Below are 57,671 nucleotides of genomic sequence, written 5' to 3' on the forward strand. Positions count from 1 at the left end.
CGATGGAATTGTCTTCGACACCGTCGCACCCGTTCCCTCAACCGCAGGAGTCCACGACGTGTCGATCGGTCACGGCAACGCGGTGGTGAGCATCATTAAGCAGCCCCTCTGTGTCAACCTTGTGTGAGACGGGTTGTGTAGGTGATTTACTGTCTTGAGAGGGCGATGTGAGGAGAATGTCTGAATGTCTATTTCTGTGGAGGGTCGGTTGGGTAGTCCTGCCGGCTACGTGAGCGATCCGGATCCTGAGGTCCCGGAGCGGGCGAAGCGCCGGTCGTATTCGGCGAGGTACAAGTTGGAGATCCTTGCCGAATACGACGGATTGGATCGTGAGGGCAAGGGTGCGCTGCTGCGTCGGGAGGGTTTGTATTCGTCGCTGCTCTCTGAGTGGCGCAAGCAGCGCGACAAGGGTGCCCTTGATGCGTTGGCGACGAAACCGGGCCGCCGACCACTCGACCCGGTTGAGCGGGACAACGTTCGGTTGCGTCAACGTGTCGGGTGGCTCGAGGACGAGTTGGGGACGGCTCGTCGGGTGATCGAGGTTCAGGGGAAACTCTCAGCGCTGTTGGAGGAACTCGCCACCGGCAGCGCCGATCCGGCAACGAGGGGCGAAAAGAAGTGATCGACCACGCTATTGAGGAGCTGGCTCCGATGATCGGTGTCACCGCGGCGTGTGCCGCGGTGGGTCGTCCCCGTGCCACGCATTACCGGTGGCATCGTAAGAGCCCGTTACCAGCAAGACCGAAAAGGATGCCGATACCGCAGCCTCGGGCCCTCGACGACGTTGAACGCAAAGAGGTGCTGCGGGTTCTCCACGAACCCCACCATGTTGATGAGGCGCCAGCCACGGTGTACGCCAAACTGTTGGACGAAGGCGTGTATCTGGGGTCGACGTCAACAATGTACCGGATCCTGCATGGCGAGGGTGAGGTGTCTGAGCGTCGCCGCCAAGCAACCCATCCCGCCCGCGTCAGACCCGAACTTGTAGCCGCTGGTCCCAACAATGTGTGGTCGTGGGATATCACGAAACTGTTGGGACCGGCGAAGTGGACGTACTACTACCTGTATGTGATCATCGACATCTACTCGAGGTACACACCGGGATGGATGCTTGCACACGTTGAACGGGCCCACCTTGGTGAGCGGCTCCTCGCCGACACGATCCGGACCCAAGGTGTTGAACGGGACCAGCTAACAATCCACGCCGACCGGGGGGCCGCAATGGCATCGAAACCGGTCGCTCTGCTCCTTTCGGATCTTGGTGTCACCAAAACCCATTCCCGCCCGCACGTATCGAACGACAACCCGTATTCAGAATCGCAGTTCAAGACGTTGAAGTATCGGCCCGAGTTCCCGAACCGTTTCGGATCAATTGAGGATGCCCGCAGCTTCACGCAACGCTTCTTCACCTGGTACAACAATGAGCACCGTCATTCCGGTATCGGGTACCACACCCCCGCAGACGTGCACTACGGCCGGGCAGAAGCAATCCGAAAGCGACGGGCAGCCGTCCTCGACGCCGCATATCAGGCTCACCCGGAACGGTTCGTCCGTAAACCACCAACACCGCCACCACTCCCACACACCGCGTGGATCAACAAACCCGAGGAGGACACCCCGACCCAATGAAACCATGAACCAACCGTCTCAAAAAGGTTGACAGGCTCCGCCGCTGTACAGGTTTGCCCACCGCCCACATCATATCATTTGTCTTTGATTGTGTCTCAGCGGCCATTTCGGATCTGGTCGTTGTGTCCGCGGCGTTACGGGTTGGCGAATGCACTTGCCCGGTGGAGGAACGCAGCCATTTGGGCGCGTGTAACTGGGTCGTCGGGGCAGAAGTTGTCGTTGGTTGGAGGGTTACAGCCCTTGGTGATGCCTGCTTCTGCTAGCCACAAAATGTTGGTGATAAAGCCGCTACCGGCAATGTCACCTAACACGGTGAGATCCACCTCGGCGGAGTCGGAGCCAACGTCATCTGTGACTGTGACCTTGACGATGTGGGTACCGCCAAGTGTTGGGGTGAAGTCCATTGACGTACCCGACCCGGTGGCGACCACAGCGCCGAGACGTTCCACTGACCAGGCGTATAACACAGAGCCGGTACCACCAGAAACAGTTGCGCTAAACGACGCAGCAACGCCAGGGGCACCAAACGACGCACCATCAACCATGACACCGATCGCGATATCAGCGATTGTGATCGAGACTGTCGCGACTGCGGACAAGTTTCCAGCGGGATCCTTCGCGTTGTACGTAAACGAATCAGACATCGTTGCTAAACCGTCGTGCGTGTACGTAAACGACCCAACCGTATTAAGCGTCAGTGAGCCGTTCGACACATCGCTAACTAGCACGGCCGTCAACGCAAGCGCTTCGGGGTCTGAATCGTTGCCCAACACCCCGGGGACGGCAACGGTCAGCAAGGCGCCATTGGAAACAGTGTACGGACCATCGTCGACAGCGATCGGATCGTCATCAACGGGATTGATCGTCAGCGATACGGTCGCTGCGACGGAGTCCTGTACCGCGCCCTGTGCGGTGCGGTAGGTGAACGAGTCAGTGAGCGTTTCCGAGCCGTCGTGGATGTAGGTGAACGACCCATCAGTGTTGAGAGTCAGGGACCCATTCGTCACATTCTGCACCAACACTGCCGACATCGGTCCGAGCGCTGTTGCGGAAAACATCGCACCCGGCGTGGCGCCTACGCCGCGCACATCGTTTCGGAGGACGCCCGAGGCTGCAACGTTGATCGAAGCTCCCTCATTGACGGAGTATCCAGAATCGTCCCGCCCCTCTGGTGTTCCGATCCGCTCGACCCAAAACACTTCGTCCATGCGCACGAACCTGCGAATGAACCCGCTAATTGCTGTCTGGGTCGTATGGGACTCCACCGCCTGAGATTTGACGTTGCTCGGCAGAAATGTGAGTTGCATCGATGCTGGCACCACATAAGTCTCCCGCTGATCCCATGTGTACTCCCCGTTCGAGTCGCATTCAGGCCAGGTTGTCGTGCAGGTGGCTGGGTCGAGGTTGACCACAAACGGACCGTTTGGAATCGTCGGACCGGACCAGTTCGGCGATGTCGTGCCCAAGTCGGGCCACGCCCCGAAATTCTTGGATATCGTATGCACGATGGCGCTGTGGATGTACGGCTGATAGGTCGGGTCGCTAGTTTGAACGTCGGCGACCGCCTGCACGAGGAACTTGTAGGTGAACCGATGGTCAGAGTGACGGTCGAAACGAGAGTGCGTGTAGATGTCATCGGGTCGGAAGGTGTCGATCAGGGCGAAGACATCCGCTTGCATGTTTTCCTGGGTGATGGCGGCATGAGTGCCTGTGCTATCAGTTCTGTAGTCATACCAGTCCGTCGACCCAAGACCACGGGAGGCGTAGGTTTCGCTCACGGGTGGCGGAGGGTTTGGGTTCTTGTTGAGGTATCCATTTGGATATCCAAGAAAGATCAGGTCGTCTTCCACCTGCCCGAGGATCAACTGGCCAGCGACCGCCTCTCCCTGGCGAGTCGTGCCGATAGACACGGTACAAGCTGCGTCATCACAACGGTCACCATTCGTCATATAGGCAATGGTGAGGTTGCCGCTCGCCTGGTTGGCGATTCCAGCGGCGATAATGATGTCGTCATCGGGATGGGCGGCAAAGATCAGAATACTGCCAGATGGCACCTCGGCTGGCAGCGCTGGCGCGGCTTGTATGACCAACAGAGCCACAAAGGCTACCGCCGCAAACAACAGCTGTGCCAGTTTCGATTTCAATGCCATGTCCGTCGACTCCCCCTACAAGAGCGCCCTATGAATTTCTCGCCTGGGAAAAGAAGATGTCGCATGTACCGAAGCCAAGCCCTACCTTCCTCCCCTTCACAGTACACGGGCGTCGGAACGGCAACAACAAAAACGCTGATGTATGCGGTAACCAAAAGCTGCCGCCCAAGATAGCTGGATACGTGACGTCAACGCCTGAATATCAGAACCGGGGAGATGTTTGTTGGCCCATCACTATTGATCCGTGAACGAAACGGTTTGTGCGGACGGTGGGACTCGAACCCACATGTGCGTTGCACACCAGATCCTAAGTCTGGCGCCTATACCAAATTCGGCTACGTCCGCCTGTTGTGCTGTCCGGACCACATCGAGAGGGATTCGCTCCCGTCTCAGGCGCGGTCCGAGCCATGTCGTCCAGTGGCAGAGACGGGAGGCTCCGCCTGGTGGGTCGCCAGGGACTTGAACCCTGAACCTATCGGTTAAGAGCCGATTGCTCTTCCAGTTGAGCTAGCGACCCGCGGACGTGTGAGGATAGCAAGGGATTGCAGGTCTCGAGAATTTCCAGCGAGTTCGCACCCGCGTGGGAATCTGCAAGAATACGGGACCGATTTACGGGCTGTAGCGCAGCTTGGTAGCGCACCTGGTTTGGGACCAGGGGGTCGTCGGTTCGAATCCGACCAGCCCGACCAACACGTCCGCAGAGCAGGGCGTCAGCGGTGCGGATGTAGCTCAATGGCAGAGCCCCAGCCTTCCAAGCTGGTTACGCGGGTTCGATACCCGTCATCCGCTCAAGGAATCGAACCACGGTGCCAACTGTGCAAACATGGACTATCGAGCGGCTTGCCGTACGATGCCCCTGTAGCTCAGAGGACAGAGCAGGAGCCTTCTAAGCTCTTGGTCGGAGGTTCGAATCCTTCCAGGGGCGCGTCGGGTAACCGCCTCGCCTACATGGTGGCCGTAGCTCAGCTTGGTTAGAGCGCCTGGTTGTGGTCCAGGAGGTCGCGGGTTCAAATCCCGTCGGTCACCCCAAACTAGGTCCCTGCTCCGTGGAAAATCGGTGGCGGGCAGGTCGCTTGCGACCGCATCGATATCCGAGGAGTTCATAGTGCAGACGCAAGTCACCGAGGCGGGGCCGTTCGAGCGGCTTCTCAAGATCCAGCTCGGCGAAGAGGAACTCGAGGAAGCAAAGATTGTTGCTGCTCGCAAACTCTCCAAGGAACTCAAGGTCAAGGGATTCCGCCCTGGCAAGATCCCGCGCCAAATCGTCGAACGGATGGTTGGCGCCGACGCCCTACGGTCCGAAGCCATCGACGGCGTGCTTCCGGACGCAGTCGGGGATGCGCTTAGAAAGGAAGAGCTCAACCCCGTGACGCGTCCGGCGATCACTTCCATCGAAGATATCGAGGGTGGTGGTGTCGAAGTCGACGTCATGATTACGTTGTGGCCTTCAATCGAAGCCGTTCCTGATTTTGCAGGTCGAAAAGTTGAAGCAGACCTCGCCCCTGTCAGCCAGGAAGCAATCGACGAGCAAATCGATCGTTTGCGCGGACAGTACGCCACGCTTGAGGATGTCGACCGGCCCGCGCAGAGCGGCGATTTTGTCATGATCGACTTGTCGGCGTCAATTGACGGCGAACCGGTTGAAGACGCTGGGGCGACCGACCTTCTCTACGAGGTCGGTTCGACGTCGTTCATTGATGGTCTCGACGAGCTGCTTGAAGGTGCCAGCGTAGACGAGACAAAGACCGGTACCGGGATGCTTCCAGAAGGGTTCGGAGAGCACGGCGGCGACGAGGTGGTGCTTTTGGCGTCGATCAAAGCGGTCCGGGCGAAAAATCTCCCGGATGTCACTGACGACTGGGTGCAGGACGTTTCAGAATTCGAGACCGTTGACGAACTCACCTCGATGCTCCGCCACAATATGAGAGAGATGGCGAAGGCGACCGCTCGTAGCGACTTTCAAGATCGCGTCATGGCCGACCTCGTAGCGGATCTGAGTCTCAAGTTGCCACAGTCGCTCATCGACACAGAAGCCGAAGCCTCTATCCACAGTCTAGGGCACCGCCTGCATGAGCAAGGCATTGATCTGGCAAACTTTTTGCAGATCACCGGCCAGATCGAGGAAGAGTTTGTTGCAGAATCGAAGACCCAAGCGATTCGATCCTTGCTGACTCGTGTTCTGCTCGAAGGCGTCGCCAAGGTCGAGTCGTTGGAGGTCGATGACGAAGAATTGCGCGACGCTATCGCCGGTCTCGCCTCTCAGGGCGAGGTGTCGTCCGAGGAGCTGTACGACGAATTCGCCGCAGATGGCCGTCTAGATACGCTCAGCGGTGATATTCTTCGACGTAAGGCTCTCAGCGCCATCATGTCTGCGGTGGTTGCGGTTGACGAAGACGGCAACACCATTGACTTAGAACCGGCACTTGCCGACAGTGACGGTGACAACGAGAGCGACTCCGAGCGGGGCACGTCGGAATCCAGCGTCGACAATGGCGTTGAAGAGTCCCCCGACGAGTAACCTTCCGTCAAGGCGGATTTGCACGAAAGGCCGAAACTACATGAGCTACCTAGTACCAACCGTCATTGAGCAGACGCCCCGTGGAGAACGGGTATCTGACATCTACAGTCGCCTGCTCAAGGACCGCATCATTTTCTTAGGGACGCCGATCGATGACACGATCGCAAACCTCATCATGGCCCAGTTGCTCCACCTCGAAGGTGATGATCCTGACAAGGACATCATGCTCTATATCAACTCGCCCGGCGGTTCGACTTACGCACTGATGGCGATTTACGACACGATGCAGTTCGTGAAGCCAGATGTTTCAACCTACTGCATGGGTCTTGCGGCATCTGCAGCGGCGGTGTTGCTCGCCGGGGGGGCGAAAGGAAAGCGATTTGCGCTGCCTCACGCCCGAATTATGTTGCATCAGCCACATGTTCAGGGTCTTGGTGGTCAGGCCACCGATATTGAAATCCAGGCGCGCGAAATCGTCAAGACGCGTGAGGAAATCAACAGCATCATTGTCGACCACACCAACCAACCGCTCGAGCGTGTCGAACTCGACACCGACCGCGATTATTGGCTCGGTGCCCAAGAGGCAAAAGAGTACGGCGTGATAGACGAAGTCCTCGCCCCGCGGTCCCTTGTCACGGCGTCGAAGTAGGAGTCGCCGTTGGCAAAGTACGAAGGCAGCGAGCTTCTCAAGTGCAGTTTCTGCGGAAAGTCTCAGAAGCAGGTTAAGAAGCTGATCGCCGGTCCCGGGGTTTACATCTGCGACGAGTGCATCGATCTGTGCAACGAGATTATCGAAGAGGAGCTTTCTGACAAGGAAGAGGTCGGTCTCGACGAGCTCCCAAAGCCGGTGGAGATTTTTGACTTTCTCGACGACTACGTTGTAGGTCAGGTTCAAGCGAAGAAGATTCTCGCCGTTGCCGTGTACAACCACTACAAACGGGTGCGCGTAGGGCGTCGGGCGATCGATTCTGATGTCGAATTACAGAAGTCGAACATCCTCATGGTCGGTCCGACCGGTGTTGGTAAGACACTGCTCGCCCAGACCCTCGCACGCATGCTCAACGTGCCGTTTGCCATTGCGGACGCTACGGCGTTGACCGAGGCTGGTTACGTCGGGGAGGATGTCGAAAATATTCTCCTCAAACTGATTCAGGCAGCCGACTTCGATATCAAACGTGCCGAGACGGGCATCATCTATATCGACGAGATCGACAAGGTCGCGCGCAAGGCCGAGAACCCTTCGATCACGCGCGATGTGTCGGGCGAAGGTGTTCAGCAGGCGTTGTTGAAGATCCTCGAAGGCACCGAGGCGAGCGTGCCGCCGCAGGGTGGGCGCAAACACCCGCATCAGGAGTTCCTCCAAATCGATACGACCAACATGTTGTTCATCTGTGGCGGGGCGTTCGCCGGCCTTGATGCCATTGTGCGGTCCCGCATCGGTAAGAACGCAATTGGATTTGGCAGCCACCTGAGTGGTGAAGCTGTCGAGGACGAAGATCTCTTGTCGCAAGTGTTGCCCGAGGACCTGATCGCATTTGGGCTCATTCCAGAGTTCATTGGTCGGCTACCGGTTTTGGCCACAGTGAACGAGCTTGACCATGAGTCTTTGATCCAAGTGCTTACAGAGCCAAAGAACGCACTCATTCGCCAGTACCAAAAGTTCTTTGAGATGGATGGCGTAGAGCTTGTTGTCGAAGATGATGCTTTGGTTGCGATTGCGGAACAAGCAATGAAGCGTTCCACCGGCGCTCGCGGGCTGCGTGCCATCATGGAAGAGGTACTTCTCGACACGATGTACGATCTGCCATCGCGCACCGATATTGCTCGTGTCGTGATCGACGGTGACGTCGTGCGCGACAAGGTCAACCCGACCCTGGTCCCAATCACGGAGATCGCAACCGAAGACATCCAAGAAGAACGCTCCGCCTAGTCAGACGTCGCGTGTTGGGATAGTGAGGAGTCTTCAACAGTGGGTGGAAACGGCGGGGGCAGTGTGCTTTCGGGAGAGCTGTTTGACGACCACGAGTTCGTTGGTCAAGTCTGGGAGTCAGAAATTGTAGAGGGTACGGAGTTCCGTAACTGCAGCTTCACCGATGTCAGTGTTGCCGGTTCCTCCTTAGCGTCATGCCTGTTTCACGAATGCACGTTTAGCCGCTGCGACCTCGCCGGTGCGACGGTCTGTCGGGTCGGTTACCCGACCGGCGCTTTGACGACTTTCCCGGACTTCCAAACGTGGGTGATGCGGTCTGGATCGCCCCACCCGCTCACGTCGTCGGTCGGGTCCCAGTCGAGGGCGATGAGGTCGGCGTCATAACCGTCCCTGAGTTGTCCGCTCAAAGGAGCCTGGGCGCCCAGTGTTTCCGGCCCGACCGCAGTTGCCGCGTGGATTGCCTCGAGCGGCGTCATCCCGGCGTCAACCAGATACTTGATTTCGAGGCCGTGGGTTCCGTACAAAGGTCCGCTGAAAAATATGTCGGTCCCCATGGCAATCTTGACTCCTGCGGCTACGGCGATCTTAAGCGCGAGGGCGTGCTGGTCGCCGATCATGACGGCCTTGCGGTACGCGTACGGCGGCATTGTGGACTCCATTTCAAGGATGGCAGCGATCACGAACCGGGTCGGGACGAGAATCGCATCCGCCTCGATCATTGCCTCCGCGGCCTCCTCGTCAAGGTAGGAGCCGTGCTCGATGGTCTTAACGCCGGCTTCGAGGGCGGCCATGATCCCTGGTTTTCCGTGACAGTGTGCCCCGACGATTCGCTCGGCTCTCGCAGCTTCTTCAACGATTGCTTCGAGTTCACCTGATGAGAACTGTTGGTGGATGGGGTGGTCGATTTCACTCATGACACCACCCGACGCACAAACTTTGATGACCCTCGCACCTTTGCGGAGCTGCATGCGCACGGCCTTAAGACATTCGGGTATGCCGTCGGCGATCGCGCCGAACGTGAGGTTGCGAACGACTAGCGATTCGACGAAATCGAGCGGGTATCCGTGGATGTCGGCGTGTCCACCCGTTATCGACAGGATCGCCCCGGCACTGTACAGCGATGGCCCGATCAGCGTGCCCTCGTCGATGGCCTGGCTTAGGTAGATGCCGTTGCCTCCCATTTCTCTCACGCTCGTGACGCCACCCATGATCGTTGCAGTGAGGTCTTGCGCGGCGCGTGCGCCGGCGAGCGACGGGTGGGCCTTGAGCGCTAGCTCGATGTTCGGGACGTTGATCCCGAAGTAGTGGCCGTGGCATTCCCAAAGCCCGGGCATCAAGGTTTCGACGTTCGTCGCCGGCTCAGGGCTGTCTGCGGGAAGCTCTGCCGTTGGTCCGATCCATGTGATCGTGGCAGCGTCGAATAGCACGGATCCATTGGCGATCGGCTCGCCGTCACCCGGAATTACTTGAGTGGCGTCAATGCGGGTGGTCATGGTATCCGTCCTTGTTTCGTCGGCCCCACGTTAGCGAGGCCGTCTCTCGGGCGGCCCAGGCGCCGACGGCGACCTCATGCCGAACGCGGGGTTGGGTAACTAGTCATTCGACGTTCGAGGTCTTTGTATCTGTACGACCACTCTCTGTGGTCGTACATTGCTACAGAGCACCCAGGGAAGCGATTCCGTTGTGTGTGTCGGCTTCTAAGTGGGGCGGAGTCGACGTTTCGGTTCGGGCTTTTTGGTTTGCCGGAGTGTTGGTTACACACACTCCGCGTGGGTAAGCCGCTTTCTGGTAGGGACCAACTGCTGTGTAGGAACAGACGTGCGCAAGCGATGGGACATGGATCCGGGGTAAAGCCCCGGATCCGGTGCGTTACAATCCTTTGCTCAATCTCAGTCCGTTTGTGTGGAGACGCGGTGTGATGCAGCCAACCTATAACCCCAAGGCGATCGAGTCTCGCTGGTATGAGGTCTGGGAAGATGCAGGAGCCTTTCGCCCCGAGATACGCCCAGACGGCGAGCCGTTCACGATTTCCATCCCGCCGCCCAACGTCACCGGTGTCCTGCACATGGGCCACGCCCTCAACGGGTCGATTCAGGACCTCATCATTCGCCGCAAGCGCATGCAGGGTTATGCCGCGCTGTGGGTGCCCGGTATGGACCACGCAGGCATTGCGACACAAAACGTTGTCGAACGCGAACTGGAGGTTGAGGGGCTTTCCCGCACCTCGATTGGGAGGGCGAAGTTTGAAGAACGGGCGTGGGCCTGGAAAGAAAGCAGGGGCGGACAGATCATTCGCCAGCTCAGGACCATGGGTTTCTCTTGCGACTGGACCCGCGAAAGGTTCACGCTCGACGAAGGTCTTTCGGCCGCCGTCCGCGAAGTGTTCGTCACGCTGTACGAGCAAGGGTTGATCTATCGCGGTCTTCGGATCATCAACTGGTGCCCGTACTGCGCAACAGCCCTGTCCGACATCGAGGTCGAACACGAGGATGAGGTGGGCGTTCTTGCAGAACTCGTTTACCCGCTCGAAGACGGGTCCGGCACGATCACCGTTGCAACCACTCGGCCCGAGACAATGTTGGGTGACACAGCAGTTGCTGTGCATCCCGACGACGAGCGGTACGCCAGGATGGTCGGCAAGATGGTTCGCCTCCCTCTCGTTGGGCGTCTGATCCCAATCGTGGCCGACTCTGCGGTCGATCGAGAATTCGGAACAGGTGCCGTGAAGGTCACCCCGGCGCACGATCCGCTCGACTACGAGATTGGCCAACGGCATGATCTTGAGTCGATTGTCGTGATCGGAACCGACGCCAAAATTACTGACGCCGGCGGGCGGTTTGCGGGCATGGATCGTCTTGTGGCCCGGCCCGCTGTTCTCGAGGCGTTGTCGGAGATCGACGCCGTGGGAACGGTTGAAGAGCACTTGCACAGTGTTGGTCATTGTTCGCGCAGCGGTGATGTCATCGAACCGCTGCTTTCCACTCAGTGGTTTGTCAAGACGCAGCCTCTCGCCAGACCGGCGATCGACCTCGTCGAGAGCGGTGCCGCCGAATTTTCACCACGACGGTGGGAGAACAACTACTTCCGTTGGATGGAAGGCATTCGCGACTGGTGCATCAGCCGACAGCTCTGGTGGGGCCACCGCATTCCCGCGTGGTACTGCAACGACTGTGGCGACACGATCGTTTCGAGGACCGACGTCGTTGAATGCGAATGCGGCGGGTCGGTGACACCCGACGAAGACGTCCTCGATACCTGGTTCTCGTCAGCGTTGTGGCCGTTCTCGACTCTCGGCTGGCCCGAAGAGACATCCGACTTGCAGCGGTTTTACCCGACAAGTGTTCTCGTCACCGGCCCCGACATCATTTTCTTTTGGGTCGCACGGATGCTGATGATGGGGATCAAGTTCACTGGCGAAAAACCCTTCACCGACATCGTGATTCATGGGCTGGTGCGTACCGAAGACGGGGCGAAGATGTCGAAAAGTTCTGGAAACGTCATCGACCCGCTTGACTTCATCGAACGCTACGGTGCTGACGCGGTGCGTTTGTCGCTGCTGCAAGCCGCTGCGCCGGGTCACGACATACCGCTCGATGAGGCATGGGTCGAGGCAGCCCGAAAGTTTGGAAATAAACTGTGGAACGGCGTCCGGTTCGTCACGATGCAACTCGATGGTGCGTCGGTGCCTGCCAACGGTGGGTATCCCGTAAACCCCACCGGACCCGATGCCTGGATCCTTACGAGGCTTCACGATGTAATCGCCGAGTACGACACCCTCCTCGATCGATACCGTTTTTCGGACGCGATCGGATTGTTGTACACCTTTGTGTGGTCCGAAGTGTTCGATTGGTATCTCGAGTTGTCGAAGGCGATGTTGCGGGACCCCGAGCGGGCCGAGACAACCAAGCAAACGCTTGGTGTCGTGATTCGAGACGTGTTGAAGGTCTTCCACCCGGTCATTCCATATGTGACGGAGGAGTTGTGGTCAGAGATCACCGGAGACGGTCTGCTGATTGTGGCCGATTGGCCAGCGCCGCCAAAGGTTGCCGATCCGGTCTCGATCACGGTCTTCCAAGATCTCGTTTCAGAGATCCGCCGGTTTAGATCCGAGCACAGCATCTCGCCCCGCAAGCCGTTCGTCGCCAACATGGTCGACGACGGCGCGGTCGCTGCTGACTGGTGGTCAGAGCAATTCAACTCACTTGTGAACACTGATGTGTCGCTCGGAGCCCCGGACACCCTGGTCGGACACGCCCACATCTCTGCAGGTGGTGTGGACCTGTACGTTGTGATGGAGGGCCTCGTCGACATCGAGGTCGAGCGTCCGAGAATCGAGAAAGCGATTCAAGACGCGCAGTCGCAGCTTCAACGTTGCACAGAGAAGCTCGACAACGCCAATTTCCGCGACTTGGCGCCCGCCGATATTGTGGCGAAGGAGCAGGCAAAACTCGTTGAGTTTGGTCAGCTCCTTGCCAAACTCGATCACCAGCTCGAGCAACTGGGATGACCGATTCGCCGACCATCATCGCGTCTTACGACGACGCGCTGGCATTTGTCGACGCTCGCATTGGGGCCGGCATCAAGCCAGGCATTGAGCGGATCACTCGGCTGCTCGACGTTCTTGGAGACCCTCAGCAGACAATTCCAATGATCCATGTTGCTGGAACAAACGGCAAGACAACCACTGTCTTGATGATTCGCGAGATGCTTGGTGGCCTCGGTCTCCGGGTTGGGACGTTCGTGTCGCCACACCTCCACGCCGTTGAGGGGCGCTACTCCGTCAGCGGTGTACCGATCACCAGAGACGAATTTGTGCAGGCCGTTGCCGACGTTGCTCCCTTCTGCGAGGCATACGAGGCGGCCTCGGGAGAAACAGTCTCCTACTTCGAACTAACCGCCGCGATCGGGTTTCAGCTATTCGCATCCGAAGGGCTTGATGTCGCGGTTGTCGAAGTCGGTCTCGGGGGGCGCTGGGACGCCACCAATGTCGTCGACGCCGCAGTGTCGGTAGTGACCGGAATCTCCCTCGACCATGAGGCGATCTTGGGGAGCACAATTGCAGAAATTGCCGCCGAAAAGGTCGCAATCCTCAAAGATGCCGGTACGCTAGTGACGGGGCGGCTACCGGCTGCGGCCGACGGCGCAATGACATCGCAGGTGGCAACGACAAACGCGCGGTGGTATCGCTCCGGTGACGATTTCAATGTCGAGGGGACCGAACGCATCCCAACCGGCTGGATTGTCGACATCCAAGGGATTCACGGCTCCTACCAGGACCTCACGCTTCATCTCCACGGCCGACATCAGACAGCGCACCTCGCAACGGCCGTAGCTGCGACCGAGGCTTTCCTCGACAGGGAGCTGCCGGCCGACCCACTTGTGTCCGCCGTTGATGCGATCCGGTCTCCGGGACGAAACGAAGTCGTCAGCCACGATCCGCTAGTTCTTATAGATGGTGCCCACAACCGTGAGGGGCTTGAAGGTCTTGCGAAAACCCTGGCCGAAGAGTTTCCCGCAGTTACGTCGTGGACCCTGGTCATCGGGGTTCGCGGTGACCGAGATCCACACGAGATGATCACCTCCCTAGGGCCGCGAATCGGCAGCGTGGTCGCCTGTGCACCCAACGATTCCCAGGCGCTTTCGAACGAAGCCGTTGCATCCGCGGCCAGGGCGGTCGTTGGCGACGCCAATGTCTCTGTTGCTGACTCCGTGAAAGATGCAATGTCTATGGCATTGGAGGGCGTGGCGACAGGCAACGGCGTTGTTGTGGCTGGCTCGCTCTACGTCGCGGGGGAAGCCCGCAAGGCGATGGGCCTCGGGTAGAGCCAACAAGAAGGACCGTACATGGCACATGATCTGGCAGCGAGGGTCGTCTTGCACAATCGGTCAATTCCTGCTCGCCAAGTCGACCCGGTATACTCCAGCGTGCGGATTTCTCCGCTTCCCCATCCATAGGAAGTCTTTGCTGTGTCTGTTGAGAGCACCTTTGTCATGATTAAGCCCGACGGCGTTGCGCGTGGGTTGATCGGCGAGGTTATCGGGCGCTTCGAGGCGAAGAACCTCACACTTACCCGAATGCGCATGTTGACGATCGACAATCAGCTTGCCGAAACGCACTACGCCGAGCATGTCGATCTGCCATTTTTTCCCGAACTTCTGTCTTTCATCACCAGCGGACCCGTTGTTGCAATGGAGTGGACCGGTGACGATGCTGTGGCAGTTGCGAGAAATCTGATGGGGTTGACCAATCCTGTCGAAGCGGCTCCTGGCACGATCCGCGGTGATCTTGCACTCTTGATAGGTGAGAACATCGTCCACGGGTCTGACAGCTCCGGCAGTGCATCCCGCGAGCTTGACATTTTCTTCGGATAAGCCACCGTGAACCGCCGCGTCCCCCTTATCCACCGCTATCGGGTTACACTGTTAGCAGTCCGCCTGGAAGGCTCTTTCCGCAATGAGTAGATGGTTCCCAGGTGCCGGCCGGGACATGGCAATCGACCTTGGCACCGCAAATACGCTTGTGTTCGTGCGCGGCCAGGGCATTGTCCTCAATGAGCCCTCGGTGGTGGCGATCAACACACGCGACAACAAACCTCTCGAAGTCGGGATGGAGGCTAAGCGGATGATCGGACGTACGCCGTCCTATATCCAAGCCATTCGGCCACTCCGGCAAGGTGTCATTGCTGATTTCGATATCACCGAGAAAATGTTGCGGTATTTCATCGATAAAGTGCAAGACCGCCGTTTCGGTGCCCGCCCGAGAATCGTGATCTGTGTGCCGTCAGGCATCACCGCTGTCGAGCGCCGCGCGGTAGAAGAGGCTGCGTACCACGCAGGCGCCAGGCGTGCCTACACGATCGAGGAGCCGATGGCAGCCGCGATCGGCGTCGGGCTTCCCGTACATGAGCCCACCGGGTCGATGGTTGTCGACATGGGCGGCGGCACCACCGAAGTGGCGGTCATCTCACTTGGTGGGATTGTCGTGTCGAAATCCTCCCGCATCGGCGGCGACGACCTCGATGAGGCGATCATCAACTGGGTGAAGAAGGAGTACAACCTCATGCTCGGCGAACGCACAGCCGAGCAGCTCAAGATGGCGATCGGATCAGCGTGGCCGTACGCCGACGAGCCTTCGGCCGAGGTACGCGGTCGCGATCTCATCTCGGGTCTGCCCAAGACGGTGCTACTTTCGACGCCTGAGGTCCGTGAAGCGATCGAAGAGCCCATCCAGGCTGTCGTTGACACGATCAAACTTACGCTCGACAAAACACCTCCCGAACTCTCCGCCGACGTCATGGAGCGCGGCATCGTGCTTACCGGAGGCGGGGCGTTGTTACGAGGTCTGGATCTGCGTTTGGCCAGCGAAACCGGTATGCCCATCATCACCGTTGACAAACCTCTCCAATCCGTCGTGCTTGGCTCGGGAGCCTGTCTTGAGGAGTTCGACATTCTTCACGTCGTCCTCCAGTCCTCTGGCCGGGCGTAGGACACCGACCAGAACTCGCCGCATGGGTTCTCCAGCATGCTGCGCTAGTTCCGCATCATGCTGCGCTAGTTCCGCATCATGAGGAGGTTCGATCGCTCAACGTCGCTGTTCATGATCTTGGTGTTTCTGTCTTTCGTCCTTGCAACCGTCGATGTTAGGTCTGCTGAGTCTGGCGCCGGCGACAGCCTGAGGTCGTTTGCGCAAGCGGCCTTCACACCTTTGCAACGAGCTACCGACGCTGTCACCAGACCCATTGTGGGATTCGTCGACGGCATAGCCAATCTCGCTTCGCTCAACGATGAGAACGAACGTTTGCGCGCCGACTTGCGCGAGGCCGAGCGGCGCATCCAAGACACCGCCGCTCTGGAAGCGAGAATCCAAGAGCTTGAGGCGACGTTGAACCTCGAAGTGCCGGGGGACTTTGCCACGGTAGCTGCCGAGATGTTTGCGCAGGGTCCCACCGGATTCGACCATGTTCGACTTCTTAACAAGGGCAGCGCCGACGGGGTGGTTGTCGGGCAGGCGGTTGTTGACGAGAACGGGCTTATCGGGCGCATCGACCTTGTCAACGAGAAGACTTCTCGCGTAAGGCTGATCACCGACCCCTCGGTTGCCGTTGGTGTGAAAGTCGTGACGACAAGCGAATCGGGGTGGACCACGGGACAGGGAACCGGGTCGCTGACCCTGACGATGTACCGTGCGACTCGCCCTGTCAACGAAGGTGACGGGCTGGTTACCCACGGTGGGCGGTTCCCGCCGAATCTTCCGGTCGGAACCGTTCGTGATACCGCAACCCTTGCGGCCGGCTTTCAGCTCGTCACTGAGATCAACCCGGCTGTCGACTTTGGAAGACTCGGGCTTGTCAGAATTATCGTCGGGTTTTCCCCCCTCGATGCGCCGGAAGAACCTTTTGGCCCGCAGGCCCCGCCGATCACGGTGCCGACCGATGATCCAACCGATTTAGTGCAATGAATCAGCGACGTGTCGGACTTGCTCTCGTGTTTGTTACAGCAGCGGTGGTGCTGCAAACAACCGTCTTCGTTTCCGGGCGAATCTATCCCTTTGGTTACGCGCCGATTCCTGTGATCGTTGTTGTGCTTGCTTCGAGCCGCTACCTCGAACCCGAGACTTCGGTCGCTCTCGGGTTCACCGGGGGACTGCTGATGGACCTGCTTGGAGGCGAATGGCTTGGTCTTTGGGCTGGAGCGCTCACCACGGTTGCCTTTCTGGGGCTGCGCCTTGTCGACTCCGCCGACGATGGCAATCTCTCATTGGCCCTCGGTGTCGGTGCGCTTTCCGTACTCGGCATCGGGTTATTCGTGCTTACCGGTACTCTGTTTGGTCTACAGCTTCTCTCGCGCAGCAACGTGGCGCTTCTCATCGTTGTTCCGTCGCTGTACAACGTGATGATTGCGCTGCCGATTCTCGCTATGACAAAAAGATTGATGAAAGGTCGCCAGACCCCCTGGAGCTCCATATGAAACCTCTTGTACGCCTTGCGGGTCTCGGAATGTTCTTCACTGCGTTGTTTGCGATCCTCCTGATAAGGCTCTGGACAATCCAAGTAACCCTGGCAGATGAATATGTTGCCGAGGCCCAGAGCCTGCAGGTACGTTTGGTGAGCACACCGGCTCCGCGGGGCGAAATTCGTGACATCAACGGCAAACTCCTTGCCGGGTCGCGCTCGGCGCTTGCCCTGGTAATAGACGGAGCCTTGATCGACCCGGAGACCGAAGCGGATCTCGTTCAGAGACTTGCGGCGCTTTCGGATTTCTCGGCGTCCGAGGTGCAAGCGCGGATCGACCAGGCCAAGCGACTCGCCGATCGGGTGACGCTCGTCGATGATATTTCGGACGCTACGGCGCTTTTCGTAGCCGAACACTCGGACGAGTTTGGAGGTATTTTTGTCGAACCCCAGCCGGTGAGGGAGTATCCGCTTGGAGAGCTTGTGTCTTCGGTAGTCGGATATATTGGCAAACCAAACGCTGACGACCTCGAAGACTCCGCTTTGCGCTCCACGGACGTACTCGGCAAGGCGGGAACCGAACGCTTCTACGACGACGACCTGCGCGGCACGCCCGGATTCATCAAATATCGGGTCGATGCCCAACGTAACGTGCTCGAGATCCTCGGAGAGCAAACTCCGCAGCCGGGGGATACGATGATTCTCAACATTGAGACTGAGCTGCAGCAAGTCGTGTTTGACTCGCTTGAGCAAGGCCTCGACTTGAGTAGACAGCTCTCTTCCGCAGGCGCGAATTGTGTGCCGTCCGACACCAATACGCGGTGCCCGGTTCGGGCGACTGCTGTGGTTCTGGACGTGCGAACGGGTGCAGTTAAGGCGATGGTGTCGGTACCGACGTTCGATTCCACAATATTCATTGAAGGTGTCTCACAACAGGAATGGGACCGCCTCACAAGTCTGCGTGCCTTTTCGAACTACGCCATCCAGGGCGTGTATGCACCCGCGTCGACGTTCAAGACGGTGGCGTACGTAACCGCGTTAGAGGGCGGCTTCTATCCGACAAACAACACCGCTACTTCCCATTACAACTGCACGGGCCTACTGACGTTTCAGTTTAACGACGGTTCGCCGCAGGTGTTTAACGATTGGAAGCCGGCCGGCCACGGACCGCTTGACCTCTCGGGCGCCCTCCAGCAGTCGTGTGATGTCTACTTTTGGGAGGTGGCTCTTACCCTGTGGCGCGACGGCGGTGAAGAAGTCGACGCAAGAAACGAACTCCAGCGGTGGGCACGAGAGTTTGGCTACGACGAACGAAGCGGCATTGACCTGCCCTTTGAGGCAAAAGGGTTGATTCCCGATGAGGCGTGGTTTAAGAAAGCTCAGGAGGAAACCCCCGGGCGTGTGCGTGAAGGTCCTTGGACCGGTGGCGACTTGATGAACACGGTGATTGGTCAGGGGTCGACGCTGGCGACTCCCTTGCAGATTGCGAACGCCTATGCCGCCATGGTCAACGGTGGGACGCTCTGGCAACCGCAGGTACTCAATCACATGGTGGATTCGTCGGGGGTCACGGTGCTCGAAAACCCGCGGACGATTATCCGAAGAATAGACATGGCGGAGTCCACCACTAAGGCACTCCTTGACGACATGCGTCTGGTCGTAAACGGCAACCGCGGCACTGCGCGTGGCGCGTTCGCCAACTTCGGTCCCAACAAAAACGAGGTCGGGGGCAAAACCGGTACTGCGGAGGTCATCAAGGGTGAGGACGATGTCGATACGGCACTGTTCGTTGGTGTTACACCTGTGTCGAACCCGGAATACGTCGTCGTTGTGGTGATCGAACGAGGGGGCTCCGGTGGCCGGATCGCGGCACCAACCGGGCGCAGAATTCTCCAGTACCTGGTGAATGGCATTGATGCTGTCACCCCGGTCCGCGAGGGGGACGATCTCGACTGATGGCTTTCGCTTCTCACCGCGAGCGCGAATTCTTCCAACGCGAACGCACTCTGCAGCCGGACTTAATTCTGGTCGTTGTCTTTCTTTTGCTATCGGGATTGAGCGTCGTCATGGTGTACACCGCGTCGGCGCCGCGAGCCAGACTCTTGGGCAATTCCGAGACGCTCGAGGCGACAAAACAGGCGATTTTCGTCGGTGTCGGGATCATCGCATTCATCGTCGCGTCAGTGATCGACACACACACAATCCGAGCCAGCGCCCCGCTCGTGTACGCCGGCTCTCTCATTGCACTCGTGGTAGTTCTATTCACCAGAGCCCATGAGGGTGCGCAACGTTGGATATCGTTCGGTCCGGTACAGTTTCAGCCATCGGAGCTGGCGAAAATAGCGGTCATTCTTGCGCTTGCAGCGTTGCTTTCTGGTGGGTTGGATGGGTTGCTCACCCCGCTTCGGATCGCGCAAGCCCTCATTCTCGTTGCGGTGCCATCGATTCTCATTTTCAAGCAGCCGGATCTGGGAACCATGCTGGTATTTGTGTTCATCACGGTCGTCATGCTGTTCGTTGCCGGCACGACTGGTCGGCAGCTTGGATTCTTGGTTTTCGCCGCGGTTGGCGGTGCGGTGGTTATGTTCCAAGTCAACGTCCTCAAGGGGTATCAGCTGCGCCGTCTCACGGCGTTTCTCGACCAGGCGGGTTCTTCGTTCAACGAGTCGTACAGCCAGCAGCAGTCGGAGATCGCAATAGGAGCGGGCGGGATGTTCGGGACCGGGTTGCTTAACGGCGCACAAACAAATCTGAACTTCGTCCCCGTCCAGTCTTCTGACTTCATATTTACCGCCATTGGCGAACAGTTGGGTTTCGTTGGGGGAGCAATCGTTCTCGGTTTGTACGCTGTCATGATTTATCGGCTGTTGCTGATTGCCGGTGTCGCGCGGAATCAGTTCTCGCAACTCGTCGCGGCGGGTTTTGCCGCGATGCTGATGTTCCACGTCTTCGTAAATGTCGGTATGACAATCCGAGTTATGCCCGTCACTGGGCTTCCGCTGCCGTGGATGTCAGCGGGCGGGTCGGCGTTTGTCGCAATGAGTTTTGCTCTCGGTATCGTGCATGGGATGTGGATGCGACGCGCCCCCATACCCGGTGAGCGGCCCTTTTCGTGAGTCATGGCTGGCGAGGATTTAACCGCGGGTGCCGCGCGTAGGGTCATTGGTCGACCTCGCTCGTGTTGCGCTAGGGTGAGCACCTATGCATAGACGGGCAGATCAGGGTTGGGTCGAGGTCATTTGCGGGCCGATGTTTTCGGGCAAGAGTGAAGCTCTTATCGGCAGGGTCACCCGCTACATGCTTGCAAGAGTCCCAACGCAGACCTTCAAGCCCGCCATCGATGTTCGGTACGCGGTCACCGAAATTGTGTCGCATTCTCGTCTCACCGTCGCTGCAGAGCCAGTGCAGGACTCCGCGACGCTACTCAAAGCTGTAAAGGACAACACCGTTGTGGTTGGGATCGATGAGGCCCAATTCTTTGACAGCGGATTGGTGGATGTCGTCTCGATGCTTGCTGCTGCCGGCAAACGGGTCATCGTTGCAGGTCTCGACATGGATTACCTCGCTCGCCCGTTTGAGCCGATTCCGACGTTGATGCTGACCGCTGAGTACATCACTAGGACCCTTGCGGTGTGTCATCGTTGCGGTGGACCCGGGCTGTACACACAACGCGTCGTTAGTTCAGATGAACTTGTAGTGCTCGGCGCCACCGATGTGTACGAGGCGCGCTGCCGACGATGTTTCGATCCGACCGAGGCCCGGCAGGATCGACTGGACTTTGAGGTTAGTTGAGGGTTGTCAGCGTTGAGGTCAGTCTTAGTGCGCGAAACGCGTGCTACTGTTGCCACAACCGGGCCGCCCACAAGGACGGCTTCTGTCATGGCCAAGGAAACACATGCCGAGCGTCTCAATTATTTTCTTGACGGTCTCAGCGTGCCGGTTCTATCGAACCCCGTACACCGTTTCCGTGAGTCGACCGCACATCCGCACCGCCACGGCGGAGCTTTGTCGTGTGCCAATACGATCGACTGTGACCAGAAGCTCCTCGTGCGGCGCCCCAGAGAGTTACATGTCGTCCCCGTGTTGGGACGCAAAGGAGATTTGTCATGGCATTGTTCCGCAAAATCGCACCGCGAGTGGTGCGGCGGAGTACCGCAGAAGAAGTCGATCGGAAAGTCATTGGATCCGGCAAAAACGCACCAGTAATACGGCGATTTAAGGAGAGCCAGCCTCGGCAGACGAAGCCGACGCAGCGGGGAAGAAATGGTGGTAAGACGGCAAGAAAATCTGCCGACGGTGACCGGTCTCGGAGCGGCGCCGGGCGAACCCGTGAAAGCCGTGGAAGGACTCAGCAGGGAGATTCAAGAAGCGATCGGCCAGGCCACCGCCGTCGCCAACGACGGAGTCGTCCGCATCTCGAAATAGTCCAACCACCGCCCGACACCCCGCGCAAGCAAATGCTCGTGCGCCATAGTGATCATCAGACGCAAATTGTCGTCCTTGAGGGTCCCGTCCTGGTCGAGCACTACGTTACGCGTTCCGACAGGGCGTCGCTTGTTGGCAACGTGTACAACGGCAAGGTTCGCAATGTACTGCCTGGTATGGAAGCAGCCTTCGTCGACTTTGGCGAGGGTAAAAATGGTGTGCTTTACGCAGGCGATATCACCCATCCAGAAGGCCGCCAGGCGCGTATCGAAGCGATCCTCAAGCCGGGAGACTCTATCCAGGTGCAGGTCGTTAAAGACGCAATGGGGCATAAGGGTGCTCGGCTCACAAATCAGGTCTCCCTTGCCGGCCGCTACCTGGTGCTTGGTGCGGGACCCGAACTTCGGGGGATTTCTCGCCGGCTCGAAGAGGATGAGAGGCGGCGGCTGCGCGAGATTGTCGCCGAACTCCGGCCCAAGGGGATGGGGGTCATCGTTCGTACCGCGGCCGAGGGTGCATCTCGAGAAGACATCAAGGCGGACATGGATCGTCTTCTGGTGAAATGGGAAGAGATTGACAAGCTGAAGGACGCCCAGGCGCCTTCATTGATATACCGGGAACCGCCGTTGGTGCTTCGCGTTATCCGCGAAAACTTCACGCGTGACTTTCGGCGTCTCATGGTGGACGACGAGAAAGTCCATGCCGAAATCCTCGAATACCTCAAAGGCACCGAGCCGGACCTCGTAGACAAGGTCAGGTACTACGCGGATGAGATGTCGATCTTCGAACGATTCCATGTCGAGGATCAGTTGCGAAAGGCGTTGGACCGCAAGGTCTGGTTGCCGTCAGGTGGCCATATCGTCATCGACCGAACCGAGGCGCTCACCGTTGTCGATGTCAACACCGGCCGCTTCGTGGGGACATCGAACCTTGAGGAGACCGTGCTCCAGAACAACCTGGAATCGGCTGAGGAGATCGCACGTCAGCTGCGCTTGCGTGACATAGGCGGGATCATTGTTATCGACTTCATCGACATGGAGACCGAAAAGAACCAGGAAGCTGTCTTGCTCCGATTCCGGCAGCATCTCGCCAAAGATAAGATGCGAACTCAGGTGTTTGAAGTGTCATACCTTGGCCTTGTGGAAATGACCCGCAAGAATGTTGCGGCGGGTCTACTTGAGTCGTTCTCAGAAATCTGCGACAAATGCAACGGGCGTGGTGTTCTGTTGCACGAAGACGCCGCAACCGTGGGGACCCCGCTGCCGACTAACGAAGAGACCGCTGAGTAGCAATTTCGGTTTCTCGCGGCGAGTTTGCGGGGCTATGATGCTCCCGCACCTCAGGGTTCCGTCCCGACAAACGCCACGCGATCGCGAGCCCGCCACTTCCGGAGGACAGAAGAATGTATGCCATCATCGCCGCCGGCGGTAAGCAACAAAAAGTATCAGAAGGTGATGTCATCGATGTCGAACGCATCAAGGCGACCGGTGAGGTCACGTTCACGCCGCTTTTGATCGTCAAAGACGACGGCACTGTCGTTTCTGACAGGAAGGCTCTTGCGAAGGCAAAAGTGACCGCAGAGATCCTTGGTGAGCACCGGGGCACGAAGATCGATATTTTCACCTACAAGAACAAAACGGGAAACCGTCGGCGGATGGGTCATCGTCAGACGTACACGACCATCAAGGTCACCAAGATAACCGCCGCGGCTGCCAGCAAAGCCACCACGGCGAAATCGGCCGAGGAGGCTTAACAATGTCGAAGACCAAAGCTGGCGGTTCAACAAGAAACGGCCGCGATTCAAAGGCCAAGCGTCTCGGACCGAAGGTGTTTGACGGGCAGACAGTGACCGCAGGATCGATCCTTGTGCGCCAACGCGGTACCCGTATCTACCCGGGCCTGAACGTTGGCCTCGGCAGCGACGACACCCTCTTTGCAACGTCGGACGGCGTCGTGAAGTACGGTCAGAGCAAGGGTAGGCGCCACGTCAGCATTCTCGCTGACTGACGTTCCGACTCTCGAACCTTTGCATCGGCCCGGATCCGACGTGAAGCCGTTGCTGGGCTGAGATATTTCGGAGATGACGATGTTCGTTGACCACGTTCGCATCCACATTCAAGGCGGCGCCGGCGGCGCAGGTGTTGCTTCGTATCACCGCGAGCATGGCAGGCCGAGGGGCAAGCCGGATGGGGGCGCCGGCGGCGCAGGGGGCGATGTCATCATCCGGGCGGACCACGGTAGTTCGTCCTTGATATCGTTTGCTCAGCACCCGCATTGGAAGGGAGGCAGCGGGGTTCACGGTGAGGGTGACCTGCGCAACGGCGCTCGCGGCGACCACGAAATCCTCCGCGTACCGCTAGGCACCCGAGTCATTCTCGACGATGGCACCGTTGTAGCCGACTTGGTGAAACATGGGTCAGAAATCGTCGCTGCTCGTGGCGGTCGCGGGGGCCGCGGCAACTATGCCTTTATTACAACCCGGCGAAGAGCTCCGGCTTTCTGCGAACAAGGCGAGTACGGCGACGAGCTTTGGGTAACACTTGAGCTTCGACTACTCGCGGACGCGGCGCTTGTAGGGTTTCCGAACGCTGGCAAGAGCACCTTGATTGCTAGGGTGTCGGCCGCAAAGCCAAAGATTGCTGACTATCCGTTCACCACTTTGACCCCACATTTGGGAGTGGTGAGCGTGGGTGAGCGCGAGTTTCTCCTCGCAGACATTCCCGGCATAATCGAGGGTGCAGCCGACGGTAAGGGCCTTGGCCATGAGTTTCTCCGCCACGTCGAGCGCGCTCGCGTTCTCGTCGTGCTCCTTGATCCGACCTCTCTTCAGCAGTTGTCGGTTGGAGAGCAATACGACATTCTGCTCCAAGAGCTAGCAGCGCACGACCCCGGCCTCGCCCGCCGCCCGCAGATCGTCGTGGTCAACAAAATCGATGCTGTCGCGGAACGCTCTGACATCGAAGCATGGGCAACTGACAGGGGGCTCGAGGTTCATTTCATCTCTGCGGTCACCGGTGCGGGCCTCATAGGACTGATACATACGATTGCTGACCGTGTAGACGAACGTGTCCGCGAGGCTCCCGAACGTGAGGGTTTTGTGTTGCATCGCCCATTGGAAAGCGGGTTCACTGTTGCCCGTGAGAACGAAACCTGGGTAGTGATCGGTCGTGCCGCGGAGCGCGCTGTGAACCTGTCGGACCTGACGGTGCCAGAGGCGGCGGATTTTGCCGCAAAGCGCCTGAAGTATGCGGGCATCGAAGACGCTCTGGCCGCAGCGGGCGCCGTCGCGGGTGACGACGTACAGATCGGCGACATTGTTTTCACGTTCTCTACTGACACCGAAGACTTCGAAGAAGACCCAGAGATGTTGCAATGAGGACCAAACTCGATGCGTCGGCGTCCATTGTTATCAAGATTGGGAGTTCGTCGATCACCCACCCAAACGGCGGTGTCGATACAGACGCGCTGCGGCGAATAGTCGATCAAGTGGTGACATTGAATCGCCGTGGACACCGTGTCGTCCTCGTGTCATCGGGGGCAGTGGCCGCCGGGCTACCGGCGCTAGGAAAGACCGAGAGACCGAGCGATATCGCTGGGCTGCAAGCCGCAGCAGCGGTTGGGCAGGGTCGGCTCATGGAGGTCTACTCAGCAGCGTTTGGGAGCGCTGGTGTGGTGGTCGGTCAGGTGCTCCTAACCAAGGACATACTTAGAAACCGCCAGCAGTACGTCAACGCAAAACAGACGCTCGAACGTCTCGGCGACCTCGGCGCAGTCCCGATTGTCAACGAGAATGACACTGTGGTGGTCGACGAACTCCGCATCGGTGACAACGACAGGCTCGCGGCAATCGTGTCACACATGATCGATGCCGGTCTTCTTCTGATTCTCACCGACACTCCCGGTGTCTACGGAACCGATCCAAGAATCGATCCCGAAGCTAAGTTGCTCGATGCGGTGCGTCACACCGATGAAGTGCTCGAAACGATCCGCGACGCCACGACGGCGGGCCATTTTGGCACGGGGGGCGTGGCCACCAAGATCGCCGCCGCGCAGATCGCTGCATGGTCGGGCATACCGACAGTTATTGCTGGCGCCGGTATCGAGCGGGTAGCCCTTCGTTGCGTGGACGGAGAGTCGATCGGGACGTGGATTGCGCCCCGTGATCATGGGCTCAACGCCCGGAAGTTGTGGATCGCGTTTGGCTCACCATCCGAGGGCAGCGTGTCAATCGACGACGGAGCGTTCGGAGCGCTCGCGTCCGGTGGTGGTTCGCTGTTGTCGGTCGGTGTTTTGTCGGTTGTGGGCTCGTTCGCGGCTCGGGCACCGGTCGAGATTGTTGATGCGCGAGGTTCGCTCGTCGGCAAAGGCATCGTGATGGAGGCCGCTCAAGCGATCCGCGACATGGCTGGGAAGCCGACGGCGGATGGTGGCGGGCCCGTGATCCACCGCGACGACCTTGTGGTGCTGGGATGACTGAGTCCCCGGTTTTGCAGATCGCGGTGCGCTAGATACGGTTCAGACATGGATTCAGACGCGACGCTTGACAATCTCGTGGCCGGGATGACCATCGTGTACGGCGGCAACAGAGTCACTCACATCCCGCAAGACCTCGCTGAGGCGTTTCGGGCGGGGGACCGTCTCGTCGTGGTACACGACACCGGTGCGTTGCTCCATATCCCGAAGTCAGAACATGACACGGTATATCAGGCTGTTGGGGCGGCGGTCGAATCGTTCAGTGCTCTCGGCGCGGTATCGGATGCCGCAATCACCGACTTCTACGATGTCTGTGCGGACAACCTCGCTGACGACGAGATCTTTTCACTCATCACCGTAGAAAACAAGGCGGATGTTGCGGATGCAAAAGCGCGGGGGCGGTCGACAAGCCGGCTCATCCTGAGTGAAAAGATGAGATCAGATATGATCGACGGTCTGCGTACCTGGCGGGACGCGCCCTCGCAACGCAACGTCGTCACAGAGACAATTCACCACGATGGTTGGCAGGTCGATCAGATTCGCTGCGGCCTTGGAGTTGTCGGGTTCGTTTTCGAGGGTCGCCCAAACGTGTTTGCGGACGCTACAGGTGTCTTGCGATCAGGCAACACTGTTGTGTTCCGCATCGGATCGGACGCCCTGCGTACCGCGCGGGCGATTATGCGCCATGCTCTAACGCCGGCGCTCGAAGCTTCCGGCCTGCCTAGCAGTTCGGTCGTTCTGGTCGATGTAGCGTCACACGCCGGGGCTTGGGCTTTGTTTTCGGACAGCCGACTGGCGTTTGCCGTGGCCCGCGGTTCCGGGGGTGCGGTGTCTCAACTCGGTGCTGTTGCTCGCCAGGCCGGCATTGCTGTGAGCCTCCACGGTGCTGGCGGCGCATGGATCGTTGCGGCCGACGACGCCGAGCAGACGGCGTTCACCGAAGCGGTGTATAACTCGCTTGACCGCAAGGTCTGTAACACCCTGAACACGGTTGCCGTCGTTCGGTCAAGGGCGCACGAACTTGTCCCGCAGTTTCTCGACGCATTCGAGCACGCCGCGCAACGTATTGGCGTGTCCCCAAAACTGCATGTGCGTGGCCGCGACCAAGAGTACGTCCCGCTGTCGTGGTGGGAGGACACCACCGTGACCCGACCTGATGGTGAACATACGGAATCCAAGACTTCGGTGTTGGATGACGCCAGTATCGGCGAGGAGTGGGAATGGGACGGCAGCCCTGAAGTCACGCTGATCGTTGTCGACACGGTCGCAGAGGCCGTCAGCCTCTTCAACGAGTACAGTCCCCGGTTTGTAGCGAGCCTGATTTCGGCCGACCCTGGGGCGCACCAGATGTTTTTTGATCAAATTGACGCCCCGTTTGTTGGCAACGGGTTTACGCGATGGGTTGATGGGCAGTACGCGCTTCTGGCACCGGAACTTGGCCTATCGAACTGGCAGTCTGGTCGTCTCTTCGGGCGTGGAGCGATCCTTTCCGGAGATTCCGTGTTCACCGTGCGCTCACGGGTGACTCAGTCGGACCCCTCGATCGGCCGTTGATCCGACGCGTACTCGGGTACAATTGTCACACCCGAGACCGATCCACCGAGAGCAGAGTTCATGACGAGTCGACATTTGTGGGACGGCGTACCGGACGTGTTGAGCGCACTGGCGGACGCTGGCTACCTTGCCGACATCCCCATTGCTCAAACAGTGTTTCTTGCGGACCGACTTCAGAAACCGATCCTCTGTGAAGGTCCCGCCGGCGTCGGGAAGACGGCGCTCGCGCTCGCGCTCGCGAAAATCAGCGGGCGCCGGCTCGTCAGATTGCAATGTTACGAAGGCCTCGACGAGGCGAGGGCGTTGTACGAATGGGACTACCACAAACAGCTACTCCGACTCCAGTTCGATGAGGGGAAGAGCTGGGGAGAAGTCGAGGGCGACATATTCGGTGAGGACTTTTTGATGACTCGGCCGCTTCTTGAGTCGATCACGAGCGAGGAACCGGTCGTCCTACTCGTCGACGAAGTCGACCGGATCGAGATGGAGACCGAAGCCCTGCTGCTCGAGGTGTTGGACAGTTTTCAAGTGACCATTCCAGAACTCGGCACGATCACGGCAAAGACTCGCCCACTCGTCGTACTCACCTCAAACAACACACGCGAGTTATCGGAGGCCCTCAAGCGGCGGTGTCTCTATCTCCACATCGGGTACCCGACAGTTCAGCGAGAACAGGAGATACTTGCTGCGCGCGTTCCCGGACTGTCCCAAAAGCTAGTCGAGAGCATCGCCGCCACGGTTGCCTCGATCAGGGAGCTTCCGCTGCGAAAACCTCCTTCTGTAAGCGAGTCGATCGACTGGGCTCGGGCGCTTATCGCTCTTGGGATCGACGATCTCATGGGAGAAGATCCGGCAGGTCTGATGAACGTCCTGTTGAAGCACCGCGAGGATCTGGACACCGTCCATAGAGAGTTGAAACTCCAGTAGTGCACCGGTCGCTGGCTGCGTTTTCTGAGGAGCTGCGGGCGGTGGGGGTGCCGGTGTCGATGGTCGAGACTACGGATGCCGCACAAGCCCTCTGTCACACCGATCTTGGCAACGAGCAACTCGTTCGCGAAACCCTTGCAGCGACGTTGGTGAAGCGATCGACACATCGCACCGCCTTCGATATCGCCTTCGATGTCTTTTTCGTAGGCCGCGCATTCGGACCGGACATGACATTGGATCCCACCGACGATTCTTTGGCCACATCAGAAAGCGAGGGCACCAACGGCAACGGCGGCTCGCAAGGTGGTGGGACCGGTGGTGGGGCTTCGGGCGGTGCGGCAGATGAAGTGGTTCTCGATCTCCTATTTGATGCCCTGAGAGACGGCGACGATGGTCTGCTGTCTCGCAGTGTGCGCAGCGCCGTGAAGCGCTTTGGAGGGGTACAACCCGGCCGACCCGTCGGTGGCCGCTACTACTTCTACCGAGTAATGCGGCGCATCGAGGGCACTGGATTCACCGGCCGATTGCGTGCCGCAATGGAAGGAGACGAGCAACGGTCGGCACTAGCCGACAGGCTTCTGGACGAGGCAGTTGCACGGCGGATGGAATTGCTTGTCACCGAGGTGAGACGGGAGATTATCAGACAGCTAGTGGCCGATCGAGGTGTCGCCGCGGTAGCGAGGACGCTGCGCGTCACTCTTGTGGAAGACCTTGATCTGACGAACGCAACCTCGGCGGAGCTTGCCGAGATCGAAAGGGCGGTTCGTCCGCTGGCCCGCAAAATCGCTAGCAAAGTGGCCGCTAAACGTAAACAGGATGATCGCGGAAGACTCGACGTCCGACGTACGGTCCGACGTTCCCTCGCCCATGGCGGTGTATTTTTGCACCCCGTGTTCAGACCGAGGACGAGATCCAAACCCGATGTGCTCGTTCTCGCTGATGTGTCTGGCTCCATGGCGACATTCGCTCGATTTACCCTGCAACTCACCCATGCCCTGGCGTCACAGTTTTCCGGCGTGAAGACTTTTGCATTCATTGACGACATCGATGACGTGTCGGCGTACTTTCGCCCGGGCGTCGCCTTCGGCGAGGCGTTGCGACGCATGACCGCCGAGGCCGCAATCGTGGGCCTCGATGGGCACTCAGACTACGGGGCGGTGTTTCGAGGGTTCCGAGACCGGTACCTTGACATGGTCCACGACAGGTCTGTGGTGCTCATCGCGGGCGACGCACGGAGTAACTTCCGCGATCCTGAAGCGGGTGCGCTTGCGTCGATAGCCGACCGTGCTCGCTCGGTGCATTGGCTCAACCCTGAGCCGAAGCGCTACTGGGACACTGGGGACTCGATCATGTCAATGTACGCGGGTCTTGTCGACGAGGTCGTCGAAGTCAGAACTCTGCGACATCTCGAACTCTTTGTTGAGCAGCTCGTGTTCGATCCGCGCCCCAAAGTGCGTTCCCGCGCCTCAATGTCCTAACAAGGCTGCGCTAACCGGTTCACAGGTTGTCGATATCGATCCCAGGGGAGTAGTCGCGTTGCAGTCATTGCACTCTCAAGTTCGACAGACCTGTGCCGATAGATCACAGGTGTGGCCAAGCCGACGCTTTGCCGATGGAGTGTGCAAACACGCAATGTGCGAGGAGAGTGCACGCGTGCAGAAACTAGTTCTGGTTGTTGAGGATTCGCAAGTTATTCAGCGGCTTATCGAAGTGTGCCTGCGGCCGGCGGGATTTGACGTCGAGATGCGTGACGACGGTCCGACCGGTCTCGAAGCAGCCCTCGAAATGAAACCCGATCTGGTGATTCTCGATGTTGGTCTTCCTGGCATGGACGGGTGGGAAGTGCTTGCCGAGATTCGCTCAAGCGAAGACGCCGCTGATCTCAAGGTGATGGTCCTCACTGCGCACGCCCAAGAAGAGGTCCGCCAGAGGGCTGATGAGGTCGGTGCAGACGCATTCTTGACAAAGCCGTTCCGACCCAACGAACTCCGCGAGATGGCAATTAGTCTCGTCGGTCTAAACATTCTTAGCCGCGGCTAGCCACGACAGACATCCCGATCGTCGGGAAGTAGAGTCGGCTACCGCATGTTCTCCGCACCAGCAGGGCGTAAGGCTGCACGCGCGGCCTATGTCTCCCCTCCGGGAACACCGGCACCCTCGCGTCCACGACCGGATTCGAACCGTTTTGCCCCTGAACGAGCGACGTCCATGACTTGGCGTCCGAGATGTGTTTCTCGTTCGAGTCCGTCGGCGAGGGTCAATCCGATACCATCGAGCATGGCCCGGCGGTCGCTGCGAACGGTGTCCTGTGGGTAGGCCGCGATTAGGCTTGCGAGGGCTGTAGCGTTTTCCAAGGCCTCCCCGACGGGGGTAACTCTGTTGATGAGACCGATGGCAAGAGCTTCGTCGGCCAAGACCGTGCGCCCCGTCAGCAAAATGTCGAGTGCGCGGCCAAGGCCGACTATCCGCGACAGTCGTTGTGTACCGCCGTCGATGAGGGGCACTTCCCAACGACGTTCGTAACATCCGAACTTTGCGGTGTCAGCGGCGACACGTAGGTCGCACCACAGGGCGAGTTCGAGTCCGCCGGCGACACAGTATCCCTCGATCGCTGCGATCGTCGGTTTTGGGGAGTCGAGACGGGTGAACCCGAGCCAGCCGTCTTCGTGATCTGTGAGATCGAACGATTTTAGGTCGGCGCCGGCGCAGAAAGTTCCACCCGCCCCGGCAAGGATCGCGACTGCCACGGTGTCGTCATCAAAGAATCGGCGCCATGCGTCCCGTAGCTCGCGAGCGGTCTCGTAGTCAATGGCGTTGCGTCGCTGCGGGCGATCAATCGTGATGATTGCGACTTTGTCTTCGCGTTCGTATCGAACTGTCATCCGATCTCCTGCTCGACGAACCGATGCGTCACTCTACCGCGGTCCCATGTGCGCGTCTTGGTGACAGGGGTTCCTGCGCCCACTCGTTTTCGATACGGTGGCAACGGAGGGATTGGAACAGCTCGTGCGGGTAACAGTCATTTTGTTGGTATTTTCCATCGGTATCGGGGGGCCGCCGACCTGTGGGCAACAGATGCCCGTACCCGGTGGCAGCATTTTGCGATCTTTCGAACCGTTGGGCAGGTTTGGTGGCCATTGGGGTGTCGACATCGCCGCCCCTGTTGGCAGCACCGTGCAGGCGATCTTGCCTGGCACTGTGTCGTTCTCGGGGACTGTCGCCGGCGTGATGTCCGTTACGATCGCCCATGGTCGCGGGCTGAAAACTTCATACTCGTACCTGAATGGGAAGTCAGTGTCGGTTGGCGAGCGGATACCGGCGGGCGCAGCGATCGGCGTCTCCGGCGTTGACCATGGAGTGGGTGCACTTCATCTGTCGCTTCGACGGTTCGGACAATATGTCGACCCGATGTTCGCTTTGTCATGCGGAACACGCTCGGCCGTACACCCGTTTCTGGCTCCCGAGCAACCGTGACAGGGTGCCTCCCGTCCGCTCGCAGTCGGCAGGTAGTGCGCGAAGGGGTATCCTGCGCGACGTGCAACGCGGAATCCTTGGGGGAACATTCGACCCACCGCATCTCGTCCACATGTTTGCGGGCGAAGCGGCGTATCGCGACCTTGGTCTCGATTTCGTCACGTATGTCCCCAACGGCTCACCGTGGCAAAAGGCAGGGCGCTCCGTGTCCCCTTCGCAACACAGGTGGCAGATGACAAAGCTCGCCGTGGCTGGTGTTCCATATTTCGAGGCGTCCGATGTCGAGATAAACCGTCCGGGATGGACCTACACGATTGACACCCTCGAAGAGTTCGGCGAAGGCGACGACGTGACATTGATTTTGGGTGCTGACGCAGCTCGGAGCCTGCCGTCTTGGAACCGCGCCGACGACGTTCGTGCTCGTGTGCGCATCGCGATCGTGCCCCGGCCAAGCGATGACCGCCGCGACGTCGATGCTGCACTAGACGGTTGGGATTGTGTGTGGCTTGACACGCCCGCGGTGTATCTATCAGGGACGATGTTGCGCAAGCGTGGTCGCGAGGGCAGAAGTCTACGATTCCTGGTTCGCGAAGCCGTCTGGGAATATATCCAAGAACACCAGGTCTACAACGATGGTGCGTAGTCGGGGCGCCGCTCGGGGTGTTGGCTGGACTCTTGTGCTGATTGTTGCGTTTGTCGCGGCTGCGTTTCCTTGGTTGCAAGACCGGTGGGACCAGTGGTCGACGACCCTTCAGGACGAAGCCACGCAGGTGTCACCCTTTTCTGGCGTTGCGGCGCCGGACGGTAAGTCTGAGTCGATTCTCATCATCGTCGAAGATCAGCAGGGTGCGGTGGCTTCGATGGTCTTGGGGTCGCTGTCCGAGAGTGGCACGCCCGTGTTTGCGATTATCCCGAACTCAATCTTCACTCTGTTGCCCGGATACGGCGAGTTCAAAATACTTGAGACGACGTTGTTCGAGGACGAGCAGTTGGCGCGGGTGACAGTCGAAAACATGCTCGGAGCCCGTATCGACCGGGTACTTGCCCTCGGGCCGGGTGACATTTCGGCTGCGTTGCACACCGATATTGATGTTGAGCTTTCGACAGAGTTGGCCGTGCGCGATGAGTCTGGCGCAGTGCGTGTGGTGTTCGATTCAGGACGCCAGATACTTGACGGAGATCAGGTCGAAACGCTCATGTTCGTCCGCGGTGAGAGCGATCTTCTCGACTGGACCGAACGCCAGAGCAGCGCCTGGACAGCGATCCTTACCGCGATCCAACAGCGTCCCAACATTGCTGACCTGCTCGCGCCGACGAGTCCCAGCGCAGACTTGCTCAAGGCGATCGCTAAGGGTCCGAGAGTGGTTCTTGTCCCTGCACAACCGGTGTCGCCCGGGTCCGAAGGTGAAGGATTCGTGCTGAGTGGCTCCGCCGCTGAAGATTTTGTCGTGTCGAGAATCCCGTCATTGAAACTGTTCGACGGCAGTCGGCCTCGTGTTGAGCTCCTCAACGGCAACGGTGGCATCCAGTCGACTAGATCGATTGCAGAGGCGCTGATCCGTGCTGGTTTCAGAATCGTGCGGACAGACAACGCTACCAATTTCGACTTTGAACACACGCTCGTTGTAGCACAGGGGCGGGGGGCAAAGCAGGTCGCCGAGGTGGCCGCACGCGTGATTTCGGTCGACGAGGTCCTCATCGAACTCGACACTCCGTCCGGTGTCATCGACATCAGTATTATTGTGGGTAAGGACATCAATTCTGGAGAGGTTTAAGAGTCATTAGCGCACATCGAGAATCCGTCCGGGCCGCGCAAATCGCTGCAGCAGCGGTACTGGACAAGAAAGGTCTCAACCCCGCCATGTTGGACATGTCCGAGCTGATGCCCGTCATCGATATTTTTTTGGTGGCCACGGGGACATCGACGCGGCACGTCAAGACGCTGGCGCAAGAGATTGAGTATCAACTCAGGGAGCAGATGGACTATCGGCCGGTCCGCAGGGAGGGCCTCGACGCTGCACGATGGGTGTTGCTCGACTACGGCGATATCGTCATCCACGTATTTGATGAGGAGACGAGGGCGTACTACAACCTGGAGCGCCTCTGGGCCGACGCGCCGCTCATTGAGGTTGGACAGATCGCCCAGGAAGCCTGATACAATCCGCCGTCGGCGTTAGCCAACCAAACCCTACAATGGGGCTGTAGCTCAGCTCGGCAGAGCACTTGCATGGCATGCAAGGGGTCAGGGGTTCGAATCCCCTCAGCTCCACCAGAAATATTCTGTCTGCCCGAGGCTTTCGAGTCCCTGCCGGGCCTGCAAAGTCTCTACCCGTCTCTTGCCTTTTTGGAGTTCGCGCCTTCGGCGACGGTTCCGGTTGGGCTTTCGGTGGTGGCGGGATTGAGTTTCTAGGGTTCGAATCCCCTCAGCTCCACCGCACGAAATCACCCGGTCTCGCGGTGATTCCGCTGTGCCAAGGCTGGTCTGGCTGTTGCGAGATCTGCCGAGAGTCCACTCGCGGCAGAACTGTCAGACTACGAAATCTCCAGGCAGACTCGTGCTTCGGGTTCTCCCTAGACGGTGATTACCACGTTGCCGATCTTCTGGCCCGACTCCACATAGTGATACGCCTCAACGATCTGATCCAACGGATACCGCCTGTCAATCACCGGCTTGAACTCTCCCGATTCGATGAGCCGTTTGAGATATTCGACGGCCTCGGGGTCACGACGGGGTATCGGGAACACAAGTTTTCTCCCCCGAAACAGCGGCGTAAGGAGCGCCAGGATCGGTCCGTGCCAGAGGATGCCGACATCCGATGAGATGTATATTCCGCGAGGCTTCAGCAGCCGGCGGCAGCGTCGGAAGGAGCTCTTCCCGACCGCATCGAGAACCAGGTCGTACTTCTGGTCATCCTGGGTGAAATCCGTGGTCTGGTAGTCGACGACCCTGTCTGCCCCCAACCTTCCGACGAGGTCTACGTGGGCGGTGCCGCAGACCGCAGTCACGTCGGCTCCGAGGCTTTTGGCGATCTGGACCGCCGCCGAGCCGATCGCTCCGGTTGCGCCATAAATCAGCACGGCCTGCCCCTTCCGAACCTTTGCGCTCCTCAGCATGTTCAACGCGTAGTGGGAGCCTTCGGTGCTCGGAGCGGCCTTCTCGAACGTCGAGGTTGTGGGGATGCGTGCGATCAGCCGCCCGGCCCGGACCGTCATGTATTCAGCATGAGCCCCGAATGTCCCCTCGCAGTAGCCACACACTCTGTCAGCCAAGCTAAAAGCCGTTACGTCAGTGCCGACCGCCACAACTTCTCCAGCAAATTCGTTCCCTAGGACGGTGGCCTTCGGTCGACGGAATCCGCTGAAAAACCTGATGAGGAAAGGCGTGCCGCCGCGGTAACCGCAGTCGGTTCGATTGACCGTAATTGCATGAACCTTGATCAGGAGTTCGTCATCTCCGGGTGACGGTTTATCGAGTTCCTCGACCCGCACGATTTCCGGTGGGCCGTATCTGGTGCGAACTGCTGCCTTCATCTCAGCGTCAAGATTAGTGGGCGTCTCCACCATGGACGCCCTCCCTGGTCATCGCATGTGGGCGTTTCAAGAACTTGATCGCGGTGCGCCGGTTTCGAGGATCGCTGAATCGGAGCCGGTAAATGGCGATAAACGCGGCCCTACGCGATCCTGTATGTGGTGGCCTTGGTCTTGCGGGCGTCAGGAGTGGGGACGCAGGCGAGCGTCGGATCCCGCGCTAGTCTGGTGGCTGGATCGCTCGACAGGTCCGGCAAGGACGAATTCCGTTACGGTGGCCGCTGAATGTATCGTGGGACGTGCGTTCTCGGCAAATGGCCGTATCCGTACGCTGGACCGCTGTCCCTCACAAACACCTCGCAGGAGCACCATGCGCACCACTACCTTCACCTCAGAATCGGTGACGGAGGGGCATCCCGATAAAGTCGCCGATCAGATTTCCGATGCGGTCCTCGACGCTGCGTTGGAGCAGGATCCGTTGTCACGGGTGGCGTGCGAGACCTTGGTGGCACCGGGGTGGGTGGTCTTGGCCGGTGAGATGACAACCACTGCGAACCTCGACATCGATCGTATCGTTCGCGAGAAGATCATTTCGATTGGATACGACAGAAGCGAGCTTGGCTTCGATGGTTCGACGGTGGAGATTCGCAACCTCATGGGCCAACAGTCGGAGGACATTTCTCGCGGTGTCGACGGCTCGGAAGAGTCTCGTTCTGAGGGAGCTGATGAGTTCGACCAGCTCGGGGCCGGCGACCAGGGCATGATGTTCGGGTATGCGTGCGACGACACCGACACCCTCATGCCATTGCCGATCTATCTGGCACATCGGCTCAGCGAACAGCTTGCCAAAGTGCGAAGAAACGGGGCACTGCCGTGGTTGCGCCCTGACGGAAAGACCCAAGTGAGCGTCGCATACGAGGGCGGGTCCCCAGTCGGCGTCGACACGGTACTCGTGTCCACCCAGCACGACCCCGATGTCTCGCTCGACGCTGTCATCCGTCCAGCCATCATTCAGGATGTCATCACTCCGATCCTCTCCGATCGGTTCATGTCGGACGACCTGATCGTCCACGTCAACCCGACGGGGCGGTTTGTGATTGGGGGACCTGCGGGCGATGCCGGCATAACGGGGCGCAAGATCATTGTCGACACGTACGGGGGCATGGGTCGTCACGGTGGTGGGGCGTTCTCGGGGAAAGACGCTACCAAGGTCGATCGATCCGCGGCCTATGCGGCTCGGTGGGTCGCCAAACACGTTGTCGCCAGCGGCGCTGCGCGGCGCTGTGAACTCCAGGTTGCGTATGCCATTGGGATTGCCAACCCGGTCTCCGTGCTGGTCGAGACCTTCGGCACCGAAACAGTGGACCCGCGACAGATCGAAGCCGCGATCTCGAAGGTGTTCGACTTACGACCCGCCGCAATAATCGACGCCCTCGATCTACGGCACCCACGGTTTTCGGCCGCCAGCACCTACGGTCATTTCGGGCGCCGAGGACCGATGTTCACGTGGGAAGAGACGTCGCGCCTCGACGTGTTCGCATCGGTAGTTGGTCTGTAGCTAGACATGGGCTCATCCAGGCTCCAACTTCGGTACGTGTGGTTTGCTCGCTATCCTGCATCTGGAGGATTTGCATGACCAGCCACCCGCAAGTCGTCGGTATCGGCGCCGCCCTTGTAGATGTTCTCGCCTCGGTGCGAGACAGTTTCGTCGAACAACACCCGCTCCTTGAAAAGGGTGCGATGACCCTCGTTGACGCTGACCAGGCCTCGCAGATCTACTCGTCCATGCCTCCGGGTATTGAGTCGTCGGGTGGGTGCGCAGCAAACACCATTGCCGGCATAGCGTGGCTCGGTGGTCGCGGCGGATTTATCGGCAAGGTAAAACGGGACCAGCTCGGTGAAGTGTTCGAGCACGACCTGCTGGCCACGGGCGTCACATACACAACCGAAATGGCCACGGACGGGCCACCCACCGGTCGCTGTTTGATCCAGATCACGCCGGACGCCGAGCGGACGATGAACACCTACGTCGGCATGGCTCACATGCTGGAACCGTCGGATATCGACGACGCGATGATCGCAAACGCCGACATTCTGTGCTGTGAGGGCTTCATGTGGGATTCGCCGTTGCCTCAAGCATCAGTGTTGCGCGCCATCGACGTTGCCAGGAAGAATGGCACCAAGGTGGCGCTGTGTCTCAACGATCAATACTGCGTCGAGCGGCATCTCGACGAATGGCGCCAGCTCATTGCGGACGGCATTGACATCATCATTGGCAATGATGAAGAAGCCATGGCCCTGTATCAGACAGATGATTTCGACGAGGCGTGCCGCCTTGCACAAAGAGACGTTGACTACGTAGCGTTCACTCGCGGAGCCGATGGGTCAACCGTGTTGAGCCGGACTGAAAGAGTTGACGTCGACGCCATTACGTTCGGCGAGGTTGTCGACACTACCGGGGCCGGCGACCTCTACGCCTCGGGTTTCTTATTCGGTCTCTCCAATGGCTTAGACATCGCCACCTCAGGCAAGCTTGGCAGCATGACCGCAGGCGAGGTGCTTGGACATCCTGGCGCCCGCCCTGCGCGGCCTCTGTGGCAGGTTGCGGTTGCGTCGCAGTAACCGCCGACAGGTCATACCTCGAGTCTCAGCTCTGCAAGGCAAATGAGCAGACGTTTCGGCGAATTCGTCGTCTTTCTCTCTTCCGCAAGCGTCCTCGTGATCGAAATCGTGGCTGGACGGATGCTCGCTCCTTACGTTGGGGTCACACTCGAAACGTTTACAGGAATCATCGGCGTGATACTTGCGGGTATTGCGTGGGGAGCGTGGCTTGGCGGTAGGCTGGCGGACTCTCGTGACCCGACCGGAGTAATTGGTCCCGCACTTGCGGTTGGCGGCGTCGCAGCGGCGCTGTCACCGTCCATCATCGATATCGTCGGCAGGTCGGTGGGCACCGATCCCATCTCGATTGTGTTTGCTGCCGGCACCGCGTTTCTCGTACCTGCGATCGCGCTTTCCACGGTCGGGCCGTTGGTTGTAAAAGCCTCGCTGACATCGTTGGACGAAACCGGAGCCACTGTCGGCCGCTTCTCAGCAATCGGCACCGTCGGCGCAATCGCGGGCACATTTCTCGCCGGATTTGTTCTGCTTCGCATCTTCGGGACGCGTCAGATCGCGTTCGGTGTCGGCGTCCTTCTCGTTGCGGTGGGTGTGGCCGTTATGGTGCGAGCGTCCGGGTGGAGGTCCGGAATCGGGCCGACCGCGGCGCTTCTTGCGGTGACCGGGCTTGCTGGGGTTGTCACGAGTCCTTGCGAATTCGAGACCGAGTACGTGTGTCTGGCGGTCATTGTTGACGACGAACGTCCTACGGGACGCGAGATCTGGAGTGACATTTACAGAATCTCGTACGTCGACGTCGAGGACGGCTCACACTTGGAGGCGCGCTACGCCCGCGCTATGGCACAGGTCGTCGACGGGACTTTCGCAGGTACCGTGCCACTGAGTGCGTTGTACGTCGGTGGGGGAGGGTTCACAATTCCGCAATGGTTGCTGGTTACTCGCCCCGGTTCGACGAACACCGTTCTTGAGATCGACCAAATCATGGTTGATGTCCTCGAGGACGAACTCGCATTTGATGCGAACCGGAATGGCAACACAACCCGCATCGGAGATGCCCGTCTGCTGATTGCCGACGAGGCTGCCGACAGCTACGACATCGTGGTCGGTGACGCGTTCTCGGGCGCGACGGTGCCGTGGCACCTGACCACGGTCGAGTTTCTTGACGAGGTGCGCCGAGTGCTTCGCCCCGACGGTGTGTACGTCATAAACGTGATCGACTACCCGCCTCTGAGTTTTGTCCGAGCCGAGGTTGCCAGCTTCTCAATGGTGTTTCCGTACGTCGGTGCACTTGCCCCGTTGCGATATCTCGATGGTGAGGCCGGCGGAAACTTCGTCCTCGTCGCCTCAGATGCGCCGATCGCTGCGGCGTCAATCACCGTCTTGGTCGAGGACGGGAGTGGCCTGATCGTCGGGGGTGATGTGCTTGTATTCACAGACGGTGCCGCCCCGCTCACCGACAACTTTGCCCCCGCGGATCAGCTCATCAGCCGACGCTAGACACTCGACGCCCCGGGGCAGGCTTCAATCGGTCTCAAACTCGGGTTGCTCAAGGCTGGTGTCTTGCCCGTAGGTCATGTACATCGTGATTGCGAACTCGACGTCGTCCGAATACGAGACACGGTGTTTCACGTTGGGGAGGATCACCATCTCACCGCCGGCCGAGACCACCAGGTTGCGCGGATTTTCGGCATCCTTCTCGACGAAATGTACGGTGCCTGCAGCCACCCGCAATTTGGCCCAGCACGTCGTTGCATGATCCGTCAGGAGGCGAGTGGGGACGGTGTCGGATGTGAACCACGGCGTCGTGCGACCCTCGACAAGACCGTCCGGCAAGGTGACGCTGTTCATACTGGTCCTTCCTCTATTGCCAGTATGGCCCACAACGCCAGTGAGAACCAATGGTTTTCTTCGCGCGCCGATGCGGGGTTCACGATTCGTCGGACGGTTGGTACCCTTGCAGCTTCGCAAAGACGGACGGACCATGGCGTCATACGACATTTCAGCGATCGAGAAGAAGTGGCAGGACCGCTGGGAAATCGCGGGAACTTCGCGTGTATCGAAAGATTCGGACCGGCCGAAATTCTACAACCTTCAGATGTACCCGTACCCGTCGGGCGAGCTGCACATGGGTCACTTGCGCAACTACACCTACACTGACCTGTTGAGCCGCTATAAGACAATGCGCGGTTACAACGTGCTCGCTCCGATGGGGTGGGACTCCTTTGGCCTGCCAGCCGAGAACGCCGCAATCAAAACCGGGATTCACCCACGGGACTTCACTGAAACGCAGATCGTGAAGATGAAACAACAGCTGCGTCGTCTCGGGAACGTGTACGACTGGGACCGTGAGGTGGCGACTCACCGTCCGGGCTACTACCGCTGGACACAATGGATCTTTCTCCAGCTTTTTAACAAGGGATTGGCATACAAGAGCGATGCTCCGGTCAACTGGTGTCCGCAGGACCAGACGGTGCTCGCAAACGAGCAGGTCGTCAACGGCGAATGTGAACGGTGTGGGACCGTTGTTGTCAAGAGAGTCTTGTCGCAGTGGTTCTTCAAGATCACCGAGTATGCCCAACGGTTGCTCGACGACCTGGACACACTTCAAGACTGGCCTGACCGTGTTCGCACGATGCAACGAAACTGGATCGGGCGATCAGAAGGTGCCCAGTTTTCAATGGACATCGCTGAACACCCTGAAGCGTCTGTCGAGGTGTACACCACCCGCCCGGACACAACGTTTGGCATGACGTTCGTCGTTCTTGCCCCCGAACATCCGCTTGTCGAGCAGCTCACCGTGGGGACCGACTTCGAAGCCCCAACCCGTGCCTTTGTGGCAGAGGTTTCGAAGGCTTCCGAGATCGATCGGATGTCCGCGGGTGCCGACAAACGTGGGATGTTCATCGGCGTCCATTGCACCAACCCAGTCAACGGTCGCCAGATCCCGGTATACATTGCGGACTACGTGCTCATGGGGTATGGGACCGGTGCAATCATGGCCGTCCCCGGCCAGGACCAAAGAGACTGGGACTTCGCTACGAAGTTCGGCATCGAGATCATCCGCACAGTGCAGCCGCCTGGTGATTTTGACGGTGAGGCATATACGGGCGACGGCCTTGTGATCAACTCAGAGTTCCTCGACGGTCTCGACATGAAAGCCGCCAAAGCCAAGATCATCGACTGGTTTGAGGAGCGGGGGAGCGGGGAGCGCACTGTCAATTTCAGGCTACGAGACTGGCTGATCTCTCGCCAACGGTACTGGGGTTGCCCGATACCGATCGTGCACTGCAAGACCTGCGGCGCGGTCCCGGTCCCCGAGGACCAGCTTCCGGTGCTGCTGCCAGACGTTGAAGACTACAAACCGAAAGGCAAGTCGCCGCTTGCCGCGGTAGAGTCTTTTGTGCACACGTCTTGTCCGCAATGCGATGGACCCGCTCTGCGCGAGACAGACACGATGGACACATTCGTCGATTCGTCGTGGTACTTCCTGCGGTACACCGACGCCCTCAACGAGGCAGCCCCATTTGATCGCGACGATGCCGACTACTGGATGGGAGTCGACCAATACATCGGCGGTGTCGAACACGCAATATTGCACCTGCTCTACGCGCGGTTTTTCACGAAGGTGTTCAACGACCTTGAAATGGTGTCGGTGACTGAGCCGTTCAAGGCTCTGTTCACCCAAGGGATGATCATCAAGGACGGCGCGAAGATGTCGAAGTCGAAGGGTAACGTCATCTCGCCCGACCGCTACTACGAGCGCTACGGCGCGGACTCCATCAGGTTGTACGAGCTGTTTATCGGTCCCGCGACCGACGACGCCGTGTGGAACGACAATGGTGTCGAAGGTACCTCAAGGTTTCTCGATCGTATCTGGCGGATGGGCACTGGCGCACTCGGCACCTTGGTCGAACGAGAGACCAATCAGACGGATGCCGAGATCATCAAAGTCGTGCACCGCACCGTGAAGAAAGTGACGCGCGATATCGACCGGTTTGCATTCAACACTGCGGTTTCTGCGTTGATGGAATGTTCGAATGCCTTGGCCTCTTGGATGCGGTCCGACGATGGTGGCAACAGGTCCGTGTTCGATTCTGTCTTCCCGATGATCGTCAAGGTTCTCGCCCCCATGGCTCCACACGTGACGCACGAGTTGTGGGAGCGTGCAGGGAACGAGACCATGCTTGCGACCGAACCCTGGCCAGAATGGGATGAAGCGCTGGTCGCGGTCGACACCGTAACTCTTGTGATCCAGGTCAACGGCAAGCTGCGAGACCGTATCGACGTGCCAGTCGAAATCACTAAGGACGAGGTGACGGATTTGGCGCTGAAATCTGCAAAGGTCCAGGCGATCCTTGACGGCGCGGAGCCGCGCATGGTAATCGCTAAGCCTCCTAAGATCGTAAACGTCGTCATCTGATGGTCAGTCGGCCGTCGTTCTCTGCCAACGAGCCGATTCTCCGCGCCGGAGTGTCGTTGGAAGCCGTCCGAGCTGCGCTGCCGCTAGTCGACCCCGAAGCCGTTCTGATTCGCCAGGCCGGCTTGCTGATGCGGCGCACATGGGCGCCCGGCATATTTGCCGTCACGCTGCCGTGGGGGGTGTACGCCCATCCCAGGGTGATGTGGTGGTGGACCAGCGCGACACACGACGACGACCTCGTCGAACTGATCATTCATGAGCTCGTACACATTCAGCAACTGCGTTCGAACGGGACCGCAACACACGCGTTCAGATACGCCCGCGACTACCTGTCCGGCCGCAGCAAAGGCAAGACGCACCAAGAGGCATACGTCGGGATCCCTGCCGAAGTTGAAGCACGTGCGCTGGCGCACGAAATCGTCACACGTGGCTGAGCACGCTGGCGACGAACTCGCTACGGACCACCGGTTCCTTTCGGGGACCATGTGGTCGCTTTCGGCGGTGTTCGGGGCCGTCATCGGAGGTTTCTTCGGGGCCGTTGTCGTCTTCGCCGCTGTTGGTAGGTTGGCCGACGAGACCGTCGGCGTCGCGATTACAGCGGGAATGCAGCTCGTTACGTCGGCGGGCATCCTCTACGTACTGTCGCGCGGATGGCGTACCGACGATTTTCCGCGCTCCGTCGGCCTCGTTGTGAAGCTCCATGACTGGTGGGCTTTCTTCGCGGGTTTTGCGCTCCAGATAGCCATCGTCCTGGCTGTTGTTGCTCCCACCCTCGCGCTGCTGGGGATCGAGCAGCCGGAGCAACAACAGATAGCCCAAATCATCGAGTCCTCGGCGAGCAAGTCAGGATTGATAGGACTGCTGTTCGTGACCGTTGTACTTGCGCCAGTCGTCGAAGAGGTTCTTTACCGGGGCGTGCTGCTGCGTGCAATCCTTCGCCTTGGATTGCGAGATCGGGCCGCAATCGTGATCTCGGCAGCGGTATTTGCCAGCATTCACCTTGTTGATCCGCAGGCCGCGATTGTGGTGCCTGGCTTGTTTGTCCTCGGTCTCGTGCTCGCGCGCGTGACGCTGAAGACTGGCGATCTGTCGCGCGCAATCCTGTTGCACGCGGGGGTGAATTCGTTGGCGGCGATCGCGCTAATTCTTTCGTAGCGAAGCTTAGGAGCGCACCGCTCTGGAAGCGATCGTTCGAGTCTGGTAGGTGTAGGGGTGCGGGTCTCGTGTGGTGGGTACGGAGAACTTCCATAGACTCCTCCTCTTTGCGAAACGGTATCGGAGCTGCCGCCCTGGTGGCCGCCGCCCTATTGGGTGGAGTTTGGTATGGGCTGCCGCAATCAGCACCAATACGTGCGCCGGTTACAACTTCGGGTGAAAGTGGCGCCGTCGTACGATCCGTCGTCACGGTGCATGTGTCTGGGCAGGTGGTTTCTCCCGGTTTGGTCTTGCTTCCGGGTGATGCACGGGTGGCGGACGCGGTCGCCGCCGCAGGAGGCGCGACACGGTGGGCGGCACTAGATCAGCTCAACCTTGCGCAACCGATTCGCGACGGCGAACGTCTTGTGGTGCCCGATGCTCGGCGCCTCCTTGAAGGAGCAGATCACGGCACGCCCTCTGGTTCTTCGGCCGTGGACCTAAACGCCGCGACCGCAGTTGAACTGCAAACTCTCACAGGCGTCGGCCCGGTGTTGGCCGAGAGGATCGTTGCCTATCGAGAAGCGACCGACGGATTCGACACCGTAGAGGGCCTGCTCGACGTGCCGGGTATCGGCGAGGCGAAGCTCGCCGCGATGCGTGACGACATCATTGTCCGGTAGCTTGTACCGTGAGCGCAACCGAATTCGCACACCGGGCGAACGACAGCAGCGTCAGTTCGTCGTAGCTGTCCTGGTTGTCTGGCTGGCGTCCGCGGCAGGGCAGACCGGGACTCAGTTCTATATCGGGGCTGTGTCCGTGGTCATCGGCGCGCTTGCAATCCTGGGGCGGAGACTTCTCGCCGTTCTGTGTCTGGTCGGTGTTCTCACAGGCATGGCCGCCGGACAACGGGCCCTGGTCGCGGCGGCTGCTGAGTGGGATGGAGTCGGGGTCGTGACCGGCACCGTCGTACTGACAACCACATCGCCCGAGATCGGTTTTCTGCTTCGGCCGACGATGCTCGATCGTGACGACGTTGTCACACGGTGGAGCGGCCAGGTGATGTTCGTTGTCGCTGACACGGTGCCGGCCGTCGACGCGATAGTGGCTGTTCGCGGTGCATCCACGAACAGGCCCCGATGGGTCGGGGGTCGCACCATCACAACGACGGTGCGATCGCGGCATGTCGAGATTGTCGCGCCACCACGGCCATGGTTTGTGGTCGGGAACAACATCCGGTCCAGAGTGGGTGAGGTTGTGACAGCCTCGCAACGACCCGGTGCGGGGCTGCTGCTCGGATTCCTCACTGGGGACACCTCACACATCTCGAAGCGAACCCTCGACGACATGAAACGTAGCGGGCTCACCCACGTCGTCGCGGTATCGGGGAGCAATGTTGCGCTGTTCCTCACCGGGATTTGGTTGGTCGCCAGCGCGTTGCGATTGTCAGCCACCCTACGACATGTGTTGAGCGTTGTCGGAGTCTGGGCCTTCGTCATAGCAACGCGCTGGGAGCCATCGGTAATTCGTGCATCAGTGATGGTCAGCCTGGTGCTGCTCGCTCGACTCGTGGGTGTGCCGCTTGATGGCGTCCGAGCGTTGTCCCTCGCCGTCATAGCCTCATTACTTGTCGCGCCAGAGCTTGCCGGCAACGTCGGTTTCCAGCTTTCGGTTGCTGCGACCGCCGGGATCATGTTGTCGGGCGTACTTTGGCGGGGGCGCACGCCGTCATGGTTGTGGCGACCTCTAGCCGTAGCTGTTGCGGCACAGGGCGCGGTCATGCCGATCCTCCTATGGCAGTTTGGTGCGGTGCCCCTGATAAGTCCGCTGGTGAACGTGGTCGCTGGTCCCGTGGTCGCAGTTTCCACGGCCGCCGGTGCGCTCGGTGCCGTTGCTGGGAATGCCATTCTCGTCGACGTCGGATCTCGGGGTGCAGAAATCGTGATCTGGTTCGCAGCGTTCGCTGCTCGATGGCCGCAGCTTTCCGTGGCCGGTGTTGGTGCTGTGGCCAGTGTCGTGTTCCTATTGCGGTGGCGGCGGTTCGCGTGGGTGACCGCAATCGCGGTGCTTGTCGCTGTTGCTGTCCTCACGCGTCCGGTCGGTCCACCGAGCGAGCCAACGGCAACATTCTTGAACGTCGGTCAGGGAGACGCGACGCTGCTCCGCTCACCCGACGGGGCCGTAGTGCTCATCGACGGCGGGGCGGACCCTTCGGTGTTGCTCACAGCGCTACGCAAGCGCGGGGTCGATCGTCTTGACCTTGTCATCGGCACCCATGCCGACTCTGACCATATTGGTGCGCTCGTCGATGTCATAGCGACGTTGCAAGTGAAGCGAATGTGGGTTCCCGCAATGCAGCCGTCCGCACCGCTTATGAGCGAGCTCATTGCTACCGCGCGGCGGCGAGGAGTGTACATCGAAGAGGTCCAAGTGGGGGATCTCATCACAGTGGGGGAATTTTCGTTGCGGGTACTCGGCCCTTCGCGGCGTTTCAAAGCCGAAAATGACGGCTCGGTAGTCACGTGGGTAACGGCAGATGGAGTGTCGCTCCTGCTCGCGGGGGATATCGGAGGGTTCGGTCAAGCGGAGCTTCCACCGCTACATCCTGATCTGTTGCTCGTGCCGCACCACGGGTCGAACACCACCGATCTTGCGTGGCTTGAGCAGACGGCAACTGGTGTACCCGTCGTGATAAGCGTCGGCGACAACGACTACGGGCACCCAACATCGGATGTGCTCGAAGCACTCTCTCGGGCAGGCGCCGTCGTCTACCGAACCGACATCGAGGGTGATATCGTCATGGCGTTCTCATCCGGCGAGGAGTAAGCCGTCCACCATGCCCGAATCCGTAACACCGGACGTCCCGATTCTGACAATTCTTGGTCCGCGTGACGCAGGCCCAGGTGAACGAAGCCAGATGCTGGAGAAAGCCCGCGAAGTGCTCAAGAGTTACGGAGCGGATGAGATCACCCGAGTCGATGTGCCCGCCAAGGGCGCCGGGGAGGAGTCGGAGACGAGCACTTTACGGGTCCCCATCCAGAACGCAGTCCCCGCGTTCCAGAGTGGGTCATTGTTCGGCGAGCGAACGGGTGTCCTCGTGATGGATGCCCAACAACTCTTGAAAGCTGAGGCCATAGTCCTCGCCGATCTCTGTACGGTTCTCGACGGTGATGCGGTGGTCGTGGTGTTTGTGTCTGCCGGGGCGATACCTGCGCCGCTCGGCGGCAAGCTCAAAAAGATTGCCCAATCAATCACGATCAAGAAGATGCGCGAACGCGACGCTTCTGACTGGTTGCACCAGGCCGCGCGGGACCGAGGTGTTCGGGTCACCAAGGGTGCGACTGCTGCTTTTGTCCAGAGGTTCGGCTCCAATATCGCTGCCATGGGTCAGGCGCTTGATCAGCTCGCCATCGATCACGACGAGATCACCGAGGACGTAGTTCTCGATCGTTTCCGTGAACGCCCCGATGAGCCGATGTGGTACTACGCCGACGCATTGGCCGCCGGTGACCACGGCGTGGCACTGCGTCGTCTGTCCGATTTTCTCATCCACGGCCACCCCCTCCAGCTACTGGCATTTATTGAAAACGACCTCAAGCGCCGTTCGCTGGCCGCAGCGGCACCTGACCAAACAACGTTTGCTCAGTGGGTCGGACAGAGCGCCGAGTCCTACCCGGTGAAGAAAGCCTGGCAACGTCGGTCGCATGTGGGTTCATCCAATCTTGCGCTCGCACTCAGTGCAGTAGCGCGCGCCGACCTGACCCTTAAAACAGCGCCGGAAGTGACCCACCGAGTGACGATGGAACGTCTCACAGTTGCCTTGTCAAGATGGTACGGCCGCCCGAACAGATAGCCCATCCAACGCGTTTTACCCCTCGTAGACGCGGACTGACTTCACTTCATACGAGAACGTTCCGCCTGGGGCCTCGTACGTGACGGTGTCGCCAGGGCGGGCGCCGAGCAGCGCGGCGCCGAGAGGGGAATCAGGGGAAGCGAGGATGAAGCCTTTGACCTTGTTTTCGGCTGGGGCGACAAAGAACTCCATCTCATCTCCGTCTTCGTCAACGACTGTTGCCACGGTGCCGATCTCGACGGCACCTGAGTCGAGAGGCTCGTGTACTTCAGCGGTGTTGAGAATGTGATCAACAAGACGGATGCGGGCCTCCATGAGACCCTGATCGTTCTTTGCAGTGTCGTATTCGGCGTTTTCGCGTAAGTCGCCGTGGGCGCGCGCCTCCGCGATGCGCTTTTCTATCGCTCTTCGGCCATCGGTGGTTAGGTGTGCGAACTCTTCCTGCAGGTTCTTGTGTGCCGCAGGCGTGAGCCAGGTGGTTTTCTCATCGAACATGAGAACCTCCAAAGTGAAGTTGAGCGGCTCTAGCCGAGGCGGCTGCGAACCTGTGCCGTCAGACGCGATTTGCGTCGGGCGGCCGTGGTGCGGTGCAGCAATCCCTTGGACACTGCTGAGTCGATGCGCTTTTGAGCAAGTCGAAGTGCTTCCTCAGCGGCCGCAGCGTCACCGCTGTCGGCAGCAAGAAGGGCGCTATTTGCCCGTGTCTTAAGCTCCGAGCGGAGTGCGCGATTGCGATCAGTGCGGCCGACCGTCTGACGGTTGCGCTTCTTCTGTGACTTGATGTTGGCCATAGGAAATTCCCTCAAAGCGTGGTGGAACGTCCAGAACAATAGCATCTCTAGACCCGACGGTACAATGCTGCGTCCCCGATCCCGGTTCTCATGACTGATCCATCGCGTATTCGCAACTTCTCAATCATTGCGCACATCGATCACGGCAAGTCGACGCTTGCCGATCGGTTGCTGGAGCGAACCGGTGCCATCACCGAGCGCGAAATGCGCGACCAGGTCCTCGACACGATGGACATCGAGCGGGAGAGGGGTATCACTATCAAGGCGAACGCCGTGCGAATACGTTTCACTGCAGCCGACGGCGAGACGTACGATCTCAACCTGATCGACACCCCGGGCCATGTTGACTTTTCTTACGAGGTCTCTCGGTCGCTCGAAGCGTGCGAGGGTGCGTTGCTACTTGTCGATGCGTCCCAGGGCATCGAGGCGCAGACTCTGGCGAACGCTTACCTCGCAATCGAGGGTGGGCTCGAAATCATCCCCGTCCTTAACAAAATCGACCTCGCTTCCGCTGAACCAGACCGCGTTGTCGAACAGATGGTTGGCGTCCTTGGCGGTTCTGAAGAAGATGTACTCCACATATCCGCAAAGACCGGCGACGGCATCGACGAGTTACTGCAGGCGGTCGTCGACCGACTCCCGATGCCCCAAGGCGACCCGGCCGCGCCCTTTCGAGCAATGGTGTTCGACTCGTACTACGACACGTATCGAGGAGTCGTGTCGTACATCCGAGTCATTGATGGGCAGCTCAACTCACGAGAACCGATCGAGTTCATGCGCACCGGACACCAGGCCGAAGCGGACGACATCGGAGTGATGACTCCCCAGCAGAAGTCCCAAACACGACTTTCGGCGGGCGACGTTGGGTACCTCGTCACCGGCACCAAGGAGATCGACCAGATCCGTGTCGGCGACACCGTCACTACGATCAACAATCCGGCAGCGGCGCCGCTTCCCGGTTACGCCGAACCGAAGCCGATGGTGTTTTCGGGTCTGTTCCCCGCCGATGGTGAGGATTTCGAAAAGCTTCGCGAGGCCCTCGACAAACTCAGCCTCAACGACTCGTCCCTCGTATACACCGCAGAGACATCACGGGCGTTGGGTTTCGGCTTCCGGGTCGGGTTTCTCGGGCTGCTCCATATGGAGATCGTCCGTGAACGTCTTGAGCGCGAATACGACCTCGACCTGGTCGCGACCGCGCCGTCCGTAGAGTACCGGGCCAGCCTCACCGATGGCACCGTTCTCGATGTTCGCAACCCCCAGGACCTACCGCCGACCGGCAACCTTGAATTCATCGAGGAACCCTACGTCAAGGTGATGATCATCACGCCGAAAGAGTTCTTAGGCGTCGTGATGGACCTCGTGCAACAACGTCGAGGTGAAATGGGCGAGATGACGTACCTGTCTGAAGATCGGGTCGAGATCCACTACACGGTCCCGCTTTCGGAAATCGTTTTTGACTTCTTTGACCAACTGAAGTCTGGTACACGAGGTTATGCGTCGCTCGACTACGAGCCGGACGAGTACCGAAGGTCCGACCTTGTCCGGGTAGACATTTTGCTAAACGGCACGTCCGTTGACGCGTTCTCGACGATCGTGCACCGCGACCGGGCATTTCGCTACGGCAAGGAGATGTCTGAACGCCTTCGCAAACTGATTCCTCGTCAGCTGTTTGACGTCCCGATTCAGGCCGCCATCGGGTCCCGCATCATCGCTCGCGAGACCATCAAGGCGAGACGCAAGGACGTCACCGCAAAATGCTACGGCGGAGACATCACCCGAAAAAAGAAACTGCTGGCCAAGCAGAAGGCCGGCAAAAAGCGCATGAAGATGGTCGGCTCAGTAGAAGTACCACCCGAAGCTTTTGTCGCTGCCCTACGCATCGACGATTGACTGTGATGATCCCAGTGCGCCGCCCTGACGACCCGAGACTAGCGGATGAGATGGGTGGCGTTGCCTCGATCTATGTCCACATCCCCTTCTGCGCAAAGCGGTGTCCGTACTGTGACTTTGCGGTTGTCGCTGACGGAGAATCGAACGTCTCGCACCGTCAGTATGTGGATGCGGTCCTCGCCGACATGGGCCGGGAGACACCGTGGCGGCCGATCGGTGCGATCAACTTCGGCGGAGGGACGCCGTCGGCGATCGAGCCATCTCTGATCGGCGAGCTCATCGTTAGATGTCGGACGATCGCCGATGTCGACAGCACGGCCGAGGTCTCGCTCGAAGCAAACCCCGAAGACTGGTCCGTGGCGTTTGGTGAGACTCTCCGTTCGTTTGGCGTGAATCGCATTACATTTGGCGTGCAGTCCCTCGACGGATCGATACTGGGGGTTCTAGGTCGTACGCACAGCGCGGCCGTCGCAACGAGGGCGATTGGCGAGGCGAAGACCCTTGGCTTCTCTGTCGGCGCCGACTTGATCTTTGGAACGCCATCGGAATCGTTACAGAGCTGGCGGACGACGGTCCAGCAAACGATCGACGCCGGCATTGATCACCTCTCAGCGTACGGACTCACCGTCGAGCACGGTACCGAGCTTTTTAGGGCCGTGGCTGCGGGGAGTCCGGCTCCTGATGGTGACGACCAAGCAGACAAGTACGAGCTAACACAGCAACTCGCGTGCGAACCTGGTCTGGTGCAATACGAAGTCTCAAACTACGCACGCCCGGGACATCACTGCGTGTATAACCTCTCAACTTGGGCACAGGGCGAATATCTCGGTTTTGGAATCGGCGCCCACGGACACCGCGACAACGTGCGGTACCGCAACCTTCGCAGGATCGACCGATACATTGAGGCCGTTGCTGAGGATGTACGACCGTGGGCCGGTTCGGAAATGATCAGCGCCGCCGAGCGCTGCGTCGAGCGGCTCTTTCTCGGGCTCCGTCGCACCGCCGGCGTCTCGGTAGATTCCGTCGTCGTCGAGTACGTCGAGTCACCGGACGGTCAGCGGATGCTTGGAGCCGGACTCATTGAACTTGTTGACGACCGTCTGCGAATCACCAAGCCGTTGCTGACCGATACCGTCGTGCGCGACGTCTTATCACTCGTACCGTCCGACTGCTAAAATCTTCGTATGCTCGATGCTCGACGCGCCCAGGTTCTTGAAGCCCTCATTGAGGAGTACATCCGCACGGGTGGACCCGTGTCGTCTGCCGCGATTCTTGCGCACAGCAAGCTCGAAGTGTCGTCGGCAACGATCCGTAACGACCTTGCCCGCCTTGAGTCGTACGGCTTTGTCATGCAACCGCATACGTCCGCGGGTCGAGTGCCGACTGAACAGGGATACCGCTACTACGTCGACCACCGTTCGCCGGCCAAACTCAGAGCCTCGACACGGAGTCGTATCGACCGGTTCTTTTCCGAAGTCAATCTCGAACTCAGCAATTTGCTCAAAGAGACGTCCGGTCTTCTCGCGGACATCACGCGTCTCCCGGCGGTCGTTATCGGACCGGGTTTCGCCTCCGAAGAAGTAGTTGGCTCTCACGTTGTTCCGCTGTCCTCGGGTGCGTGCATGCTGGTTCTCGTTGCACGCACCGGGCGCGTGATTCAGGAGATCATCAGGACTCCGATCGATATGACTCCCGGCGAGTTCAGAGAGCTCGACACCGCAATCGAAGAGGTATTTGTAGGTGCCACGATTCGCGACGGCGCCCGCATGTGCGCTACGGCTGACGGTGGGGCGAGCGAACGTGTTTTGGAGTGTGTCGGGGTTATCGGTGAGGCGCTGAAGACCGCTGCCGGCGGCACGCCGCAGGTGCATGTCGGCGGCGCCAGCCAGTTGGCGGCTCTGTGGGAGGATCTTGCACATGTGCACAGGGTTCTGCGTCTCCTCGAACATGAGTCGGGTGTATACGACGTCTTTGGGGACGAGGTGGGCATCTCGGTGCGCTTTGGTACCGAGGTCGACGCTGACGCCCAGGGTGTTGCGGTGATCTCGACAAGTTACTCCGCCGCGGGGGAGTCGGTTGGTCACATCGGTGTTATCGGACCCACGCGTATGAACTACCGCACGACCATCAGAATTGTTGAGGAAATCGGAGAAGGGCTGGCCGAACAGCTCGGCTCGTAGAACTGTATGAAGGATTACTACGACATTCTCGGCGTCGCGCGCGACGCTTCGCCCGACGACATCAAGAGGGCCTTCCGGACGCTGGCACGCGAGTCGCACCCTGACGCCAATCCAGACGATCCGACAGCGGAGGAGAGATTCCGCAAGGTCGCCGAGGCGTACGAAGTTCTGTCGGATCCGGAGAAGCGTGCTCGTTTTGACCGAGGCGAGGTTATGGGCGCCGCCGATCTGTTCTCGAACTTTGGTGGCCTCGACGAGATCTTATCCCAGTTCTTTGGGGGACAAGGCTTCGGTGGGATTGGCGGGATCGGTCGACGTACTGAGCGCGGCTCCGACGTTGGTGTGCTGGTTGATCTCACCTTGGCCGAGTCGTTGCACGGCGTGTCGCGCGACGTGGCGTACGCCGCCCCAACGACATGTGACGTGTGCGAAGGTAGTGGCGCGGCCGAGGGATCGAGTCTGGTGACATGTGCAACGTGCGCGGGGCGGGGACAGGTGCAGGTGCAACGCGCAACACTGCTCGGCGCAATGCTGACCACTGCTCGGTGTACGACCTGCAACGGAAGGGGGAGCACGGTCGAACGACCATGCGACGCGTGTCGAGGGCATGGGCGGACCGACCGGGAACGCACCGTCACCGTTGACGTGCCCGCGGGCGTCGACAACGGCACCCGTCTCAGGCTGACTAGGCGCGGCGGGGCTGGCGACATCGGGCATCCGCCTGGTGACCTGTACGTTGAGGTGCGTATAGCCCCCGACGATAGATTCGAACGCAATGGTGCTGATCTCCACCACGAGACCTCACTCAGCTACTCGCAGGCGGTGCTTGGGGCGACAATCACGGTTCCGCTCGTAGACGGTGAGACCGAGTTGGACATCCCGGGAGGGACCGCGTCGGGGACGGTTTTCCGCATGCAACGCCACGGCATGCCCCGTCTGCGTCGGCGTGGGCTTGGCGATCTATTCGTGACCGTAACTGTCGACGTCCCCACGGAAGTGTCTGATGACGAGAGGGGCTTGTTGGAGGCCCTTGCGGAACTGCGTGGCGAGAGCTTGCAGCGTCCCAAGCGACGAAAGCGGCGCTGGTCTTAACATCGAGGAACTAGAGCAGTCAGCGTGCTGACCAGTCGGCGAGAATCCCCAGCATGCGAGCATTTGCGCGCCTATATCCGGGAAATCCCAGAGTCTTGGGGGTTGGCGGCTATTATGGCTGCTACACAGAGCGTTTGTCTGTGCTACTCTGCGTACTCTGAGGAGTGAAAGTGTTGACATACAACGAACAGGTGGGTGCTCGATTGCGATCCATTCGCAAGCAGCGTGGCCTGTCCCTGCAAGATGTCCAGCGGGTCTCTGAACAGGAATTCAAGGCCGCTGTGCTTGGTGCTTACGAACGCGGCGAGCGCAGCTTGTCTTTGCCTCGTCTGCGTCGGCTCGCAGCGTTCTACAACGTACCGATGGTGCAGTTTCTGCCGACCGAGGATGGCATCGACCATACTGCCATCCGCGCCGCCGTCACGGGTGTCACGATCGACCTCAACAAACTGGATGATCTGAATGGCGAGGACTCCGTCGTGGTTGAGCGATTCTTGAGAGGTATCCAATCTCTTCGCCAGGACTACAACGGCAAAGTGCTCACGATTCGCGCTGACGACATTCGAACGCTGGCTCTCATGATGAACAAATCGCCGGCTGATTTTTCGGACCATCTCGCCGAGCTTGGCGTGATGGCGACCTAACGTCGCCGCGAAAAGCAAGGTCCACGTCGGAATCGGAATACCGGCGGATTCGTGGGCAGGGTATACTCTTAATCTGCCTTCGCGGCGGGCCGGTGGCCTGTGGCGAAGCGCTTTTCTATCCGCAACTCGGAGTTCAAACGTTCGGTGGCATCGTCCGTAGATAGTCGGTCTACATTGCTTGTAACGAGCAATCAGCTCATGGTGGACCTGCTCGGCGAGCATGATGCGTGGCTTCGTGTTGTCGAGAAGGCGTTTCCACTCGTGACCGTTGTGGCGCGGGGTAACCAGATCACGATGACCGGGCCTGGGCGCGATGTCGATCGGTCACGAACCGCGCTTGACGAGTTGTTGATCTTGGTCCAGGAGGGGCAGGGACTTTCCGCCGATCGCGTAGAACGACTCGTGGACCTTGTCCTTCGTGACGTGCCGTCGCCGTCGGGCATTTTTACCGAAACGATCCGGGTCGGGCGCGGCAAGACAGTCAGGCCGAAAACTCTGGGCCAAAAGAAATACGTCGATGCGGTGCGCAGCAATACGATGGTTTTCTGCATCGGACCGGCTGGTTCGGGAAAGACGTACCTTGCCATGGCATGTGCCATCGAGGCATTCCTGACCGGTACCGTTCGTCGATTGATTCTGGCGAGACCCGCGGTCGAGGCTGGCGAGCGGCTCGGGTTCCTTCCCGGCGATCTCGCTGCGAAAATCGATCCGTACATGCGTCCGCTGTACGACGCAATGTTTGAGATGCTCGGTCCGGACGAGACACACGACTTGATGGAGAGGGGGACGATCGAGGTTGCGCCGCTGGCGTATATGCGGGGCCGGACACTCAACGATGCCTTTGTTGTGCTCGACGAAGCGCAAAATACGACACCTGAGCAGATGAAGATGTTTCTCACCAGGCTGGGATTCAACTCCAAGATGGTGATCACCGGGGACGTGACTCAGACCGACCTCACGCACAACCGACCGTCGGGTTTGCGGATCGTTGAACAGATTCTCACCGACGTTGAGGGTGTGCATTTCGCCCACCTAACTGCCAAGGACGTCGTCCGCAACCGAATCGTCGCGGAGATCGTCGATGCATACGAGCAGCATGAGGAGAAGAGATTCTCGCGTCGGGACAAGTCGCGATGAACCGTATCGCGACTCGACCCGTGCTTTTGAACTTGTTGACAGTTGCGGTGACGGTCGTCGTGGTGTCTCTTGTGCTGGTGGCAGGTCGCGGCGGTGTCGAGCCAATCGTCGAATTGGTTGTTGGCCAGCCTTCTCCGCAGGAGTTTGTTGCAACAAGTTTTGTCGAAATCACAGACAAGGCGGAGACCGATGCGCAACGGGTGCTCGCCAGGATCAATACAAAGAGCGTGTTTGCACGCAGCGCCATCGTTGAAAGCGCACAGCAGGTGAGTGTCGATGCGCTCTTTGACGAAATCGAAACGGTTGCACCGGACATCGTCTTTCCACCCGACGTGACGACTACCACAACAGAGCCGCCCGCCGAAGAAGCGACCACGACCGCCACGACTGTTGTCGAAGAAGGCTCGACCACGTCGACCTCGATAACGACAACCACGACAATCGCTCCGACGACGACCACTACTACTGAGCCTCCTCCCGATGTGGTTGAGCAAACCGAAGTAGTGGCCGCAAAGTTCCGCACGTTTGAGGACGCGATCACAATCTTGGTTCGGCTCCACAACGCCGATATCGAACGAACCATCGTCGGGGAGAGCCAGGGATTTCTCATCCGTGTAAAGGGAGCCGTCGATAGATCTCTCGATCAAGCCTTTCAGGCGGAGATTAGATCGCAGTTGGATCTGACAGATGCCCGGAACGAGATTCTTGAGGATCCGCCCGTACTTTTCATTACCGGGCAGACAGACGAGGAGCGCAGAGACACCTCGTTTGCGATTGCTCGCATTGTCGAAGGGTCGCTCGTTGTCAACTTCTTTGTCGATGACGACGCGACGGCTGCGGCCGAGCAAGAGGCGATCGACGCAGTCGAAGAGACAGTGATTCAGTTCTTTCCTGGCGTCCCGATCGTCGGGCTCAGCGAACCGATAACCGAGGTCCAACTCGAGGCTATCAACATGCTGCGGCTGAACGTCGTCGAGGTCGGCGCAGATCGGGTGGCGGTTGCGCTCCTTGGTGCGATTGCGGTCGTCCTTGCAGCGTTCTTCCTGTGGCGACTTGCGCCGACGCAGTGGTCGAAGCCGAAGCACTTTGCGCTTCTTGGAATTCTCCTGGTGTTGGCAGCGGCCGCGTCACGCGTGCCGGGCGTGGTGACCGGTGACGAAATCGCTTTGGGATTCCTCCTGCCGGCGATGATGTTTGGGTACATGGCTGCCATCCTGTATGACCCGAGAACGGCTGTGTTGATGGCCCTTCCAATGGCGACGTTTACCGCGGTCAGCACGGGAGACGTTGCGTTGACGCTCTACGCTGCCGTTGCGACTGTGGTGCCGGTTGCGTTTGTCTCCGCAGCTTCATCCCGTCGCGATCTCCGGTTGGCGATTGCGTTGGCAACCGTGGTTCTCTCCCCAATCGGATTTGCCACTTCCTGGCTGTTCTACGGCATTGAACACCGATGGCAAGGCGCCCTGTTTGCGTTCCTCGGGGGTGTCGGCGCGGGCCTCGTTGCTCAAGGTCTCGTATCTTTCTTCGAAACCTTGTTCCGTGTCACGACGACCCTCACGCTGCTTGACCTCACGGATCGAAACCATCCTGCGCTGCGGCTCATCGAAGAGAAGGCTCCGGGGACGTTCAACCACTCGATTCTGGTGGGGACGCTCGCCGGCAGGGCGGCTCGCGAGATTGGCGCCAACGCTCTCCTCGCGCAAGCCGCCGCGTATTACCACGACCTCGGGAAGACAGAAAACCCGCGCTTCTTCATTGAGAACCAATTCGGTGTTTCCAACCCGCACGATCGGCTTGATCCGGTCGCTTCGGCAGCGATCATCCGCCGTCACGTGTCTGATGGTCTGAGACTTGCACGCGAGTACCGGTTACCCGACGAGATTGTGGACGCGATCCGGATGCATCACGGCTCGGGTCTTATGCGTTACTTCTACCACGAGGCCATTGCAGCCGATGAAAACGTCGATCCGGCGCTGTTTCGGCATGAGGGTGTTAAGCCGCGGCGGAAGGAATTGGCGATTCTGATGATATGTGACGCAATCGAGGGAGCTTCTCGCGCTGCCGCAACGCAGCAAGACCCGACGGAGGATTCGCTCACAGCCCTCGTTGACACGATCGTCGGGGAGAAGCTCGACGACGGCCAACTCGAAGAGTCAGATCTGACGTTCGGTGAACTCACCCGTGTGAAGCGTGCCATTGTCGAGGCACTCGTCGGTTATTACCACACGCGGGTGCCATACCCGGGCTTCCCCGGCAACCCGGCGGAGTCCACGTGACGGTCATGGTATCCGACGAGCAAGACGACCCCATACCCATACAGCCTCTGAGCGATCTCGTCGGGATCGTAAT

52 protein-coding genes and 7 tRNA genes (1 of these 59 running past the window's edge) are annotated in these 57,671 nt (G+C 59.4%); 50 read left to right on the forward strand and 9 right to left on the reverse strand.

The features are described 5' to 3' along the window. Positions 1-184 precede the first annotated feature (184 nt). Entirely contained in the window at positions 185-622 is a 438-nt protein-coding gene (locus IIC71_02385) for a hypothetical protein (GenBank protein MCH7668045.1), read from the forward strand. Beyond that, a complete protein-coding gene (locus IIC71_02390) occupies positions 619-1,629 on the forward strand; it encodes an IS3 family transposase (protein ID MCH7668046.1) in 1,011 nt (336 codons plus the stop codon). The genes IIC71_02385 and IIC71_02390 overlap by 4 nt, the downstream gene beginning before the upstream one ends. 134 nt (positions 1,630-1,763) lie before the next feature. Here IIC71_02390 and IIC71_02395 read toward each other — a convergent pair whose 3' ends face one another. The 3 genes from IIC71_02395 to IIC71_02405 all read right to left on the reverse strand — a co-directional run bounded on the left by IIC71_02395 (position 1,764) and on the right by IIC71_02405 (position 4,296). Next, entirely contained in the window at positions 1,764-3,779 is a 2,016-nt protein-coding gene (locus IIC71_02395) for a PIG-L family deacetylase (GenBank protein MCH7668047.1), read from the reverse strand. A 261-nt stretch (positions 3,780-4,040) separates the two neighbouring features. Beyond that, a tRNA-Leu gene (locus IIC71_02400) sits at positions 4,041-4,124 on the reverse strand. A 96-nt stretch (positions 4,125-4,220) separates the two neighbouring features. Continuing rightward, a tRNA-Lys gene (locus tag IIC71_02405) sits at positions 4,221-4,296 on the reverse strand. 95 nt (positions 4,297-4,391) lie between these two features. Between IIC71_02405 and IIC71_02410 the strand changes: the two genes are divergently transcribed. The 7 genes from IIC71_02410 to clpX all read left to right on the forward strand — a co-directional run bounded on the left by IIC71_02410 (position 4,392) and on the right by clpX (position 8,227). Then, positions 4,392-4,468, forward strand: a tRNA-Pro gene (locus tag IIC71_02410). Positions 4,469-4,497: 29 nt separating this feature from the next. Then, a tRNA-Gly gene (locus tag IIC71_02415) sits at positions 4,498-4,568 on the forward strand. A 63-nt stretch (positions 4,569-4,631) separates the two neighbouring features. Then, positions 4,632-4,704, forward strand: a tRNA-Arg gene (locus IIC71_02420). A gap of 26 nt (positions 4,705-4,730) precedes the next feature. Beyond that, positions 4,731-4,808 (forward strand) — tRNA-His (locus IIC71_02425). 28 nt (positions 4,809-4,836) lie between these two features. Then, positions 4,837-6,297 carry a trigger factor gene (gene tig / locus IIC71_02430; GenBank protein MCH7668048.1) on the forward strand — a complete coding sequence of 487 codons (1,461 nt, stop codon included), beginning with the start codon at positions 4,837-4,839 and terminating at the stop codon, positions 6,295-6,297. A 40-nt stretch (positions 6,298-6,337) separates the two neighbouring features. After that, complete coding sequence (locus IIC71_02435) at positions 6,338-6,946, forward strand: ATP-dependent Clp protease proteolytic subunit (protein ID MCH7668049.1); 609 nt, start codon at positions 6,338-6,340, stop codon at positions 6,944-6,946. A gap of 9 nt (positions 6,947-6,955) precedes the next feature. After that, positions 6,956-8,227, forward strand: coding sequence for an ATP-dependent Clp protease ATP-binding subunit ClpX (gene clpX, locus IIC71_02440; GenBank protein MCH7668050.1), 1,272 nt, complete (start codon positions 6,956-6,958; stop codon positions 8,225-8,227). A 260-nt stretch (positions 8,228-8,487) separates the two neighbouring features. On the opposite strand, the gene IIC71_02445 is transcribed toward clpX, so the two are convergent. Then, the gene (locus IIC71_02445) at positions 8,488-9,720 is read right to left on the reverse strand and encodes an amidohydrolase family protein (protein MCH7668051.1); all 1,233 of its coding nucleotides are present in this window, start codon (positions 9,718-9,720) and stop codon (positions 8,488-8,490) included. 425 nt (positions 9,721-10,145) lie between these two features. Between IIC71_02445 and IIC71_02450 the strand changes: the two genes are divergently transcribed. From IIC71_02450 to IIC71_02540, 19 genes are all read left to right on the forward strand, one after another. Then, positions 10,146-12,734: a valine--tRNA ligase gene (locus IIC71_02450; protein MCH7668052.1), complete on the forward strand. Its 2,589-nt coding sequence runs from the start codon at positions 10,146-10,148 to the stop codon at positions 12,732-12,734. Then, the gene (locus tag IIC71_02455) at positions 12,731-14,050 is read left to right on the forward strand and encodes a hypothetical protein (GenBank protein MCH7668053.1); all 1,320 of its coding nucleotides are present in this window, start codon (positions 12,731-12,733) and stop codon (positions 14,048-14,050) included. The genes IIC71_02450 and IIC71_02455 overlap by 4 nt, the downstream gene beginning before the upstream one ends. A 144-nt stretch (positions 14,051-14,194) precedes the next feature. Continuing rightward, positions 14,195-14,599, forward strand: coding sequence for a nucleoside-diphosphate kinase (gene ndk, locus IIC71_02460; GenBank protein MCH7668054.1), 405 nt, complete (start codon positions 14,195-14,197; stop codon positions 14,597-14,599). 115 nt (positions 14,600-14,714) lie between these two features. Then, positions 14,715-15,713, forward strand: a complete 999-nt coding sequence (locus IIC71_02465; GenBank protein MCH7668055.1) for a rod shape-determining protein — start codon at positions 14,715-14,717, stop codon at positions 15,711-15,713. 78 nt (positions 15,714-15,791) lie between these two features. Further along, entirely contained in the window at positions 15,792-16,685 is an 894-nt protein-coding gene (gene mreC, locus IIC71_02470; GenBank protein ID MCH7668056.1) for a rod shape-determining protein MreC, read from the forward strand. Further along, complete coding sequence (gene mreD / locus IIC71_02475; protein ID MCH7668057.1) at positions 16,682-17,194, forward strand: rod shape-determining protein MreD; 513 nt, start codon at positions 16,682-16,684, stop codon at positions 17,192-17,194. The genes mreC and mreD overlap by 4 nt, the downstream gene beginning before the upstream one ends. Then, positions 17,191-19,134: a penicillin-binding protein 2 gene (gene mrdA, locus IIC71_02480; protein ID MCH7668058.1), complete on the forward strand. Its 1,944-nt coding sequence runs from the start codon at positions 17,191-17,193 to the stop codon at positions 19,132-19,134. Before mreD ends, mrdA begins: the two co-directional genes overlap by 4 nt. Then, positions 19,134-20,294: a rod shape-determining protein RodA gene (locus tag IIC71_02485; protein MCH7668059.1), complete on the forward strand. Its 1,161-nt coding sequence runs from the start codon at positions 19,134-19,136 to the stop codon at positions 20,292-20,294. The genes mrdA and IIC71_02485 overlap by 1 nt, the downstream gene beginning before the upstream one ends. A gap of 85 nt (positions 20,295-20,379) precedes the next feature. Further along, positions 20,380-20,970 carry a thymidine kinase gene (locus tag IIC71_02490; GenBank protein ID MCH7668060.1) on the forward strand — a complete coding sequence of 197 codons (591 nt, stop codon included), beginning with the start codon at positions 20,380-20,382 and terminating at the stop codon, positions 20,968-20,970. A 471-nt stretch (positions 20,971-21,441) separates the two neighbouring features. Then, positions 21,442-21,603: a hypothetical protein gene (locus tag IIC71_02495; GenBank protein MCH7668061.1), complete on the forward strand. Its 162-nt coding sequence runs from the start codon at positions 21,442-21,444 to the stop codon at positions 21,601-21,603. A 38-nt stretch (positions 21,604-21,641) separates the two neighbouring features. After that, on the forward strand, positions 21,642-22,892 hold the full coding sequence (locus IIC71_02500) for an Rne/Rng family ribonuclease (protein ID MCH7668062.1): 1,251 nt from the start codon (positions 21,642-21,644) through the stop codon (positions 22,890-22,892). Between the two features lie 113 nt (positions 22,893-23,005). Next, positions 23,006-23,356: a 50S ribosomal protein L21 gene (gene rplU / locus IIC71_02505; GenBank protein MCH7668063.1), complete on the forward strand. Its 351-nt coding sequence runs from the start codon at positions 23,006-23,008 to the stop codon at positions 23,354-23,356. 2 nt (positions 23,357-23,358) lie between these two features. After that, positions 23,359-23,610, forward strand: a complete 252-nt coding sequence (gene rpmA / locus IIC71_02510; GenBank protein ID MCH7668064.1) for a 50S ribosomal protein L27 — start codon at positions 23,359-23,361, stop codon at positions 23,608-23,610. 79 nt (positions 23,611-23,689) lie between these two features. Further along, a complete protein-coding gene (gene obgE, locus IIC71_02515) occupies positions 23,690-24,979 on the forward strand; it encodes a GTPase ObgE (GenBank protein ID MCH7668065.1) in 1,290 nt (429 codons plus the stop codon). Continuing rightward, on the forward strand, positions 24,976-26,076 hold the full coding sequence (gene proB / locus IIC71_02520) for a glutamate 5-kinase (protein MCH7668066.1): 1,101 nt from the start codon (positions 24,976-24,978) through the stop codon (positions 26,074-26,076). Before obgE ends, proB begins: the two co-directional genes overlap by 4 nt. 48 nt (positions 26,077-26,124) lie before the next feature. Further along, positions 26,125-27,630, forward strand: a complete 1,506-nt coding sequence (locus tag IIC71_02525) for a glutamate-5-semialdehyde dehydrogenase (protein ID MCH7668067.1) — start codon at positions 26,125-26,127, stop codon at positions 27,628-27,630. 60 nt (positions 27,631-27,690) lie between these two features. Next, the gene (locus IIC71_02530) at positions 27,691-28,557 is read left to right on the forward strand and encodes a MoxR family ATPase (protein MCH7668068.1); all 867 of its coding nucleotides are present in this window, start codon (positions 27,691-27,693) and stop codon (positions 28,555-28,557) included. Next, positions 28,557-30,035 (forward strand): VWA domain-containing protein, encoded by a 1,479-nt coding sequence (locus tag IIC71_02535; protein ID MCH7668069.1) that lies wholly within the window; start codon positions 28,557-28,559, stop codon positions 30,033-30,035. The genes IIC71_02530 and IIC71_02535 overlap by 1 nt, the downstream gene beginning before the upstream one ends. 154 nt (positions 30,036-30,189) lie before the next feature. After that, entirely contained in the window at positions 30,190-30,597 is a 408-nt protein-coding gene (locus IIC71_02540) for a response regulator (GenBank protein MCH7668070.1), read from the forward strand. An 86-nt stretch (positions 30,598-30,683) separates the two neighbouring features. Here the strand turns inward: IIC71_02540 and IIC71_02545 are convergent, their stop codons facing one another. Continuing rightward, a complete protein-coding gene (locus IIC71_02545) occupies positions 30,684-31,439 on the reverse strand; it encodes a crotonase/enoyl-CoA hydratase family protein (protein ID MCH7668071.1) in 756 nt (251 codons plus the stop codon). Between the two features lie 124 nt (positions 31,440-31,563). On the opposite strand from IIC71_02545, the gene IIC71_02550 reads away from it, so the two are divergent. From IIC71_02550 to IIC71_02570, 5 genes are all read left to right on the forward strand, one after another. Then, entirely contained in the window at positions 31,564-32,031 is a 468-nt protein-coding gene (locus IIC71_02550) for a M23 family metallopeptidase (GenBank protein ID MCH7668072.1), read from the forward strand. A gap of 61 nt (positions 32,032-32,092) precedes the next feature. Next, positions 32,093-32,674 (forward strand): nicotinate (nicotinamide) nucleotide adenylyltransferase, encoded by a 582-nt coding sequence (gene nadD, locus IIC71_02555; GenBank protein ID MCH7668073.1) that lies wholly within the window; start codon positions 32,093-32,095, stop codon positions 32,672-32,674. Next, the gene (locus IIC71_02560; protein ID MCH7668074.1) at positions 32,664-33,806 is read left to right on the forward strand and encodes an LCP family protein; all 1,143 of its coding nucleotides are present in this window, start codon (positions 32,664-32,666) and stop codon (positions 33,804-33,806) included. The genes nadD and IIC71_02560 overlap by 11 nt, the downstream gene beginning before the upstream one ends. Positions 33,807-33,811: 5 nt before the next feature. Further along, positions 33,812-34,186, forward strand: a complete 375-nt coding sequence (rsfS, locus tag IIC71_02565) for a ribosome silencing factor (GenBank protein MCH7668075.1) — start codon at positions 33,812-33,814, stop codon at positions 34,184-34,186. Positions 34,187-34,226: 40 nt separating this feature from the next. After that, a tRNA-Ala gene (locus IIC71_02570) sits at positions 34,227-34,303 on the forward strand. A 299-nt stretch (positions 34,304-34,602) separates the two neighbouring features. Here the strand turns inward: IIC71_02570 and IIC71_02575 are convergent. Continuing rightward, complete coding sequence (locus IIC71_02575; protein MCH7668076.1) at positions 34,603-35,562, reverse strand: NAD(P)-dependent alcohol dehydrogenase; 960 nt, start codon at positions 35,560-35,562, stop codon at positions 34,603-34,605. Positions 35,563-35,929: 367 nt separating this feature from the next. Here IIC71_02575 and IIC71_02580 point away from each other — a divergent pair, with 367 nt between their 5' ends. From IIC71_02580 to IIC71_02590, 3 genes are all read left to right on the forward strand, one after another. Beyond that, positions 35,930-37,117: a methionine adenosyltransferase gene (locus tag IIC71_02580; protein ID MCH7668077.1), complete on the forward strand. Its 1,188-nt coding sequence runs from the start codon at positions 35,930-35,932 to the stop codon at positions 37,115-37,117. Between the two features lie 74 nt (positions 37,118-37,191). Then, positions 37,192-38,181 (forward strand): adenosine kinase, encoded by a 990-nt coding sequence (locus IIC71_02585; protein ID MCH7668078.1) that lies wholly within the window; start codon positions 37,192-37,194, stop codon positions 38,179-38,181. A 42-nt stretch (positions 38,182-38,223) separates the two neighbouring features. Continuing rightward, complete coding sequence (locus IIC71_02590) at positions 38,224-39,675, forward strand: fused MFS/spermidine synthase (protein MCH7668079.1); 1,452 nt, start codon at positions 38,224-38,226, stop codon at positions 39,673-39,675. Positions 39,676-39,699: 24 nt separating this feature from the next. Here the strand turns inward: IIC71_02590 and IIC71_02595 are convergent, their stop codons facing one another. Then, on the reverse strand, positions 39,700-40,026 hold the full coding sequence (locus IIC71_02595) for a DUF1971 domain-containing protein (protein MCH7668080.1): 327 nt from the start codon (positions 40,024-40,026) through the stop codon (positions 39,700-39,702). A gap of 133 nt (positions 40,027-40,159) precedes the next feature. Between IIC71_02595 and IIC71_02600 the strand changes: the two genes are divergently transcribed. The 6 genes from IIC71_02600 (at position 40,160) to IIC71_02625 (ending at position 47,585) form a co-directional block, all read left to right on the forward strand. Then, positions 40,160-42,598 (forward strand): leucine--tRNA ligase, encoded by a 2,439-nt coding sequence (locus IIC71_02600; GenBank protein MCH7668081.1) that lies wholly within the window; start codon positions 40,160-40,162, stop codon positions 42,596-42,598. Further along, positions 42,598-43,032, forward strand: a complete 435-nt coding sequence (locus IIC71_02605) for a hypothetical protein (GenBank protein MCH7668082.1) — start codon at positions 42,598-42,600, stop codon at positions 43,030-43,032. The genes IIC71_02600 and IIC71_02605 overlap by 1 nt, the downstream gene beginning before the upstream one ends. After that, positions 43,025-43,753, forward strand: a complete 729-nt coding sequence (locus IIC71_02610; GenBank protein ID MCH7668083.1) for a CPBP family intramembrane metalloprotease — start codon at positions 43,025-43,027, stop codon at positions 43,751-43,753. The genes IIC71_02605 and IIC71_02610 overlap by 8 nt, the downstream gene beginning before the upstream one ends. A 92-nt stretch (positions 43,754-43,845) precedes the next feature. Beyond that, the gene (locus tag IIC71_02615) at positions 43,846-44,415 is read left to right on the forward strand and encodes a helix-hairpin-helix domain-containing protein (GenBank protein MCH7668084.1); all 570 of its coding nucleotides are present in this window, start codon (positions 43,846-43,848) and stop codon (positions 44,413-44,415) included. Continuing rightward, complete coding sequence (locus IIC71_02620) at positions 44,393-46,558, forward strand: ComEC/Rec2 family competence protein (GenBank protein ID MCH7668085.1); 2,166 nt, start codon at positions 44,393-44,395, stop codon at positions 46,556-46,558. Before IIC71_02615 ends, IIC71_02620 begins: the two co-directional genes overlap by 23 nt. 10 nt (positions 46,559-46,568) lie before the next feature. Further along, positions 46,569-47,585, forward strand: a complete 1,017-nt coding sequence (locus IIC71_02625; protein MCH7668086.1) for a hypothetical protein — start codon at positions 46,569-46,571, stop codon at positions 47,583-47,585. A 15-nt stretch (positions 47,586-47,600) separates the two neighbouring features. Here IIC71_02625 and IIC71_02630 read toward each other — a convergent pair whose 3' ends face one another. Together IIC71_02630 and rpsT are read right to left on the reverse strand one after the other, a co-directional pair. Continuing rightward, a complete protein-coding gene (locus tag IIC71_02630) occupies positions 47,601-48,080 on the reverse strand; it encodes a transcription elongation factor GreA (GenBank protein ID MCH7668087.1) in 480 nt (159 codons plus the stop codon). Positions 48,081-48,109: 29 nt separating this feature from the next. Further along, positions 48,110-48,376 carry a 30S ribosomal protein S20 gene (gene rpsT, locus IIC71_02635; protein ID MCH7668088.1) on the reverse strand — a complete coding sequence of 89 codons (267 nt, stop codon included), beginning with the start codon at positions 48,374-48,376 and terminating at the stop codon, positions 48,110-48,112. A gap of 90 nt (positions 48,377-48,466) precedes the next feature. On the opposite strand from rpsT, the gene lepA reads away from it, so the two are divergent. The 8 genes from lepA to ybeY all read left to right on the forward strand — a co-directional run. Next, positions 48,467-50,269: an elongation factor 4 gene (gene lepA / locus IIC71_02640; GenBank protein ID MCH7668089.1), complete on the forward strand. Its 1,803-nt coding sequence runs from the start codon at positions 48,467-48,469 to the stop codon at positions 50,267-50,269. A 2-nt stretch (positions 50,270-50,271) separates the two neighbouring features. After that, on the forward strand, positions 50,272-51,444 hold the full coding sequence (gene hemW, locus IIC71_02645; protein MCH7668090.1) for a radical SAM family heme chaperone HemW: 1,173 nt from the start codon (positions 50,272-50,274) through the stop codon (positions 51,442-51,444). 9 nt (positions 51,445-51,453) lie between these two features. Continuing rightward, the gene (gene hrcA, locus IIC71_02650; protein MCH7668091.1) at positions 51,454-52,449 is read left to right on the forward strand and encodes a heat-inducible transcription repressor HrcA; all 996 of its coding nucleotides are present in this window, start codon (positions 51,454-51,456) and stop codon (positions 52,447-52,449) included. 6 nt (positions 52,450-52,455) lie between these two features. Beyond that, positions 52,456-53,541: a J domain-containing protein gene (locus IIC71_02655; protein ID MCH7668092.1), complete on the forward strand. Its 1,086-nt coding sequence runs from the start codon at positions 52,456-52,458 to the stop codon at positions 53,539-53,541. 164 nt (positions 53,542-53,705) lie between these two features. Beyond that, positions 53,706-54,185, forward strand: a complete 480-nt coding sequence (locus tag IIC71_02660; GenBank protein ID MCH7668093.1) for a transcriptional regulator — start codon at positions 53,706-53,708, stop codon at positions 54,183-54,185. A 198-nt stretch (positions 54,186-54,383) separates the two neighbouring features. Beyond that, a complete protein-coding gene (locus IIC71_02665) occupies positions 54,384-55,322 on the forward strand; it encodes a PhoH family protein (protein MCH7668094.1) in 939 nt (312 codons plus the stop codon). After that, complete coding sequence (locus IIC71_02670) at positions 55,319-57,598, forward strand: HDIG domain-containing protein (protein ID MCH7668095.1); 2,280 nt, start codon at positions 55,319-55,321, stop codon at positions 57,596-57,598. Before IIC71_02665 ends, IIC71_02670 begins: the two co-directional genes overlap by 4 nt. After that, on the forward strand, positions 57,595-57,671 hold the 5' portion of the coding sequence (gene ybeY / locus IIC71_02675; protein ID MCH7668096.1) for an rRNA maturation RNase YbeY. Its footprint extends 388 nt past the window's final position; only the first 77 of its 465 coding nucleotides appear in the window; it begins with the start codon at positions 57,595-57,597; its stop codon lies off the right edge, out of view. The genes IIC71_02670 and ybeY overlap by 4 nt, the downstream gene beginning before the upstream one ends.

Source organism: Acidobacteriota bacterium (assembly GCA_022562055.1).
Taxonomy (GTDB): Bacteria; Actinomycetota; Acidimicrobiia; order Spongiisociales; family UBA5794; genus BMS3BBIN02.

What these genes read in the sequence shown, in the direction of transcription:
- proB (MCH7668066.1), top strand. Translation starts at nt 24,976, where the DNA reads ATGAGGACCAAACTCGATGCGTCGGCGTCCATTGTTATCAAGATTGGG.
- IIC71_02670 (MCH7668095.1), top strand. Translation starts at nt 55,319, where the DNA reads ATGAACCGTATCGCGACTCGACCCGTGCTTTTGAACTTGTTGACAGTT.
- IIC71_02450 (MCH7668052.1), top strand. Translation starts at nt 10,146, where the DNA reads ATGCAGCCAACCTATAACCCCAAGGCGATCGAGTCTCGCTGGTATGAG.
- rplU (MCH7668063.1), top strand. Translation starts at nt 23,006, where the DNA reads ATGTATGCCATCATCGCCGCCGGCGGTAAGCAACAAAAAGTATCAGAA.
- IIC71_02485 (MCH7668059.1), top strand. Translation starts at nt 19,134, where the DNA reads ATGGCTTTCGCTTCTCACCGCGAGCGCGAATTCTTCCAACGCGAACGC.
- IIC71_02540 (MCH7668070.1), top strand. Translation starts at nt 30,190, where the DNA reads ATGTGCGAGGAGAGTGCACGCGTGCAGAAACTAGTTCTGGTTGTTGAG.
- IIC71_02665 (MCH7668094.1), top strand. Translation starts at nt 54,384, where the DNA reads ATGGTGGACCTGCTCGGCGAGCATGATGCGTGGCTTCGTGTTGTCGAG.
- IIC71_02625 (MCH7668086.1), top strand. Translation starts at nt 46,569, where the DNA reads ATGCCCGAATCCGTAACACCGGACGTCCCGATTCTGACAATTCTTGGT.
- IIC71_02445 (MCH7668051.1), bottom strand. Translation starts at nt 9,720, where the DNA reads ATGACCACCCGCATTGACGCCACTCAAGTAATTCCGGGTGACGGCGAG.
- IIC71_02600 (MCH7668081.1), top strand. Translation starts at nt 40,160, where the DNA reads ATGGCGTCATACGACATTTCAGCGATCGAGAAGAAGTGGCAGGACCGC.
- hrcA (MCH7668091.1), top strand. Translation starts at nt 51,454, where the DNA reads ATGCTCGATGCTCGACGCGCCCAGGTTCTTGAAGCCCTCATTGAGGAG.
- IIC71_02585 (MCH7668078.1), top strand. Translation starts at nt 37,192, where the DNA reads ATGACCAGCCACCCGCAAGTCGTCGGTATCGGCGCCGCCCTTGTAGAT.
- lepA (MCH7668089.1), top strand. Translation starts at nt 48,467, where the DNA reads ATGACTGATCCATCGCGTATTCGCAACTTCTCAATCATTGCGCACATC.
- IIC71_02490 (MCH7668060.1), top strand. Translation starts at nt 20,380, where the DNA reads ATGCATAGACGGGCAGATCAGGGTTGGGTCGAGGTCATTTGCGGGCCG.
- IIC71_02595 (MCH7668080.1), bottom strand. Translation starts at nt 40,026, where the DNA reads ATGAACAGCGTCACCTTGCCGGACGGTCTTGTCGAGGGTCGCACGACG.
- mreC (MCH7668056.1), top strand. Translation starts at nt 15,792, where the DNA reads ATGAGGAGGTTCGATCGCTCAACGTCGCTGTTCATGATCTTGGTGTTT.
- IIC71_02605 (MCH7668082.1), top strand. Translation starts at nt 42,598, where the DNA reads ATGGTCAGTCGGCCGTCGTTCTCTGCCAACGAGCCGATTCTCCGCGCC.
- IIC71_02545 (MCH7668071.1), bottom strand. Translation starts at nt 31,439, where the DNA reads ATGACAGTTCGATACGAACGCGAAGACAAAGTCGCAATCATCACGATT.
- IIC71_02655 (MCH7668092.1), top strand. Translation starts at nt 52,456, where the DNA reads ATGAAGGATTACTACGACATTCTCGGCGTCGCGCGCGACGCTTCGCCC.
- IIC71_02580 (MCH7668077.1), top strand. Translation starts at nt 35,930, where the DNA reads ATGCGCACCACTACCTTCACCTCAGAATCGGTGACGGAGGGGCATCCC.
- mreD (MCH7668057.1), top strand. Translation starts at nt 16,682, where the DNA reads ATGAATCAGCGACGTGTCGGACTTGCTCTCGTGTTTGTTACAGCAGCG.
- IIC71_02560 (MCH7668074.1), top strand. Translation starts at nt 32,664, where the DNA reads ATGGTGCGTAGTCGGGGCGCCGCTCGGGGTGTTGGCTGGACTCTTGTG.
- IIC71_02575 (MCH7668076.1), bottom strand. Translation starts at nt 35,562, where the DNA reads ATGAAGGCAGCAGTTCGCACCAGATACGGCCCACCGGAAATCGTGCGG.
- IIC71_02590 (MCH7668079.1), top strand. Translation starts at nt 38,224, where the DNA reads ATGAGCAGACGTTTCGGCGAATTCGTCGTCTTTCTCTCTTCCGCAAGC.
- IIC71_02525 (MCH7668067.1), top strand. Translation starts at nt 26,125, where the DNA reads ATGGATTCAGACGCGACGCTTGACAATCTCGTGGCCGGGATGACCATC.
- IIC71_02495 (MCH7668061.1), top strand. Translation starts at nt 21,442, where the DNA reads ATGGTGGTAAGACGGCAAGAAAATCTGCCGACGGTGACCGGTCTCGGA.
- IIC71_02395 (MCH7668047.1), bottom strand. Translation starts at nt 3,779, where the DNA reads ATGGCATTGAAATCGAAACTGGCACAGCTGTTGTTTGCGGCGGTAGCC.
- rpmA (MCH7668064.1), top strand. Translation starts at nt 23,359, where the DNA reads ATGTCGAAGACCAAAGCTGGCGGTTCAACAAGAAACGGCCGCGATTCA.
- IIC71_02385 (MCH7668045.1), top strand. Translation starts at nt 185, where the DNA reads ATGTCTATTTCTGTGGAGGGTCGGTTGGGTAGTCCTGCCGGCTACGTG.
- IIC71_02465 (MCH7668055.1), top strand. Translation starts at nt 14,715, where the DNA reads ATGGCAATCGACCTTGGCACCGCAAATACGCTTGTGTTCGTGCGCGGC.
- rpsT (MCH7668088.1), bottom strand. Translation starts at nt 48,376, where the DNA reads ATGGCCAACATCAAGTCACAGAAGAAGCGCAACCGTCAGACGGTCGGC.
- IIC71_02530 (MCH7668068.1), top strand. Translation starts at nt 27,691, where the DNA reads ATGACGAGTCGACATTTGTGGGACGGCGTACCGGACGTGTTGAGCGCA.
- IIC71_02435 (MCH7668049.1), top strand. Translation starts at nt 6,338, where the DNA reads ATGAGCTACCTAGTACCAACCGTCATTGAGCAGACGCCCCGTGGAGAA.
- IIC71_02630 (MCH7668087.1), bottom strand. Translation starts at nt 48,080, where the DNA reads ATGTTCGATGAGAAAACCACCTGGCTCACGCCTGCGGCACACAAGAAC.
- IIC71_02455 (MCH7668053.1), top strand. Translation starts at nt 12,731, where the DNA reads ATGACCGATTCGCCGACCATCATCGCGTCTTACGACGACGCGCTGGCA.
- mrdA (MCH7668058.1), top strand. Translation starts at nt 17,191, where the DNA reads ATGAAACCTCTTGTACGCCTTGCGGGTCTCGGAATGTTCTTCACTGCG.
- obgE (MCH7668065.1), top strand. Translation starts at nt 23,690, where the DNA reads ATGTTCGTTGACCACGTTCGCATCCACATTCAAGGCGGCGCCGGCGGC.